This window comes from Microcoleus sp. Pol7_A1, assembly GCF_036701085.1.
Lineage (GTDB): Bacteria > Cyanobacteriota > Cyanobacteriia > Cyanobacteriales > Microcoleaceae > Microcoleus > Microcoleus asticus.
Genome location: NZ_JAUBQD010000007.1, coordinates 115,344 through 157,088, shown reverse-complemented (window position 1 = coordinate 157,088; position 41,745 = coordinate 115,344). Strand labels below are relative to the sequence as shown.

The following is a 41,745-nucleotide window of genomic DNA, read 5'->3' as shown; positions in this document are numbered from 1 at the left end:
GTAACATTCTACGAATTACTAACAGGAAAGTTACCGTTCCAAACAGACGATCCAATGGATTTGGTACACTGCCACCTTGCCAAACAGCCAGTGGCAGCCTCAAGAGTTAACAATAGCGTTCCATTGGTGCTGTCTGAGATTGTCAGCAAACTGATGGCGAAGAATGCTGAAGGTCGCTATCAAAGCGCGCTGGGACTCAAGTACGACTTAGAAACTTGCTTATCCCAGTGGCAAGAGACAGGGGCGCTGACTAACTTTAAAATAGGGCAGCGAGATTTGTGCGATCGCTTCATCATCCCCGAAAAATTATACGGTAGAGAAAGCGAAGTATTCTCCCTGCTAGCGGCGTTTGACCGCGTGAGTGCAGGTAGCGCCGAAATGATGCTCGTTGCAGGTTTCTCCGGCATTGGTAAAACCGCTGTTGTCAACGAAGTTCACAAACCCATAGTTCGGCAGCGCGGCTACTTTATTAAAGGCAAATTTGACCAATTCCAACGCAACCTTCCCTTTAGTGCATTTGTCCAAGCTTTTCGCGATTTAATGGTACAATTGCTATCGGAAACAGATGCTAAAGTTGAACAATGCAGGTTAGAAATATTGACAGCTTTGGGCGATAGCGCTGGGGCGATAATTGAAGTCATTCCCGAACTCGAACGTATTATCGGGCAGCAACCGCCAGTCCCAGAACTTTCTGGCAGTGCCGCTCAAAATCGCTTTAATTTGTTGTTTGAAAAGTTTATTAAAGTATTCACAATAAAAGAACATCCCTTAGTAATTTTCCTGGACGATTTGCAATGGGCAGACTCAGCATCGTTAAAATTAATTCAACTGCTGATGAGTGCTACAGAACACCGCTATCTCTTATTAATTGGAGCTTATCGGGATAACGAAGTATTTCCAGCGCATCCATTAATGCTGACTTTATCAGAGATTCAAAAAACTGAAGCAAAGGTAAATACTATTACCTTAGCTCCGCTCGATCGAGCCGACGTAAATAGTTTAGTTGCCGATACTCTAGCTTGTTCTACAGCCTTGGCTCTACCTTTGACAGAACTCGTTTATCAGAAAACCCTAGGCAATCCATTTTTTAGCACACAATTTCTCAAATCTTTGCATGAAGATGGGCTAATTGAATTTAATTGTGAAGCTCGGTATTGGCAGTGCGATATTTCTAGAGTGCGCACCTTGGCACTAACGGATGATGTAGTAGAATTCATGGCACTTCAGTTGCGAAAGTTGCCACTTCAAACACAGTCAGTTTTAAAGTTAGCTGCTTGTATTGGCAATCAGTTCGATTTGGCGACCTTAGCAATTGTTGATGAAAATTCGCCAGTAGAAACCGCATCCGCTTTATGGAAGGCGCTGCAAGAAGGGCTAATTTTACCCATTAGTGAAATTTATAAGTTTTATCAAGCAGAGGGGAATAGCGAATCTGTAATCGGGAATGGTCAGGAATTTGACCACTTATCAATTACCCACGACCAATTACCCAAATACAAGTTTTTACACGATCGCGTTCAACAAGCTGCCTATTCCCTAATTCCCGATGACCAAAAACAGGCGACTCATTACCAAATCGGACAACTGCTGCTGCAACAGATTTCCGCAGAAGCAAGAGAAGACCGTATTTTTGAAATCGTCAATCAATTAAATCACGGAACTGCTTTAATTACCCAACCAACTCAACGAGAAGAATTAGCCCAACTCAATTTAATTGCCTGTCGCAAAGCTAAAACTTCAACCGCCTATCAAGCAGCGCATGAATATGCGACAGTGGGATTGTCTCTTTTGGGAAAAAACACTTGGCAGCAGCAGTATGAAATGACCCTCGCCTTATATGAATTAGCTGCGGAAGTAGCAATGCTAAACGGTAACTTTGAGGCGATGGAACAGTTCATTGATATTGTCATTCAACAGGCACGCTCGTTACCTGAAAAAGTCAATGTTTACTGCATTAGAATTCAATCTCATATTTCCCAAAGTAAACTGACATCAGCGATCGCGCTCGCCCAACCAGTCTTACAACAGCTTGGTGTCACCTTTCCTGAAACACCGACACCATCAGATATTCAACAGGAAATCCAACAGATTGAGGAACTCATTGGAGATCGGGAAATCGCTGATTTGGTTCACTTGCCTGAAATGAGGGATGCAGAAAAACTCGGTACTCTTAAAATTATCAATATCATTATCCCAGCCGCTTACCTCACTGGCTCTGCGCTGTACCCATTGCTGAATAGTTTCTCCGTTAAACTATCAATTCAGTACGGTAACACATCGACTTCTGCTTTAGGCTATGCAACCTATGGCAACATTCTCTGCAATTTCTTACAAATAGATACAGGATCGCAGTTTGGTTCCCTGGCACTCCAGGTTATTTCAAAACTCGATGCCAAAGCAAGTAAAACAGATGTTTTGATGATTTTGGGGATATTTATTGTACACCGCAAATCTCACATTAAAGAAACACTACCCCTCTTGCAAGAGGGTTACACCAGCGCCCTAGAATTTGGAAATCTGGTACTTGCTGGATATAATGGGCACACTTTTTGTCTCAATTCTTTTTGGTGCAGTCAACCCCTGGCTACCTTAGAGCAGGATATTTGCGCCTACTGCCATAGTTTGATGCAATTAAATCAATTGACAACCGCAAATTATTGCCGGATCTATTGGCAACCTGTTTTAAATCTGCTAGGTCTTGCAGAACATACCACCCTTTTGTCTGGAAAAGCCCTTGAAGAAACAGAATTTATCCAGCAGCTACAGTCTGCCAAAGATGGATATGGATTGTATATTTTCCATTTGTATAAACTAATGCTTTGTTTCTTGTTTGGAGAAATTGAGCTAGCTAAAAATCATGCTATTGAAGTCAGGCGCTATTTTATGGCTGGTGCGGGATTAGTCACCGAACCAGTATTTTATCTTTATGATTCTCTGTTAACTTTGGCACAATTAAATCCACAGTTAGATGAAGCATCAGAAGCATTGCAGGGTGTAATAGAAAACCAAACAAAGTTACAGCAATGGGCGTATCATGCACCCATGAATTATCAACATAAGGTTGATTTGGTAGAGGCGGAAAAATGTCGAGTGTTAGGACAAAAAGTCAAAGCAACTGAGTTTTACGACAAGGCGATTTCTCTTGCCAGAGCCAACGAATATATGCAAGAAGAAGCACTTGCTAACGAACTGGCGGCAAAGTTCTACCTAGATTGGGGCAAAGAGCGCATAGCTGGGGAATACATGACCCAAGGCTACTATGCCTACGCTCGTTGGGGTGCAAAAGCCAAAGTCGCTGACTTAGAAGCTCGCTATCCTCAACTACTTACACCTATATTAGAGCAAACCCGTTCTCCTCTCTCCGCTCACGAAATTCTCTTGACATTGGGTAGTGTCACCTCCACCAGTTCGGCCACATCCAGTAGTAGTGTTTCTGTGGCTTTAGATTTAGGTACTATTCTCAAAGCTTCCCAAGCAATATCCCGTGAAATAGACCTCAAAAAACTACTGACATCGTTGCTTTCGATCGCCATAGAAAATGCAGGAGCCGATAAGTGTGTGTTAATGCTCTTGCAAGACGATCGACTGTTAATTAAAGGGTCGATTACTCTGGGGACAGAGCCCGTCGTGTTGCAACAGCTTCCCATTGAAAACAGTCAGGATCTTCCCTTAAAACTAATCTACAAAGTCAAGCATAACCAGCAGACTACTGTGCTACTTGATGCGACGGCCGATCCGACTTTAGCTAACGATCCATATATCATTAATCAGCAACCCAAGAGTATTTTGTGTAACCCGATTTTGCATCAAGGTAAGTTAATAGGCATTTTATATCTAGAAAATAATTTAATAACTGGAGCATTCACGAGCGATCGCGTCACCATCCTCAACATCCTGTGCTCGCAAGCTGCAATTTCCCTACAGAACGCCCGACTGTATCAGCAATCCCAGGAATATGCCCAAAAACTAGAGCTTTATCTTCACGATCTCAAACAGATGCAGTTGCAATTGGTGCAGGGTGAGAAGATGTCTGCACTCGGAAATTTAGTCGCAGGGGTAGCCCACGAAATTAACAATCCCGTAGGTTTTATTGCCGGCAACTTACAGCCAGCTCAAGAATACCTACAAGATTTGTTCGAGCTAATCGATGTATATCAAGATAGTTTTCCCAAGCCAGGAGCTAAAGTTGAAGAAAAAATTGAAGATATAGACTTGGAGTATTTGCGAGAAGATTTGCCGAAATTGATTGGCTCGATGCAGGAGGGAGTCGATCGCATCCGCAATATCAGTACGAGTTTGAGAACGTTTTCGAGGGCAGATAGCGATCGACCAATTGCTTTCAATATTCACGACGGACTAGAGAGCACTTTGCTGATTCTCAAGCACCGTTTAAAAGCCAGCGAGTTCCGCCCTGCCATTGAAGTTGTGAAAGAGTATGGCAACTTGCCTCTAGTGAAATGCTTTGCCGGACAGTTAAACCAGGTATTTATGAATGTACTGGCCAATGCCATTGACGCTTTGGAGGAGTCAAATAAGGAGCGCAGTTTTAGTGAAATTAAAGCCCTACCCAACCAAATTACGGTTCAAACTGCTCTGAGCGAATCCAACAATCAGGTTTTGATTCGCATTAAGGATAATGGAGTGGGGATGTCGAACGAAATCAAGGAAAACATCTTTAACCACTTATTCACAACCAAGTCTGTGGGTCAAGGAACCGGATTGGGATTGTCTATAGCCCGTCAAATTGTTGTGGAAAAACATGGAGGTACATTAGTAGTGAATTCCTCCATCGGACAGGGTTCGGAGTTTGTGATTTGTATTCCGGGGTGAGCAGTTGCTAGTAGGTCTTTAGGACAATTAGCGCCGCTTAGTAAGAAGAAACATACGGATATTCCGGGTTTCTATATCCCCATGCGTTTAGGAATGAAATTGTGAGTTGTAAGCTGTGAAACGTAATTTTTCCTATTGGCGTCCAATATTGTCAGCCTCGATTTTACCCGTACTGGCGATCGCCCCGTCTTTGCTCTGGAATCAACCCGGAATAGCACAAGAGGGGGAGAGGGCTGGGTTGATTGATGCTTCGAGAACCCGCCAGGGAATGAATTCCCTGCCTGATAGCGAAAGTCGGTTAAAACTGAGATGTTGCAGCATTGTCAATAAGCCTTTTATGAACGGGCAAGATGCCGGTTCCACAAGAAAATCTACTCTTCGCTTCACAGGCATCTTGCCTGTTCTTGAGAATGGTGCAAGATGTGAGTTAAAACCGACTGAAATATTGAGCGATACTTCTCTTGAGAAAACTTCAGCTATGAGACAGGAGTTTCAACCCCTGTCGGACTATAGGCTTTTGGCTCAATCCCTACCGCCAGCTTCCATAATCAAACAAGGTGGTCAAGTGTCTCTCAACGGCCGCATCCTTCCCCTAGCTTGGACTCAGCAGGCGGAAAACAGCACTTCTGCGAATTTCCGAACTTGGATTGCTGATGTTGGATTGATGCAAAGTGCGGGAGTGGATTTGCTCAGCAGCGCCGACAGTGCCAAACAACCGGTGCAGTGGTTTTCGGTATCTTTAACTGACGCTCAAAGCTTAGCAGCGCGGGCAACGGGGCCCTATCGTTACTTAGATGTTACCGATTTTGCTAGACTTGCGGGCTGGCAGATATCTGTTGATGGGAATATTCTAAAAATTACGTCTCAAACTGCAAGTGTTACCGGAATTGAGCAAGCAGAAAAAGAATGGGGCGATCGCATTGTTGTAGATCTCGATCGACCGACTCCGTGGCAAGTCAACTTTGTCGATAAACCAAGCCCGTCGCCGACACCCGCACCCAACCCGCCCGACGACCCCACAAAGCCCGCTATCCCACTGCCAAACCTCCGCACAGAGCCAAACCTCGAAACACCAGACGACCCGACCAAACCCGCCCTGCCGCTGCAAATAACACCCGCAGCGCCGATCGCCGGTCAAGAATGGTCGATCGCGATCGATGCCAAAGTCGCTCCCGCCTTACTTCAGAACACTTTTCAAACCAGCAAACAATTGCTATCACTAAAAGTCGAACCTGAGGGCGCTCAAACCCGAGTCAAAGTGAAGATTCCTTTAGGTTGGCGGCCGCAAGTTTTCAGCCTGGGAAATCCCAATCGATTAGTTATCGACATTCGGCCAGATTCGTTAGTAGAAAAAAACATTCTTTGGGCGCCGGGTGTGCAGTGGCGGCAGCAGTATCAAATTTTAGGAACGGCTCGTTTTCCAGTAGTTTGGCTAGAAGTGAATCCGCGTCAATCCGGTGTAAAACTTCGACCAATTCTCAGCAATCCGCCGACCGAGCAAGGCACTGCACCTTTATTGCAAACAGCAGAAGTGTCGGGTGCGGCTGCGGCGATTAATGCAGGTTTTTTCAATCGCATTAATCGGTTATCTTTAGGGGCAATTCGGCGGGACAATAAATGGCTTTCCGGGCCGATATTGAACCGGGGGGCGATCGCCTGGAACGATCGGGGAGAATTTGCGATCGATCGTTTAACTTTGCAAGAAACTGTAATAACTCCGGCAAATCAAACTTTGCCAGTTTCTCATCTCAATAGTGCCTACGTACAACCGGGAATCGGTCGCTACAATTCTGATTGGGGAACAACTTATACTCCGTTGTCTGGCAATGAAATAGTTGTGACAGTTGCGGACGATAGAGTTGTCAGCCAATCCCCCGGAGGTGCGGCGGGAACAATAACTTTTCCCATTCCAGCTAACGGTTATATTTTGGTTTTACGTTCCGATGTTTTCCCTGCATCTGAACTATCCATCGGCACTTTATTGCGTTTAGAAACTAACACTTTTCCTGCTGATTTCAACCGTTTTCCGTACATTCTCGGCGGCGGGCCGGTGTTGGTACAAAACAGTCGAGTTGTGCTGGATGCGAAGGCGGAAGGGTTTAGCGATGCCTATGTTAGACAGACAGCAATTAGAAGTGCGATCGGGCGAACTGCTGCGGGGAATTTGCTGATTGTAGCGGTGCACAATCGCGCGGGCGGGGCGGGGCCAAATTTCGCAGAACTGGCGCAGATATTGCAGCAAATGGGTGCTGTGGAGGCTTTAAATTTGGATGGGGGAAGTTCGACGAGTTTGTATTTGGGAGGTAGTTTGCTCGATCGACCTCCGTCTACGGCTGCGAGAGTTCATAATGCGATCGGTATTTTCATTCAACCATAAACCGTACCACCACCGAACAAACTCAAAAAACTCTTAGCCCCCCCTTAGCAAGGGGGGGTTGGGGGGGTTAAAGAACCAAAAGACCAACAAAAAAATCCTATATAACAATGACAAAGCTCTACAACATAACCTCAGAAAAATTCAAGCGACAGAAGCTTCGCACAGAAATGACAGAAGCTGAAAAGCGACTATGGGAACATATTAGAAACAGACGGCTTGAAAATTGTAAATTTCGCAGACAATATAGTGTAGCAGCATTTGTGCTAGATTTCTACTCACCGGAAATCAAGTTAGCACTAGAAGTTGATGGTGACAGCCATTTTGTGGAGGGCGCTGTAGAATATGATGCAGAAAGGCCTGCCTTTATTGAGTCGGCAAGAATTAAATTTTTGAGGTTTACTAATGAGGATGTTTATCATAATTTGGATGGGGTTTTAGAGGTTATTGTAGAGGGGATTAAATCGCTAAGAACTTCGGGTGTTTTACCCCCCCCCCAGCCCCCCCTTGCTAAGGGGGGGAGTAAGAGTTAGAAAGGTAGATTAGATTCAATCGTTGAGAACATCGGGTATTTTACCCCCCCCAGCCCCCCCTTGCTAAGGGGGGGAGTAAGAGTTAGCCCCTTGCTAAGGGGGGGAGTAAGAGTTAGCCCCTTGCTAAGGGGGGGAGTAAAATTTTCTATAATCCCAAATCGAGCGGCTTGTTTGTATGTGATGATAACGGGATATTCCCCGCGCAATTTGCAGGGTCAAGACCCGTTTTTGGCGGTTTTACAAAATGATGCGGTTCCTGTGCGCGATCGCACTTCTGCCATTCCCAAGCAGCTAGTCACAGTTATCGATCGCGCTTTAATTGACAATCCTGAAATTTATTATAAAAGTGCAGCGGAATTTAAACAAGCCCTATTCAATATTATATCGTAAATTATGGTTCGACTAGCAATAGGTTTTCAGAAACCCGGTTTATTGAATAAACCGGGTTTCTTGGTATGCTCAATCTGCCATCACAGACAACACATACTCTCCTTGATTTACTGACTGATTTGTCGAAACATCAAAAATGAAAACATCCGACTCAGCACCAACATCAACCAAACTCGGAAATTCCCCATTCTTATTAAAGCTGAGAATTTGATAAAGCCGATCGCCCTTTTTGACATAACTACCCAACTGCACTCGATTTTGAATCATTCCGCCCGCCGGCGCGTAGTATTTGTTCACCGAATTTTTGGGGGTGAAAATAACTTGATGATTCGCAGTTTCCGGGAGAGGAAATCCATCTATTGTCAATAAACCCTTACTTGCTAAGTAATTTTTGATGCCCCGCAAGCCATTCGCCACCGACTCGGCATTCATTTCCATCCCCGAACCTAATTCTAAAGTCCAAGCTTCCACGTCAAATTTAATCGCACTTCCCAACTCTGCCAAAATCTTCTCCAAAGCCAGCCAAGGCTTGATAAACGCCTCGTCAAAAGCATCGCCATCGTACTCGTCAAACAAGATTGTGCGATCGAGCAAAAAAGCTTTTGCACTGTCCTGGCGGGAATTAAAACAGTAAAGGTAATCTAAACTTTGATTCGTAGAACTGTGTAAGTCCAGCACATAGTCAGCATCCAAACACAAAGATTGTAGCTGATATCGGTAAAGTTCGCTGTAGGGGCGGCAGCTAGGAGCGTTAATTTTTGCCAACTCTTTCGCAAAACTCAAAGCAATCGCTTTTCTGTAATTAACTTTGACAGTATCGGCATCGAGATGGAGGTGAGACTTAGCAAAACCCAGAATATCTTCACCTTGCTTTTCAAAATCCCAGAAAATTCGGTTCCAATTTACCCCATCATAAAGATTGTACCGACCAGGGGAAAAATGGTGCGATCGCTGACTGACACCCACAGGATTGCAAACAGGAACTAGCCAAATTTCGCCGCTTAACTGGCTGCTGTCCAAAGACCTTAAAAACTCAATTAATTGGTAAATCACCGCATTACCGCTAATCTCAGCACCGTGGAGGTTAGATTGGAGATAAGCTTTTTTGCCGGGAATCGCACCTTGGAACTGATAGACTTGCAATGAAAGCCGATCGCCCGAAGCAAGCTGCACCACAGGAATAGTCGAAATAACTGGAATCATAGAGAATGAAGAAGGAAGAAGGAAGAGGGAAGAGGGAAGAGGGAAAAAGGAAGAGAGAAGAGGGCAAAAATTTTTTTCTTTATTCTGCCAACTGCTAACTGCCAACTGCCAACAGACTTATTCCTTCATAGCCGATTTGCTGACGAAGGTCTAAAATCAATACAGTCTTCTGCTGACTTGCTTTCAGCAAGATTTAAGCATACTTACCCTGAAACCTTATAATAATCCTTGTGCCAGACACTGCCCAGAACCGCCCAGAGCTGGATCTGAAGACCATATTTCCCTTCGAGCTAGATAACTTTCAGAGAGAGGCGATCGCCGCCCTCGATGCAGGTAAATCCGTTGTCGTGTGCGCTCCCACAGGCTCTGGGAAAACGTTAATCGGGGAATACGCCATCCATCAAGCACTCTCCAGGAGGCGGCGCGTCTTCTACACCACTCCCCTCAAAGCACTCTCCAACCAAAAGCTGCGCGACTTCCGCAATCAATTTGGAGACGACAACGTAGGTTTGCTGACGGGCGACATCTCCGTCAATCGAGATGCGCCGATTTTGGTGATGACTACCGAAATATTTCGGAATATGCTCTACGGTACGCCGATCGGAGAAGTCGGTACTTCCCTCACCGGAGTCGAAACCGTGGTGCTCGACGAGTGTCACTACATGAACGATCGCCAGCGCGGTACCGTCTGGGAAGAATCGATCATCTACTGTTCGAGCGAAATTCAACTGCTCGCCCTCTCAGCAACCGTTGCCAATAGCGAGCAACTCACAGACTGGATTAACAAAGTCCACGGGCCCACAGAGCTCGTCTACTCAGACTTTCGGCCAGTGCCGCTGCAATTCCACTTCGCCAACCAAAAAGGGATATTTCCCCTGCTAGACGAGACTGGCAAAAGAGCGAATGTCCGGTTAGTCCCCAAAAAGAAGCAGCAAAAAGTAGAAAGAGGCAGCATCCCCACTCCGAGTTTGACCGATGTTTTGGCCCGGTTGGACGATCGAGATATGCTACCAGCAATTTACTTCATCTTCAGCCGTCGCGGGTGCGACCAAGCAGTCGCAGAAGTCGGCAATTTCTCCCTGGTTAACGAAGCCGAAACAGCCGAACTCAAACGCATCATTGACGATTTTTTACAGCGAAACCCAGAAGCAGAACGCTTCGGTCAAAAAGAAGCACTTTTAAAAGGCATCGCCGCCCACCACGCAGGCATTTTGCCCGCTTGGAAAGGTTTAGTAGAAGAACTCTTTGGCAGAGGTTTGATTAAAGTCGTATTTGCCACCGAAACCCTAGCAGCCGGGATTAATATGCCCGCCCGCACCACAGTCATTTCCACCCTGTCCAAGCGCACCGACAAGGGACACCGACTGCTAAACGCTTCAGAATTCCTGCAAATGGCCGGTCGGGCGGGTCGGCGGGGCATGGACAAGCTGGGGCACGTCGTAGCAGTTCAGACGCGCTTTGAAGGCGCAAAAGAAGCCTCGTATTTGGCAACAGCCAAAGCCGACCCCCTCGCCAGTCAGTTTACGCCCAGCTACGGCATGGTGCTGAATTTGCTGCAAACACACACTCTCGACGAAGCTCAAGAGTTGGTAGAGCGGAGTTTCGGTCAATACCTGTCTACCTTGTACTTGCAGCCGCAGCAAGAAGAATTAGACCGATTGCAAACAGAATTGGAGGTGCTGGAAGAGTCCCTGGCGGCCGGAGGAAATGTCTCCACCCTGGAAAAACACCTCGCCCATTACGAAAAATTGCAGGGAAGACTCAAAGAAGATAAACGTTTGCTGAAAACTTTATTGCAGCAAGCTGAAGAAGCCAGATTTAAGGAGATGTCCGTAGCTGTGGCTTTTGCAGTGCTCGGCACGGTTATGAGTCTCAAAGGCAAGCACGTTCCGACAGCCAAACGATCGCACACAAATCCTGTACCCGCCGTATTGGTTGCCAAAATCGCAGGTTCCGGCCAAGCACCAAATTTGGTGTGCTTGGGCAAAGATAACCGCTGGTATGTCGTCGCCATTAGCGATGTCGCTACCCTGCACGCCGAATTACCCCGCTTGACCGTTGCAGATACCTTGAACCCGCCGTCGGAAATGCCCTTAAGACTCGGCCAGTGTCGCTTGGCAAATGAAGAAACTGCTTCAATTGCTGCATCGATCCCAGAATTGCCCGCACCGGAACCGAGCCCAGAGGCGATCGAGCAACAGCAGAAAATCGCAGCCCTAGAAGCTCAGCTAGAAATTCACCCGGTTCTAGAATGGGGCAATCCCGGTACTTTGCTCAAACGCCAGCGCCGCCGGGAAGAATTGAAAAAAGAAATCCGCAAAAGCGAACAAGAGTTAGAAAAGCAGCGAGCTCGCTACTGGGAGCAATTTCTCAACTTAATCGACATCTTGCTGAATTTCGGCTGCTTGGAAAGAGTAGTTTCGGCAACTGGAAACCGAGATGAATCCTCCGACAGGTTGGTGCCCACAATCTTGGGCCAAGCTTGCGCCGCCATTCGCGGCGATAACGAACTGTGGCTGGGTTTGTCGCTGATGTCTGCGGAGTTTGACGAACTCGACCCCCACCACCTCGCTGCTGCTTGCGCGGCCTTAGTTACAGAAGTTTCCAGGCCGGACAGTTGGACTCACTACTCGCTGTCGCCAGAAGTTTTGGCACCTTTGGACAATCTGCAAAAAGGCCTGCGCCGCCGGTTGTTTCAAGTTCAGTACCGCCACGAAGCTGCGATCCCGATTTGGCTGGAACGGGATTTAGTGACTTTGGTCGAGCAGTGGGCTCTAGGCGTTGAATGGCTGGAACTGATTAGCCATACGAGTTTGGATGAAGGGGATGTGGTGCGGATTTTGCGCCGGACTTTGGATTTCTTGTCTCAGATTCCTCATGTTCCTCATGTTTCGGATTCTTTGCGGAGGAATGCTTGTCGCGCGATGCAGTTAATCGATCGATTCCCGGTGAATGAAGCTGCAACTTAGAAAATTGTTGACAGTTGACAGTTGACAGTTGGCTGTTGACAGTTGGCTGTTGACAGTTGGCTGTAAGCTGTCCGGCATCTAAATTGTATTTGGGGTTTTTCAATCCAAATGGACGCAGATTTTAATCGAGAATCTAAAACCCAAAATCTAAAATCGATCTATCGCACTTTTTCCTGATTCAGGTTGCAGGACAGGATAGAAAATTGTATGGTGCGGATCGAAAGCTCTTAATTGTTATTGAATTTTTATTTAGCGGTGTGGTGAGTAATTCTCATATTTATGCAACAAATCAATAAGCCTCATCAAATGCCTGATGCCTGCTCCCAGGTTCAAAAAATTCGCTTTTTCACTTTCTTGCAAAGAGTCTTAATTGGAACTCTAGCGAGTACGTTACTCAATCTCTTCATCCTATTTCCTTCTCCGAGTTTCGCAGAAGTAGTTCTTGGCGTTGTTCGCAGTTCCGAGAATTCTCCCGACTGGGTGAAGATTACCACGCGCCTCTGGGAAAGCGGCATTGCTTACAAACCAATCAATCTGGAAGAAATCAAAAATGCGGCGGATTTAGCAGGCGTTAACGTGCTTTTTTTGCCCAACATTGAAACTTTGACTCCGGCACAAATTAAAGTTTTAGAAGCTTGGGCCTCCCAGGGCGGTCGCTTGATTGCTTCGGGCCCCGTCGGCCGCAGTTCCCCGGCCTTGGTGCGCCAATCTTTGCGATCGCTCCTCGGGGCCTATTGGGCTTTTCCGTTAACGCAGCCGGCGACCCCGCAACCGCGCAGCCGCTGTCGGGATCTGGCTTGCACTACTTCTAGCAGTTGGGTGCCACCAGAACAAAAAAATGCCTCAGTCCAAGGCGGTGTCTTGATTCCGGCTGATGCGAACAGTCAAACTATTGCTACTTGGAAAGATAGTTCCGGTTCCTCCGCAGCCATCGCCACGGAGCGCGCTACATATCTCGGCTGGCGCTGGGGTAGCGACGGTTCGGCAAATGTAGATAAGGCTTGGCTGCAAGCCTCGATCGCCCGCTGGGGAGGCACAATAGCTTCGCAGCCTGTAGCACCGCCCACTACTGCCGCGACCCCACTACCAAATCCCCCCTCCAGAGTCACTAGAAACACGCCTAGTTCGCCGCGCAGTACCCCGCTGAGCGGACTTTCTCCCTCGGGTGCGCTTTCCGATCCAGTACCTGCAACTTTTACAGACCCTTCCGATCAGTCTGCGCCGGCGGGTTTGGACGTGCAGGCAAATTCCAATAAGCCGATCGTCAGCATTGAAGCGTATTTGATGCGCCAAGAACTCACCAACCTCCTCGGCAGGTTTGAAAGCGCCCTGACAGCAGCTAATTCAGCCAATACCGCCGTCAATCTCAATGCGGCTACCCCCCCTCAACTGGTGGCTGCAAGTAACAGTGCCGGCGGCCCGGCAGCCAGCCGCACGCCTGTTCTGCAAGGGGCAACGGCGCGGGCGATCGCCCAAGCGCGGCAGGTTTTGCAAACTTTTGACCAACTGCTGCAAGAGCAAAACTACGCGGAGGCTAGAAAGCAGTGGGTGGAAGCGCGGCAGTTGCTGTGGCAAAATTACCCCCAGGAAGGGCAGCGCGTTGGGGCTGAAATTCGGGCGGTTTGGCTCGATCGCGGTACGATCGTCGCAGCGCGATCTGAACAGGGTTTGGCCGCAGTGTTCGATCGGCTTGCCGCCGCCGGTATCAACACCGTTTTCTTTGAAACTTTGAATGCCGGATATACGATTTATCCGAGTCAAGTTGCACCGCAACAAAATCCCCTGACTGTTGGCTGGGACCCGCTGGCATCTGCAGTTAAATTAGCCCACGAGCGAGGCATGGAACTGCACGCTTGGGTTTGGGTTTTTGCTACAGGAAATAAGCGCCACAATACTTTAATTGGCCAGCCTAGTTCTTATCCCGGGCCGGTGCTTTCCGCTCATCCACAGTGGGCAAATATTGACAATAAAGGACGCACGCAACATCCTAACGATGGTAAATTTTATCTCGATCCTGCTAACCCGGAAGCGCGGAATTATGTGCTGCAAATTGTCAGCGAAATTGCCAACAACTACAAAGTAGATGGGGTACAATTAGACTATATTCGCTATCCTTTTCAAGATGACAATGCGAATTTTACTTACGGTTACGGTATTGCGGCGAGGCAGCAATTTAGGCAGTTGACTGGTGCAGATCCGGTGAATATTTCCCCCAGGGACGGCAGTTTGTGGCGGCAGTGGGTTGAGTTTAAGACTAATCAAATTAATAGTTTTGTAGCTGAAGTTTCTCAGCTTTTGCGGCAGAATTATCCGCGCACAATTCTGTCGGTGGCGGTGTTTCCGCACCCGGAAAGTCAGCGGATTTACAAAATTCAGCAAAATTGGGAAGTTTGGGCTCGTCAAGGCATTGTAGATTTGATTGTGCCGATGACTTATGCTTTGGATACGAACCGACTTCAGCGCATCACCGAACCGCTGGTAAAGGAACAAATTCTCGGTTCGGCTTTGATTTCTCCGTCGGTTAAGTTGTTGACTCTCCCGGAAGTTGTGGCGATCGACCAAATTCAAGCTTTGCGCGATTTGCCGACTGGGGGCTATGCTATTTTTGCGGTGGAAAGTATCAGCAGCGCGATGCAGGGGTTTTTTAACCGCACTCAAGGCCGGCCGGTGCGTTCCACTTCTGCTGCGGAGCCGATTCCTTACCGGCAGCCGTTTGCAGCGGCTGCTTCGCGCTATACTGCTCTCAAGCAGGAATGGAGTTTTTTGTTGGCGAACAATCAGTTGCGGGTGTCGGAATCTGAACTGAAAGTTTTGGAAAGTCGATCGGATGAATTGGCGCAAGCTTTGAGCAAATTGGCGGCAAATCCTTCAACGGAAAGTTTAGCAACTGCTAAAAGATTGTTAAGAAGTTTTCAATCTCAATTTCAATCTTCGATGCGCTTGCATTCTGCAGAAAATAGCTATCAAGTTCAAACTTGGCAAAATCGTTTGGAGAGTTTGGATATGCTGTTACGTTACGGCGAAAGGATGGAGTTGAATCGCAGGTAAATGCAGGTTTTTATGGTGCGCGCGGCTGTGGATAGGGCGATCGTACTCTCCCTTTCCGCAGAAATACGCTATAGTAATTTAAATTCATACCTGTACTGTTGTCAGTAACTTACAATCCCAGTCCTGCGCTCATAGTAATTTCCATTGCCTGGAATAAGTAGGCGGTGTACATGATAAAACACTTTTCAGGGAAGCGCTTTATTATGTCCGCTCTAACAACCACAATAGACTTGAATTGCAGGTATGCGCTCTCCTATATTGAAATACCTCTGCGTTGCATCTGCGCTTTATTTTTCAATACCAAAAATATATGCAATAAGCCTCATAAACTTGGGCGATGAACCCGGTTTCTACGAAAAAATTCTGGTTAAATAACGAGAAATCCAGAAATAAACCGGGTTTCTGAGGTCACGCACTCCAAACAAATAAACCCCGCCTTTTAACACTTATCAATTACCAATTACTAATTACAAATTACGATTACAAATCTGTACCTAACTCACTTGATAATTGCCATAGGATAAATATGTTTCCTACACCGCTCAATCGCTTTGTTACCAGAATTATCGGCAAAGTTCCATTACAAACTGTGCTAGTAGTTCCTTTTTTAGTGCAAATTGTCGGCATCGTAGGAGTTGTAGGTTGGCTGTCGTTCCAAAACGGTCAGCGGGCGGTCAACGATGTGGCCGCTCAGTTGCGGGGAGAAATTAGCGATCGCATCAAAGACCGCATTGAAAATTATATGTCAATTCCCCACATTGTCAATCACCTGAACGTTCAAGGTATAAAATTGGGGCAGTTGAGCCTAGAAGAAAAACAAAAACTAGAACTTCATTTCCTCGAACAAATTCAATATTTTGATTCGATCAGCATCATTTACACAGCCACAGAAAATGGAGACCACTCGGGAGCAATCCGCACTAAAGATCGGACTTTGATATCTGCTGCTGACAGCTCTACTGGCAATAAATTAGCTCGATATACTGCTGACTCTCAGGGAAACCGCGTTCAATTAGTGGAAATTTCACCCGATATTTACGACCCGCGAGTTCGCCCTTGGTACATAGCAGCAGTAGCGGCAAAAAAACCTATTTGGAGTCAAATTTATACGGATTTTTTGACTCGGGAACTGGCAATTACTGCTGCTTTGCCTATCTACGACGACGCGGGCAAACTGTTAGGAGTAGCTGGCAGCGATTTGCTCTTTTCCCGAATCAAAGAATTTCTCGTCAACCTCAAAATTGGCAAGTCGGGGCAAACTTTTGTGATGGAGCGATCGGGGATGTTAATTGCCACTTCAACGGCGAGTCAAGAATTCGTGGTGGAAGGTAAAGAAACAAGACGCATCAAAGCTTCAAAAAGCGAGAATCCGGTAATTCGCCAAACCGCACAGTATTTAGAGAAATCCTACGATAACTTAGCTAAAATTTCTAATTCTCAACAGCTTAGTTTTGATGTTGACGGCAAGAAAAATTTTATTCAGGTAGCTCCTTTTAAAGACGATCGAGGGTTGGATTGGCTGATTGTAGTAGTTGTACCCGAGTCCGATTTTATGGAGCAAATTAACCTCAACACGCGCACGACTTTTTTGTTGTCGGTTGCAGCTTTAATTGGGGCGGCAATTCTGGGAATTTTTACTGCTAAATGGGTAGTTCAGCCGATTTTAAGATTGAATGCGGCGGCGAAAGCTTTGGCGAGGAATGAATGGGATACAAAGCTCATTCTGAGTCGCGAAGATGAACTCGGAGAACTTGCTGCTGCTTTTAACAGCATGGCAGAGCAATTGCAGCATTCATTTACTTCCCTATCGGAAAGCGAAAGCCGAGTCAAACAATTTCTCGATGCAGTACCGCTAGGCATTTTTATTGCAGAGCCAAACGGTCAACCTCACTACATTAACCCTACAGGAGAGAAACTTTTATCTCAAGGAATTGTGCCAGCAGATGCCGAAAGCTTGCGCCAATTATACCGAGTTTATTTAGCTGGAACTCAGGAAATTTACCCGGCGGAACGCGACCCTATTTTAAATGCTTTGCAGGGCAAAAGTGTCACTGTTGATGACATTGAAATCTCATCCAATAACAAAACTGTTCCCCTGCAAATTTGGGGAACTCCTATTTACGACGCTCAAGAAAATATTATTTACGGAATGTGCGCTTTTCAAGATATTACAAAACGCAAACTAGCGGAGAAAGTATTAAGGGAATACAACCACAATTTAGCAGTGCAAGTTGCAGAACGCACCGCCGATCTTGCCAAAGCAAAAGAAAAATTTTCTAAAGCTTTTCGTTCTAGTCCGAATGCGATTACGATCACGAGAATCTGTGACGGCTGCCACTTAGAAGTTAATGATAGTTTTTGCCGGATGATGGGCTACAGTCAGGAAGAAATTATCGGTAAAACAGCGGTGCAGCTCAATTTCTGGGCGAGTTTGGGAGAGCGCGATCGCATGATTCAAATGTTAAAAGACAAGACGGCTATTCACAATTACGAACTGAGGTTTCGCAATAGAAAGGGTACAGAAAGGACGGCGCTGCTGTCGATAGAAACCATCGATATTGACGGAGAAGCTTGTTTTTTGTCGATTTCTAGCGATATTACCGATCGCCAACAAGCAGAAACTGCCCTCCGGGAAGCAGAAGAAAAGTACCGCAACATTTATGAAAATGCTTTGAATGGAATCTTTCAAACTGCTAGTGACGGGAAATACATCAGCGCTAATCCCGGTTTAGCTCAGCTTTACGGTTACGAATCGCCCGCAGAATTAATAGCAGCACAGCCCAATTTCAAGAACCAGCTTTACGTGAAACCCAACCGCCACGACGAATTTACAGCGCTGATCGACGAGTACGGGATACTATCAAACTTTGAATCGGAAATTTACCGCAAAGATGGCAGCATAATCTGGATTTCTGAAAATTGTCGCGCTGTCTGCGATGAAGCAGGAAATTTACTTTACTACGAAGGTTTTATTAAAGACATTACTGATAACAAACAAGCGGAAATCAAAATGCAGCAGGCGAAAGAAGCGGCGGAAGCAGCAAACAAAGCTAAGAGTACGTTTCTCGCCAATATGAGCCACGAATTGCGATCGCCCCTGAACGCGGTTATCGGCTTTGCTCAAGTCATGATGCGCAGTAAAACTCTGTCTCCTGAAAATCAAGAAGATGTCGCAATTATCCTGCGCAGCGGCGAACATTTGCTGGCTTTAATTAACCAAGTTTTAGATTTGTCAAAAATCGAAGCTGGACGCACTACTGTCTATGAAAAAAACTTCGATTTGTACAGGCTGCTCGACGATTTAGAAGATATGTTTGCTCTCAAAGCTGAGGAAAAAGGCTTGCAATTAGTGTTCGAGCGGGACGCGGAAGTGCCCCATTATATTTGTACTGATGAAGTGAAATTGCGCCAAGTTTTAATTAATTTGCTCAACAATGCAATTAAATTCACTTCACAAGGCGGAGTCTCGATGCAAATCAAAGGAGGAAGGCGGGGTGTAGACCAAAATAGCCGCGATCGATTGCCCGATCGCTACTCGCTACATTTTGAAGTTCAAGATACCGGTGCAGGCATTGCTCCTGATGAAATCCATCAGTTGTTTGAAGCATTCGTGCAGACAAAAACAGGTAAAGATTCTCAGGAAGGAACGGGTTTAGGTTTAGCGATCAGCCGCCAGTTCGTGCAATTAATGGGAGGTGAAATTACTGTTGCCAGCCACCTCGGAAAGGGTGCAGTATTTCAGTTTGATATCCAAGTTCATCTGGTTGAAGCTGGTGATATTGAAAGCAAAAAAACTCAACGTCGAGTGATTGCCCTCGAACCGAATCAGCCAAGTTATCGCTTGCTAATTGTGGACGACAAACCTTTGAACCGCCAACTGTTGGTAAAACTTCTCAGTCCACTCGGATTTGAGTTAAGAGAAGCTAATAACGGTAAAGAAGCGGTGGATATTTTTATGGAGTGGGAACCGCATCTGATTTGGATGGACATGAGAATGCCCGTGATGGATGGCTACGAGGCAACGAAACAAATTAAAACTACAACTGGCGGGCAAGCAACGGCGATTGTTGCCCTGACTGCTAGCGTTTTGGAGGAAGAACGGGCGGTGATTCTTTCGGCTGGTTGCGATGATTTTATGCGGAAACCATTCCGAGAGGAGGATATTTTTGTGGCAATGGGAAAACATTTAGGAGTACGCTATATTTATGAAGATCCAAGCGCAGTCAGTGGGGCAGGTGTAGGGGAGTCAAGTCAGGAGGTGCTGACACCGGAGGCTTTTGCCTCTCTTTCTCCAGACTGGATAGCCCAATTCAAGCAAAATATTTTGAGTGTGGACATGGACGCGATCGCCAGTTCGATCGCACAAATCCGCACTGTCAACTCTTCTCTTGCGGACACGCTTCAAGATTGCATTAATAATTTTGAATATGACAGAATTCTGAACATAATCGAGATCAGCGAGAACCAGTAAATACCCGATGACTTCTACTTTACCGAACACCAATCGAGCTAATATTTTAGTAGTGGACGACACTCCAGAAAACCTGCGGCTGCTGACAGGAATTTTGAGCGAAAAAGGCTATCAAGTTCGCCCGGTTCCCAACGGCAAGCTAGCATTGTCAGCAGCCCAAAAAATACCCCCGGATATAGTGCTGCTGGATATTATGATGCCGGAGATGGACGGTTATGAAGTTTGTCAGCAGCTCAAAGATTCTGAAGTCACAAAAGACGTTCCGGTGATTTTCATCAGTGCAATTAACGACGTGATGGATAAAGTTAAAGCTTTTGGCGTTGGCGGAGTAGACTTTATTACTAAACCGTTTCAGGTTGAAGAAGTTTTAGCCAGAATAGAAACTCATTTAAAAATTTGTTCGCTGCAACAAACTTTGCAAGAAAAAAATCAAGATTTAGCAACTGCGATCCACCAACTGCAAGCCACCCAAGAGCATTTGGTTCAATCGGAAAAAATGGCAGCCCTGGGACAACTGATTGCCGGCATTGCCCATGAAATCAATACTCCACTGGGCATTATAGGTTCGTCTATTAATAATATAGCTAATTTTGGAGACGAGTTTTTAGAAAAAATGCCCCAAATTTTTCAAAACCTTTCTGAAGAAAGCCAAGCTTATTTTTTAACTTTGCTGTATAGATCTACCCATCAAGAAACTTTATTTACCAGCAAAGAGAAGCGGAAATTCAAGCAGAAGTTGACGGGGGTTCTGATGGCAGAATCTGTTGAAAACCCGGAAGACATTGCCGATACTTTAGTTGACATGGAAATCTACGAAAACATAGAAAACTTGTTGCCACTTTTTAAATTGCCGGATTGGGAAGTAGTTTTAAATACTGCTTACCAGTTTGCTAGCTTTAAAAAAAGTATTAGCCTGATCCAAAGAGCGACAGCGAAGTCGGGCAAAGTAGTATTTGCTTTGAAAACCTACGCTCATTTCGATAGCAAACAAGAAAAAGTCCAGGCGAACTTGCACGACGGCATTGAAACTGTGTTAACGCTTTATCAAAATCAACTTAAACACGGTATAGAAGTAGTTAAAAATTATGGAGATTTACCCAAAATTATGTGCTATCCAGATGACTTAAATCAAGTTTGGACGAATCTCGTTCACAATGCCCTGCAAGCAATGGATTATAAAGGTATTTTGACAATTGAAACTCAGCAGGAAGAGGCAAATATTTTCCTCAAATTTACTGATAACGGCAAAGGCATTCCCCCCGAAGTTATTCCCAAAATTTTTCAGCCATTTTTTACGACTAAATCTGCGGGCGAAGGTAGCGGTTTGGGATTGGATATTGTGAGAAAAATTGTTGAAAAACACGAAGGCACAATTGCTGTAGCTTCTGTACCGGGGCAGACAACTTTTACAGTCTCGTTGCCTATCTATTAAACAAAAATTATCTGTAGGGGTCTGATTCCCGGTGAAACTCGTTGCTGTCTCCCTGACAAAGACAAGATTTAGGGCGATAAACCGAGTTTCTGTTCGGAAGTCCTATTAAAATAATACCACTTTTAAAAAAAATGTAACTGTAGGCAAGTTCCCAACCCTTATGAAATTAGTCGTTCCGCATCTCAAACCTCAAATCTCAAATCTCAAATGGTATAAGATAGGGGACAGATATCGTGCATCCTCGTCCGAAATCAATAATGTAGAAGCAAGTCATGTCGGTAAACCACTAAAATTAAAGCAGAGAGGAAAAGATGAATAAGCCTGTAATTCTTTGCGTTGACGATGAACCAGATATCTTGAATACTCTCAAGATGCAGCTAAAAAATGAATTTAAAAATGATTACTTTTATGAATTAGCGGAAAGCGGTGATGAAGCTTTAGATTTACTTGAGGATTTTCCAGAAGAAGCTCAGGTAATTGTGGTTGTATCTGATTGGCTGATGCCCGGAATCAAAGGTGACGAACTTTTAATTAAAGTTCACCAAAAATATCCTAAAATTATTAAGGTGATGTTGACGAGACAAGCTGATGCAGCGGCACTTCAGCGGGCAGTAGAAGAAGCCGATTTATACTGTTGTTTGTACAAGCCGTGGCAAAGCAAAGACTTAATAAATATTATAAAATCTGGGCTGGCTAAGTTATGAAAAAACCTGTGATTGTTTGTATTGATGATGAACCTGACGTTTTGAACAGTTTAAAGATTGAACTAAAAAAGGCGATCGGCGATCGGTGTATTATTGAAACGGCTGAAGGGGGCGCTGATGCTTTAGAGTTGCTGGCAGATTTGCAGGCGGATGAATACGAGATTGCTTTGGTGCTTTCCGATTATATCATGCCGGATATTAAAGGGGACGAACTGCTCCGAAAAATTCACGAAAACTCGCCGGAGACGCTGACGATTATGCTGACCGGGCAAGCAGATTTGGAAGCTTTGAGCAATGCTATCAAGTATGCTAAATTGTACCGTTATATCCCTAAACCTTGGCAAAATGAAGACTTAAAATTAACCGTAGTAGAAGCAGTTCACAGTTATTTGCAAGATCAAAAGTTAACAGATGAAATTCATAAGCGCCAAGAAGTAAACGAGGAGTTAAAGCTAGTAAATGAGGCGCTGTCTGCGAGTGAAAGCCGCCTGAGGCAATTTTTAGAAGCTTTGCCAGTGGGGGTATCTGTTTATAATCCCGACGGCTCGATCGCCTATTTCAACCAGACAGCGCGGGAATTGCTGGGTGCAGACACTATCCCGGAAAGCACTGCGGAACAATTAGCTGCAACTTATCAACTTTATGTTGCCAATACTGATGAGCTTTACCCGCCGGATAATCTGCCAATTTTGCGTGCACTGAAAGGAGAATTTGTCAAGGTTGACGATGTAGAAATCTGTCAAGATGGCAAAAGAATTGCGATCGAGATCAATACCACGCCGATTTTTGACGCTAGCGGAAATGTTGCTTATGCGATCGCAGCTTTTCAAGATATTAGCGATCGCAAACAAGCCGAAAAAATACTAGCAGATTACCAGCGCACCTTAGAAGCTCAAATTGACGAACGCACAGAACAACTGCAACAAGCCGCATTAGCTGCTGAAGCAGCAAACACAGCTAAAAGCACGTTTCTTGCCAATATGAGCCACGAGTTGCGCACCCCTCTCAATTCCATACTCGGCTTTGCGCAAATCATGGAGCCCAGCCCGAATCTTACTCTGGAAAACCGAGAAAATATGAGAATTATTCGCCGTAGTGGCGAACACTTGCTGACCTTGATTAATGAAGTCTTAGACTTGTCAAAAATCGAAGCGGGGCGGATGACGATCGACCCGAAAATTTTCGATCTCTACCGCTTGCTTGACGATTTGCAAGATATGTTTCAACTGCGGGCACAAAATCAAGAATTGCAGTTGCTTTTCCAGCGCGATCCTGACGTTCCCCAGTACGTGCGAACCGATGATACTAAACTGCGGCAAGTGCTGATTAATCTTCTCAGTAATGCGATTCAATTTACGCAATCAGGCGAGATTATTTTAAAAGTTACAAAGTTAGAAAAGTCGGGATTTATTAATTTATTAGATAGTCCAATATCTTGCTTTTATGCGACAAGAAGTATTCGGAACTTTTCGAGAAATAGCAGTGATTTTGAAATAGTTGATTTGAGGGAGGAGGCGGAGGATTTAACTGTTCCGGGTTTTTTCCTTCAGTTTAAAATAGAAGATACAGGAGTTGGCATTGCTCCGGAAGAACTGGACAATATTTTTAAGGCATTTGTGCAAACAGCTTCCGGTCAAAAAAATCATAAAGGCACGGGTTTAGGATTAAATATAAGCCGTCAATTTGTCCGCCTCATGGGAGGAGAAATCGTCGTAGAGAGTCAACTGGAACTCGGCACTACTTTTAAATTTGAAATTCCAGTCGATGCGGTTTATGATGCTGATATTCCAGCCCTGCAAATTAACCGCGAAGTTACTGGGTTGGAACCTAATCAACCGTGCTACCGGATTTTAATTGTGGACGATCGCGAAGACAACCGCCAACTTTTAGTCAAAATGCTTTCTCCCTTGGGTTTCGGGCTGCAACAAGCCACCAACGGCCGCGAAGCAATAGAAATGTGCGGAAATTGGCACCCGCACTTAATTTTGATGGATGTGCGAATGCCAGTGATGGACGGCTATGAAGCTACTAAAAAAATTAAGGCGAGTATACAGCAGAGAGAGCAAGAACTGCAAAAAAATGGGGAAATTAATATTTCCGATCCTGAATCCCCAATTCCCAAGATTATTGCTTTGACAGCTAGTACAATTGAAGGACGGCGATCGTTTGCTTTATTGGTCGGCTGCGACGATTTTATTAGCAAACCTTTCTGCAAAAAAGATATATTTGATACCCTCAACAAGCATTTGGGGGTGAAGTATGTCTACTCTAACTCAACGGACTTTATCTCAACAGGCGATCGAAATAATCTATCTGCTTCACCCTCTAATGCTGGGCTTGCTTGTTTGCCCAAACTTCCCGCAGAATGGATAAACAACATTAAGCAGGTAATCCGCAGTGCTGATTTTGACTTAATTTCCAGGACAATCGAGGGAATAAGGGATGCTCATCCTGAATTTGCCGAAATCCTCCAGGGTCATCTCGATAATTTTGATTACCAGAAAATTTTCAATGTAATTACCGAGACGGAGGAATCAGATAATGCAGATCGAGGCGGAACAAACTGAAAACTATCAAGCAGATATTTTAGTAGTTGACGATACGCCAGATAATCTGCGTTTGTTGATTAGAATTCTGCAAAAAAACGGCTATAAAGTTCGACCTGTTACTAATGGTTTTTCTGCCCTAGATGCGATTGAATCTAGCGCACCAGATTTGATTTTACTAGATATTATGATGCCGGATATTGACGGCTACGAACTCTGTCAAAAACTGAAATCAGATCCGCAATTTAGGGAAATTCCCATCATTTTTCTCAGCGCGCTAGAAGAAGGAATAAATAAGGCAAAAGCTTTTGAAGTGGGCGGAGCAGATTATATCACAAAACCTTTTCAGGTGAAAGAAGTATTGGCGCGAGTGAGCAATCAACTTACTGTGCGTTCATTGCAAATGCAATTGCAAGAAAAAAATCAAAAATTGACCGATCAAAACTTCCGGTTGCACCAGGAAATCGCTGAGCGCCGCCAGGTTGAAATGGAAACGAGATTGCTGCTGAAGGCTACTCAAGCTATTAGCAAATCTGAGGATTTTGAGTCTGCTATAGATGTGATTTTAGGTTTAATTTGCCAAACTATTGAATGGAATCTGGGCGAAGCTTGGATTCCTTGCAGTGACGGCTTTTTAAAATGCGCTACAGGCAGGTACATCAGCGACTTGAGTTTTGCGGAATTCCGAGAAAAAAGTTGGCAGTTAATTTTTGCTCCCGGTGTGGGACTCCCGGGGAGGATTTGGCAGTCGCAGCAGTGTGAATGGATCGAGGATGTTTCTACTGCACCGGAACAAGTTTTTTTGCGCTCTGAAATCGCGGTGAAGGTGGGATTAAAAGCGGCTTTTGGAGTGCCGATTTTGGCGGACAACCAAGTGTTAGCTATTTTGATTTTTTATCGCGAGAAAGTTCTGAAAGGTCAGCCGCGGTTGTTGGAATTAGTGAGCGCGGTTGCTACGCAGCTCGGTTCGCTGATTCAGCGGAAACAAGCTGAGGCAGCGCTGAAATTGCAGCAAGAGCAAACAGAGAAATTGCTGCTGAATATTTTACCGAAACCTATTGCCGAGCGCTTGCAAAAAGAGCGAAAGTTGATAGCAGATCATTTTGATGAGGTGAGCGTATTGTTTGCTGATTTGGTGGGTTTTACAGAGTTTTCTTCTCACAAAAGTCCGACCCAGTTGGTAGAAATTTTGAACGGAATTTTCTCGGAATTCGATCGGTTGTCGGAGTTGCACGGGTTGGAAAAGATTAAGACTATTGGGGATGCTTACATGGTGGTTGGGGGTTTGCCGACGCCGCGGGAAGATCACTCTGAGGCGATCGCACTTTTAGCTTTGGAGATGCAGGCAGCTTTGAAGAGGTTTAATGTCAAAATGGGAGAAAATTTTCAATTGCGGATCGGCATTCACAGCGGTTCGGTGGTGGCGGGGATTATTGGGATTAGCAAATTTAGCTATGATTTGTGGGGGGATACTGTTAATGTTGCTTCGCGGATGGAGTCGAACGGATTGCCGGGTAAAATTCAAGTGACGGTGCAGACTTACGAGCGTTTGAAAGAGCAGTTTGTTTTTGAAGAACGGGGTCATATCCCGGTTAAAGGTAAAGGAAGAATCCTGACTTACTGGTTGATTGAAGCACAAAATAAATTTTTGTGATTTTTAGAGGTTAATTTCAATTAATATCTAAATTAAATTAAATTTGCACTTTCAGGAGGGCTAATCCTTTGCAAAGAGTTGAAACAAAATCGCCGACAGCATTGAAAAGAGTCCTAGTTATTTTAATGTCACTGCTAGGAGTAGCGCTACTGTCGATCGCTACTTTTATCGCTATACCCGGAGAAAAAACAGTGTTTGCTGGAAAAAGACCTGCCAATATCGGGATTGTGTCAGGAAAACTTGCAGCGTGCCCGAGTTCCCCCAACTGCGTCAGCAGCTTCAGTCAAGATGCGGAACACAAAATTGAGCCTTTGGCATACACTTCGTCCCAGAGTGAAGCGATGGCCAAGCTCAAAGGGGCGATCGAGTCTTTGGGAAAAACTAAGATTATCACGGCAACGGATAATTACCTCTATGCGGAGTTCACCAGTGCTTTGATGGGGTTTGTTGATGACGTTGAATTTTTGGTAGATGATGCAGCAAAAGTCATCCACGTGCGATCGGCTTCGCGTCTGGGAGAGTCAGATTTAGGAGTTAACCGCAAAAGGATAGAAACTATCAGAACTCAACTAAATCACCTCTGAACTTCAAATTTCTAGCTTTTCCGAAGCCCCTCTCCTGCAAGATGAGGGGCTTTGATTTTTGTAGCTCACTATGTAATGTTCATTTGTAACCATCTACTTAACAATTATTAACAGTAGCAGCTCGCGATAAGGACACCCCATTACTATGTCCCTACAGATGCTCGCGTACCATCTATATGTAGCAATACTTTTCAGAATTGGTACAAGAAACCTGTTTTCTGCGTCAGTCCTGTTTAATGTAAATTAATGTAAACTCGTGTAATGCTGAGTTTGCCAACAGCCACTATTTGCATCTAGAGGAATTTACAATCTTTAAAATAGCTGAGCGCGCTAGCACAGAAGAAGAGATGCCGTAGTATTCCTATAGTATTAAAGGCCCTAAATTATACACTTCTGACTTTAGGGAGAGGGAACTGAACGAATTAATTTCTACTATTAATTTAAGTAGAGCAAAGAGGAAAAAAAACATGGCACTTCAAAGATTAGCAGAATTTTATCCTAATTATCAGGAAGAAATCTTTGCGGGAGACGACATCAAGGGATTTGATGTTTATGCTGGCGACTCTGATGAAAAAGTAGGCACCGTTTATGACGCTTTGGTTGATGACACGGGTCGTTTCCGCTATCTGGTAATTGATACCGGTATTTGGATTTTTGGCAAAAAAGTATTGCTGCCAATCGGCTCTGCCCGCTTCGACTACGGAGCCCGTCGCGTGTACGCAACAGGTCTTCGCAGCAAAGCTCAAGCAGAACAATTGCCGGCTTACAATGAATTAGAAGCAGTAGATTACGATCGCGAAGAAGAGGTAAGAGGTGTTTACCGCAATCAAGAAACTGCCGCTGCAAGCACTGCAACTCCTGCTAGCTACGATCGCAGCAGCTACAGCTACGATCTCGACCGCCCCCTCTACGAAACCAACGAACAGCAGCACCAAAATCTCAAGCTTTATGAAGAACGCTTGATTGCTAACAAACACCGCGCAAAGACAGGCGAAGTAGCAGTTGGCAAGCGCGTGGAAACTGAAACAGCGCGAGCTTCAGTACCCATTGAAAAAGAACGAGTTGTAATCGAGCGAGTAACGCCCGTAGAAGCGGGTCGAGTAGTTTCAGTCGGTGAGGCTGACTTCCAATCAGGGGAAGTTGCACGCATGGAAGTCTACGAAGAAACCGCCGACATTCACAAGGAAGCTTTCGTGCGGGAAGAAGTCAACGTCAGAAAAGAAGTGGTTCGCAGCACGGTTGAGGGCGAAGAAACCTTGCGTCGTGAAGAATTAGACGTTAAGAGCGACGGAACTGCGGTTGTAGATAATAAAGATATCTAAACCAACCGCAACAGGTATTGCATAGGAATTGCGCATGAATCACATAATTCTGGCACTGCGCAGGTGATATTTGTGGCATCGCGCAATTCCTATAGAACGGGGCGGGTGGAGTACGAAAATTGTCTGGTTTTGGCAAACTTTATGCACTTTTCCCGCCTCGAGCAATTCCTAATAAAAATCCCTAAGCAGAAAAGTTTCAGGAAATTTTAAAAATGAACGGTCAAGCCTCAGCCGAAAAGATAGCCGCTGCCAAATCAATTGCCCGTCTCAATCGGGTTCCGGAAAAAGTCAGAACTAAGCTAAAAAGTTTTACAGTCAAAGACAACCAAGGTCACTTGGTAGGCAAAGTTAAAGATGTCTATTTCGATCCTAACGGTCAGTTAAACTTTGTGGTGGCAGGGCTAGGCAGCGAAAATACACGCACTTTTTTACTAAGTATTAAGCTGCTAAAAAAAGTAGATTATCACCAAAAAGCTCTGTTTGTAAGTATTAATTCAGATCAAGTCGATCTGCTGCCGCCTGTTTCGGCAAATGGCGGACGCGAGTCTTTAGAAAATGCCTCAGAAGCGCATAATGAATTTAACAACACCGAGTTAACGAATCCCTCAACAGTTATGTCGAATCTAACAGATGCCGATCGCACAGATGAAAATTTGGAGACCGCTGAGGATGAGGAAAACTTGGATATTGTCGATCAAGAAGTAATTCGCCTGTTAGAAGAACGATTGGTGATCAATCGCAGCAAGCGCAAAGTCGGCGAAGTCATCGTGCGCAAAGAAATTGAAACTCGGATGGTACAAGTGCCTATCCAGTGGGAAAAGCTGATTGTCGAACAAGTCGGCGACGATCCGAAGGTGTTGGCAGAAATAGATTTGGGCGAGGGAAGTATCACCGGTATAGATTTGACGGAGATTAAGAGCGATCGCCAGGAACCGACAGTTAAGGCTGAATTTACCTCTGTGCAGAAAGCTAGCAAAATCTTAAATTCGATCGCCTCTCAACCCCGCCACGGTTGCGTCAAAGTCCGCCTAGAACTCGTTCTGGAAGACAAGCAACTTGAGGATACTTACCAAAAATGGATGACGGAACACCACTCAGAGAGTTAAACTATTCGTCCTTTTCGGTGTGGATTTTAGCTATTAGCGAGAAACTTAAATCTCATAGCGGATTGTGGCGATCGTTTCTGCGGACAAATTTTTCCCGCATCTACTAAGATCGTGTTCGGTAAATTAACCGTAATTTTGGTAGGGGCGGGTTCACCAATATCTATAATATAAGCTCGATATCCGTAAACCTGCCCCGGTCGGGATATTTAAATTTTTAGCGATCGGCATCTCGACAAAATTGTACTGAATTGCGGTAAAATTATCCTGGTCAAATTTAAAAGTATTTGAAAATGCCCAGCACAATCTCCGACATTCAAGTAAAAACGATCGCAGGCGCAGACAAGCAGCTAGGAGAGTACGCTGGCCAGGTACTCTTGATAGTTAACGTAGCTTCCCAATGTGGCTATACACCTCAATACAAAGGGCTCGAAGAATTGAGCCAGAAGTACGGCGCGGCTGGACTCCGCGTTTTAGGATTTCCCTGCAACGACTTCGGAGCTCAAGAACCCGGAAGTAATTCAGAAATAGTCAATTTCTGTACTACAAAATACGGCGTCAGCTTTGAATTATTTGACAAGGTACGCGCTAAAGGCAGTCAGCAGCACCCGCTGTACGCCAAGCTTACGAGTGCAGTCGAACCCAAGGGTGAGGTTTCCTGGAATTTTGAGAAATTCTTAGTTAGCAAACAGGGTGAAGTGGTTGCCAGATTCCGCAGCAGCGTGGGCCCAGATTCGCCAGAATTGATCGCTGCGATCGATCGAGAATTGGCAAAATAAGAAGTTAGGCGACGAAGCAGTCTATAGGATTTAACGGATGGATGTTTAGGGAAGAGGGAAGAACTTAAGATGCTTCTTTTCTAAGTTGAGAGCTTCTTTTTTTCTTCTCTTCCCCATTGTTTGGAAGCACTCAGCAATTAACAAATACCCCTGATGGGATTGAATTGGAGAACGGTTTAATTTAATGGAAAATACATCGGGATTAGATTTAGTTGTAGGTTTACTTGCCTTCGCAATTCTTGCAGGCGGTTTGGCAATGCTATTTGTAGGCATGGCATCGTTCCCTAAAGAAAAATAACCATAATTGATATTATGTGCGATCGCACGCCCCTAATAAAAGTGTTTGTAGTGAGGAGTGAAATCCTCATAGAAATCTGAGGAATGAAGTCATAACTACCAACTTAAAACGGTTATTTTCCAGGACACGAGCTGAATAAATATAACAGCATTCAATTTTAACATTCGCAATTGACTATCATGCAAACTACCGAAAACACCGTCAAAATTGTCCTGGAGCCGGGGAACTTGCGGCGCGTTCACCATATCGCTTTAAACGTGCGCGACATGAAAGCTTCCCGCTACTTCTACGGTACAATTCTCGGTTTGCACGAACTCACAGGTGCAGAAATCCCCGCAACTTTAACAGAAATGGTAGCCGCTGGTAAAGTCGCTAATTTCGTCACCCCAGACGGCACTGTGATTGACCTATTTTGGCAGCCAGACTTGGAACCGCCCAACCCTGACCCGGAGAAGGGTTTTACTCGCGCCAACCACTTAGCCTTCGATATCGAGCCGGATTTGTTCGATCGCGCTCTGGAAGTGCTAAAGTCAAATCAAATTGCGATCGACAGCGGCCCCGTCACTCGCGCTACAGGACGCGGCATTTACTTTTACGATCCTGATGGATTTATCATTGAAATCCGTTGTGATGCAGTTTAAACAGTCGCTGTCGGGCTGGCGGTGAGCCGTGCGCACCGTACATTTACTATTTCGATCGGGGTGTTCCGCGCGCACCCCAGGTTTAGACTTATTTTATTTTCCGTCTTTGCTAATAGATTGCTTCGGCCAAGTAAACCGAAAAGTTGCTCCTTGACCTTCGGCAGATTCTAGGGAAATAGTACCCCCTTGACCTTCGACAATTTTCTTCACCAGCGACAAACCAATGCCAGTATTTTCAACTTTATCGCGAGCTTCCAAGGTCTGAAAAATTACAAAAACTTTATCGTGATATTCAGGAGCAATCCCCGGCCCGTCATCCTCTACAGAAAACTCGTAAAAATCATCTAACTCTTTAACCGATATTTTTACGTTACCCGATTCACATCGATTGTGCTTGATGGCGTTGCTAATTAAATTAGAAAAAACCTGCTGTAACGGCAATTTTTCCGTCACAAAAGTTGGCATTCCCGGTTCAATTTTAATCTCAAATCCAGGCGGCGGTGCCAACGAATCAATAATTTCTGCTAATAACTTTTCAACTTGTACAATTTCTGAAGACACTTGAATGCGTCCGACGCGGGAATATTGCAGCAGTCCCTCAATCAAACCTTCCATGCGGTGAACTCTGCCGCGCAGCAGGTTCATTTGGTGCAGAGTATCCTCTGTCATCGACTCGCTGAGGTCTTCTTCTATCCAACTGCTGAGATTTGCGATCGCCCTGAGCGGCGCTTTCAAATCGTGAGAAACTACATAAGCAAACTGGTCTAATTCTTGATTCCGCTTTCTCAAAACATTCGTCGTTTTAGCCAGCATCTGCGCCGTCCAAGTCAATTCTTCAGCGCGCAACCGCAACGATTCCTCAGCTTGTTTGCGTTCCCTAATATCTTCTACCACACCCATCAGAAATGGACTGCCATCTTGTTCTCGCAGCAGCGAAACCGTTAAGTTTGCCCACACCAACTCTCCATCTTTGCGGAGGTAGCGCTTTTCCAGACCATAATGTTCAACTTCTCCTGCTAACAATTTGCGCAAAATTTCCTGTTCGCTTGCCAAATCCTCCGGCCAAGTAATCTCCTGAAATCTTTTTTCCATCAATTCTTGGCGGGTGTAGCCCAAAATCTGGCAAAGTTTTTGATTGACTAACACAAATTTGCCTTCCACAGTCTTTTGGGCCATGCCGACTGCCGCCTGCTCAAAAGTAGCGCGAAACCGCTGCGCGCTTTGGGCTAAAGCAATTTCTGAGCGCTTGCGATCGCTAATATCGTTGCTGATTTCCAAAATAGCCACTGGTTTATCTCGATCGTCGCGCTGCAAAGTCCACCGGCTGGCCACCGTTATTTTTGTCCCGTCTGCCTTGGTGCGTACCAGTTCCCCTTGCCAAGAACCCCGCTCGAAAAACACTTTTTGAATAGCCTCGAAAGGTTGCGTCCATTCTGTTTGCAAAAGCTCGTGAATATTTTTTCCTACTGCTTGCGACTTCCGCCACCCGTAGAGCCACTTCGCTCCCAAATTCCAATAAGAAATCGCGCCGTTCAAGTCGAGCACCGCGATCGTATCGTTCGCCAAATCCAGCATTTGCGCTTGCTTGCGCAGAGTTTCCTCAGCTTCTTTCCTTCTTCTGGCATCGCGGCAAATCGCAATAAACAACTGTTGATTTGCCAGACGCATTTCGCTGACAGCCAACTCCATCGGAAACTTAGTTCCGTCGCTGCGAAGTCCAACTGTTTCTTGCTGGTAAGTCTTCAGCTTAGTATCGGGATTTAACACAAAATATTCGATCGAATAATCCCCCGCGCTGCTGTCCGGCTCCGGTTGAGCTATCAGCCGCCGCAGGTTCGATCCAATTATGCGATCGGCTTTCTCCCCAAAAATTTTTTCTGCTGCCTTATTAAAAGACTCAATATTTCCCTGTGCGTCCAAAGTAATAATACCGTCAGCCGCATTGTCTACCACAGCTTGAATGCGACTTTTACTTTCCTCCAAGCCAGCTTGCCGCTTGCTCAATTCCTTCTCTAAACTATCAAATAAATACCAAGAAGCCCCTGCACCCAAACAGCCGAAAACCAAACCAGCTAATTGCACGAAATTAATGCAATCTATCAACTCCCGTATTTGCCCCTCTAAAGATTTCTGGTAGGCTTCGCGCGCATCAGCAAACGCATTAATTTTTTCGCGCAGTCGATCCATCTTCAATTTACCTTGAACGAACACCTGAATTGTTTCCGGCGACTGCACCCTTGTTGCCGAACTGTCGAGCTTATTCAAAGTGTTTTGCAAGAAATTTATTTGCTGTTCGGTACTTTGTTTAATTTCTGCAAATCGCTGAGCTTGCAGTTGATTGTCTCGAACCATAACCTCGAGTTTAGCCAGCAGCAGGGGCAAACTCTTCTTTGCTTCTAAGTAGGGTGATATAAATTCGCGGCGCTTTGTCAACCCGTAACCCCGAATGCCCGTTTCTGCATCCACCACGATTGTTAACAAGCGGTTAGTTTCTTCAAGTATTTCCTTATTAATATTTGCTCGCTTTCTTATCTGTAGGCTGCTATCCCGGAGCCCTGCAATTGTTATCAGCGAAGCAAACAGACAAATCACGGGAATAGTAACGATGACTGTTCCCCGCTGGCGAATTGGTCGGTCTGTCCATACAAATTGGACGCAGCGATCGAGCAAATACTTCACGGATGTTGAAGGAGAAAGTTTGCTCGCAGTATATCGTTTTTTGGCAATTTAAGCTAGGGATAAGTTCGTTTTTTTTGTTTGGCGATCGCCGGGGACTAACCGTGGAAACTAGATTAGACCCCTGCTATACCTACCTGCTGAGACTAACAGCAGATTTTTTTGAACGGTTTTTAAACGGAGACAAGGAGAAAGAAATGCCTTTTTTCGGCAGCGAGACAGCAGGAGAACTAGAAACGAGCCTTTGTGCTTTACCTTCGTTTTCGCCTTCGGCTTTTGCTGTCAAACTAGAGTCTGTTTCGCAAGCGTTCTGAACATTTGTAACTACAGTAGTCCACCTGCCTGTAGCGGGATCGCGATAACAAGTGAAAGGATTTATTTTTAGCGGTTGACTGCAAGGTTTAATCATGTAGATGCACTCCTTTGATTCTCAGAACTTGCGCACTGCTTTCAGCAGCAGTGCTATCTCGCCAGTAGAAACAGCAGTATCAAGGCAAAAAGCAGAATTGTGTTTCTGTGCCCAGAGACCTTTGATAGTTCCTGATTTCCTGTTAACTTTTGCCTTCTACTGGTTGCCGACCATAGCATTACTTTTACCAAAATGCCTTTCTGCAAGCAACCCCTCACCCCCTTAATCAGGTTGAGGTGCGACTTGTGAATGCAGCGAGGCGCGAGATCCTGCCTGCGGGAAAACTTTGGGATAATACAGGTATTCTAGGCTGGGAAAAAATGTTACTGTGTGATCGGCAACAGACGTCGATCGCGATCTGTGTCACAATTAAAAAGGGAATTGGTAATTGGTAATGGCGAATTGATAATGAGGGAATTAGTAATCGGGAATTATTCCATCTCTTCCTTTCCTTAAATCTGTTAAATCCCGTACACAATCCGTTTTCTAACTTCATTCTAACTAATATTAACTTTTGCCTTTAATTGAACAGTAAAAGTAGAGCCAACACCAAACTGGCTCTCAACAGTGATATCGCCGCCCATCATCTGGCAAAACAACCGACTAATGGCTAATCCTAAACCGGTGCCGCCGTACTTGCGAGTAGTCGAAGCATCCCCTTGAATAAAAGGTTGAAACAAACCATGCTGCTGTTCTGCCGACATCCCAATCCCCGTATCGGATACCTGCAAATAAACCGAATCGCTGCCGCCTGCTGATTCGCGAGTCGCGCTCAACAGCACGGTTCCACCTTCGGTAAACTTCAGGGCATTCGAGAGCAAATTGAACAGAATTTGCCGGACTTTAGTCAAATCTGCATACATCACTCCCAAATTGGGAGAGCAAGAAACTTGCAATTCATTGTGATTTTTTTCGACCAAAGGGTGCAAAGTTGCAACGACTTCTTCTATTAAATTGCCGAGGTCAAAATTTTCTAAGTAAAGCTCCATCCGACCCGCTTCTATCTTAGAAAGGTCGAGAATATCGTTAATTAAAGTCAGCAAGTGTTTGCCGGCGTTATAAATTTTTTGGGTATCCGGAAGTATCTCTTCGAGTCCCGATTCCAGTGCTTCTTCTTGTAGCATTTCGCTGTAACCGATAATCGCGTTGAGCGGCGTCCGTAGCTCGTGGCTCATATTGGCTAAAAAAGTGCTTTTAGCTCTCGAAGCTGCTTCAGCTTTGTGTAAGGCTTCTTGCAAAGCTATTTCGGTTCTTTTGCGCTCGGCAATTTCGATGCGGAGCAGTTTATTGGCGGCGGTGAGTTGAGCGGTACGCTGATCCACGGTCATTTCTAGCTGCGCTTTGGCTTTGGAGAGTGCTTCCTGAGCCCGCTGGCGCTCAAATCCTTCGATCGCCAGCGCTACCAAATTTGCCAAAGAATCGGCGAATGTGCGCTCCTCCAGAGCCCACTGGCGGGGCGCGCCGATATGTTCGAGAGAGAGGATACCGACGATCTGACCGCCGAGCCTAATTGCTACATTTAAGATGGATGAATTTGGCTTGCTGGCATCTGGCAGCACAGCGGAAGGTTCGGCTACCGAAGATAAGTGGGAGAAATTTGTTTTTAGAGAGTTTTGAGTCTTTGGCACAGGTTCTAAAGCTTTGTCCGATCGCGCATTTTCGCCCGGTGCGTCGCCTTCAACATCTAAAGTTGAAAATTTTAAATCGCTTGCCGATATGGACTGGTGGCTCAAATGATTCTCGCGGGTGCGATCGTACAAGTCCAGACAAACTAATTTGAGGTTGGGGATTGTAAATTTAGAACGATTGACCGACTCGTGTTCCTCTGGGGCGGCCGTCTCTGTATCGATCGATTCTGTTTGGTTGTGGGCGAGCGCTCTCTCGGTAAAATTTAGCTGAGGATCGATCGGGTAGCGAGTTCCAAATCTTCCAGGGTTGTAAAGCCAGACGCTGACTTTTTCCACATCCAAAGTGCGGGCGGCAGCCTCAGTAATTTCGCGAATTCCCACATTCAGCGCACCGCTGTTGAGAGTCCTCTGCCGACCTAGCTGCAACAAAGCCAAACTCTGGCGGCGGAGCCGCTTTTCGCTCTCTTGGAGGGTTTGTTCTGCTTCTTTGCGCTGGGTGAGGTCGTACAAGGCGCACAATGCCGTCTGCTGACCGTTAAACAGCAGCGGCTCAACCGAGATCATCACCCAGAAAGGGGTGCCGTCTGACTTTTTGCAGTGCAGTTCGTAGTTTTGGAGGTGTCCGTCTTTAGCAATTGCCTCAAGTACCTTTGGGCGATCGCTGGGGTTGAAGTAAAAGTCGGGAGTCCTGCTGCCGATCAATTTTTCTAGGGGTAGGTTCAGGAGAGAAGCCAATTGAGGGTTCGCATACAGAATTAAGCCGTCACAGAGGCGAGAAACCAATACCGGAACCGGAGTTGCCGAGGCGATCGTCCGAAACTGCTCTTCGCTTGAACGCAGTGCCAACTCAGCTTTGCTCAGCAAGTGAGCTTCCATCGTATCCGAATGTTCGGTGGTAGTCTCCAGCATAATTTCTAGGTCAGCCTTTTCGCGCTTCAAGTTTTCAAGTTCTGCACTCAGCCGCTGAACGTCAAAAAGTAGCTGTTCTGTCGATGGTTCTTCCTGCATAGCAATTGAAAATTGGTAATTTTTAGTTTATTTTGAATTTTTTTACGGTTTTGTGCTAGCTTAACTATGACTTATTCCCATTAACTTCAGCCACCCTCATCCTGGTTCCCTGACTTAGCTTGGGGTTCATCTTTTTTACCTTTTTCTCTACTATTCCAATTCTAAGTGCAAGGAAGGCATCAGCCGTTGCAAGTTCTTCAGGGATTTTTTCTGCCAGGGGATCTGTTTAGAGCCTTTTATGGCGATTTGAATATTTTTTTGCTGGCGCACTTTGATAATAAATTTTGAGACAATATTAATTCCCGAACTATTTAAAAATTCTAGCTTTCGCAAGTCTAGAGTAACAGTGTTTGGCGAGGATTCAGCCACTTCGTTGAGCAGATCGACGATCGGCGCGTATTCTTCCACCTGGCTGAGTCGGAACGAGCCGCTGCAGGTCACTGTTTGGGTATCGCCATCGTAGCTGAGCGTGTAATCTTTGGTCTTAATCTCCATACTTTTCTCGGTTGTGGGTTGTTAGCGGTAAAGGGGCTTTGGGTGCGGGAGCGAGGATTGAGCTTCAGGCTAGCACGATAAGAATTCGGCTGTTTGCCGAATGCCTTTGCTGGTGTAACTTGTACTACATATACTGCTAACTGTAGCATTGCCACAGGGCAGTTATGAGTTATTTTGGGATTTATCAGTTGTGATACCAGTTGGAAAAAAGAATGCAACTGTTGACGAGATCTCTACCCTGGTAGTCATTAGTCATTGCCAATGATTCAATGATTCAATTATTCAATCGAAAATTGTAGGAGTTGTGGGGCTGTAGGAAACCAGCTTTTGCTGAAGTTCTGAGTTATCAATTCAGTTCTTTTTCTCAATTTAGTATTGACAAATTCACCAAAATGTGAGACAAATTTCACATCTAACCCAGCAGTGAGTAGGAGAATATTTAATGGCAATTTCACAAATTACAGAAAAGCTTTTGGCTGCTAAAAAAGCTAAGGGAATTAGTTTTGCTGATTTGGAAAAACTTTTGGGGCGCGACGAAGTTTGGATTGCCGCGGTTATTTACCGTCAAGCAACCACATCTGAAGATGAAGCAGAGAAAATTGTCTCGGCTTTGGGACTAGATGGCGAGACGGCTGCGGTTCTCTGCGAACCTCCGTTAAAAGGTTCTTTGGAGGCCTCGGTTCCGGTCGATCCTCTGATTTATCGTTTCTATGAAATTATGCAGGTTTACGGGATGCCGCTCAAAGCAGTGATACAGGAAAAATTTGGTGACGGGATTATGAGCGCGATCGACTTTACATTGGATGTCGAGAAAGAAGCAGACCCAAAAGGCGATCGAGTGAAAATAATTATGTCGGGAAAATTTTTGGCATACAAAAAATGGTAAGCCAGTCTTGCTTTACCTTCAAGTGAAAATTAAAAAATCAAAATTTGGTCGAATGACTAATGACTAATGACTAACGACTAATGACTAAAGCCTCAAAAGTGTTAACTTAGAAATAGAGATCGCGAAGCTTGACTCCGCCAAAAAAACGGAGACAAGCCCCCGACTTAAGTCGTGCAGAGCCCCAAATTTTAGACCATAGTTCAGCTCCAAAATTCATCTGTGGAGTAAATCTAAAATCTAAAATCTAAAATCTAAAATCGACTGACTGGCTTGGGTGTCCGATCGGGAAACCTTTCTAGGGCAGAGCTAAGGTCGATCCCGCGGCAACTTCCCCAGTAGAAACAAGCAACCGCAACCGTAAAGTAAGAGGCAAATATGTCAAAATATGACTCCCATCTGAGATGCTCCTTTTGCGGCAAGTCGCAAGAGTACGTCCGCAAGTTAATAGCTGGGCCCGGGGTCTACATTTGCGATGAATGCGTGGAACTGTGCAATGAAATTTTAGAGGAGGAGTTCTTTGACTCCAGTAAAACAATTGGTCAACAGATTCCCCAATCAGAGGTGCGAGAGTCTCAGGGACAAGGAACGCGGCGTCCGGGTCGATCGAATAAATCGAAAATTGTTTTAGGTCAAATTCCGAAACCGACAGAAATCAAGCAGCATTTAGACAACCACGTCATAGGCCAGCATTCAGCAAAAAAAGTCCTTTCTGTAGCAGTTTACAACCACTACAAGCGCTTGAGCGTTGACCAAGCTAAAGATAGCGACAAGTCTTCTCCTGACAGCGATGTAGAACTGCAAAAATCCAACATCCTGCTAGTCGGGCCGACAGGTTGTGGCAAAACTTTGTTAGCGCAAAGTTTGGCGCAAATGCTGGAGGTCCCGTTTGCGGTAGCCGATGCGACGACGCTGACAGAAGCTGGATATGTCGGCGACGATGTAGAAAATATTTTGCTGCGGCTGTTGCAAATGTCGGATTTTGATGTCGAATCGGCGCAGCGCGGCATTATTTATATTGATGAAATTGACAAGATTGCTCGCAAAAGCGAAAATACTTCGATTACCAGGGATGTATCAGGAGAAGGAGTGCAGCAAGCGCTGCTAAAAATGTTGGAAGGAACAGTGGTTAACGTGCCCCCGCAAGGAGGCCGCAAACATCCTTACCAAGATTTTATTCAAGTTGACACGAGCAAAATTCTATTTATTTGCGGCGGTGCTTTTGTCGGTTTGGAAAAAATAGTTGAACAGCGTTTGGGTAAAAAATCCTTGGGCTTTATTCAGCCAACAGAAAGCGACAGCAACTCAACTTTGCCGGCTAAGGATAAGCGGGCTGCTGATATTTTGCAGCAGGTACAGCCTGACGATTTAGTCAAGTTTGGTTTGATTCCTGAGTTTGTCGGGCGGATTCCGGTGGTGACGGTGATTTCGCCGCTGGATGAAGCAGCTTTGATGCAGATATTGACCGAGCCCCGGAATGCGCTGGTGAAGCAGTATCAAAAGCTGTTGAAGATGGACAGCGTGGAATTGGAATTCCAGCCGGAAGCGCTGCGGGCGATCGCCCAGGAGGCCTATCGTCGCAAAACGGGCGCGAGAGCTCTCCGCAGCATTTTAGAAGAGTTAATGCTGGATGTGATGTACGAGTTGCCTTCTCGCAAGGATGTGGCTAACTGTATGATTACTCCTGAAATGGTCGAGAAGCGATCGACTGCTGAATTGTTGTGGCATCCTGCATGGCACAAACAGCACGAAACTGCATAGTTTGTAATCTGTAGGGTGCTTGTAGCGCACCCTACAAGCTTGGCAAATTTACTTTATGACAGTTAAAAAAATGTCAGTCAATGTAGCTAAAGCCAGTAAAAAATCGAGATTGCCAGTATCCAGTTTGCTGCCGAGGATTGCAATTTACAGCGCGGTTATGGGTGGCATCATGGCGTCATGTTACGATTTTAAACTCAATATGATCGCCCCGTCAAGCGATAAGAGATATTCAGAAAACCCACAATATATTAATGCCATCAATAAAGGGCAGCAAGCTTACTATGCAGAGTACGGTCAATTTAGCGCTTCCATTGCAAAATTGGGTCTTGGAATTAAAGAACACACCAAGAACTATCATTACACGATCGTCTCATCAATGGGCCCGGTTCAAACTAGGCACAATCACCGCGAACCAGCACAATTTGAAAGCGCGCTCGCGATCGCGATCGCCAAACCTACTGACAGGAGCCCCCCCGGGAAATCCTACACTGGCGCAGTATTTGCTTACAAAGAAAAGGGTAGCAATCTAATAGAAGTTATTAGTGCTATATGCGAGAGCGATCGGGAGAACGCAAGTTATGCAGAAATTAGGAGTTCGCCAACTTTTGACGGCAAAAAAATTCACTGCCAGCCCGGAACAACGTTATGGCCAAGAAATTAACTGTCAGCCCGGAACAAGGTTAAGGTAAGACCTTGAAACTCTTTTGCATCACTTTTTGACCGTGTAAGTAAAATTGAAACTGCCAATTGCCAGGTTTGTCATCTTTTTGAAAATTGTACCAGCACCAAGTATTTAATCGATCGCCCGTCGTTTTTAAATAAGATTGACTCTGGGCAACAAAGTCTCCTTGAGAGTTGACAACCTTACAATAACCTCTATATTCTCCTTCTGGCAAGTTAGCAGCACTTACAGCAAAATAGACTTTTTTGTTTTGCTTCAAAGACCAAAAATCTCTAGTTTTTGTCGATTCTAGTTCGTCAGTTAACATCACTTGAGTCTGAGGATTTAACTTTTCTGCCTTGATTACTGGTTTGAGATCGACTGCTGTTTGAGGTTCGGGAAATTTCCAGAGCAAAGGAATAAAAATAGCAGCAATTGCTGTTAATAATCCGACTGATATCAGTGCGAGTTTTGACTTGTTACGCTGCTGAACTACCTCTAGGGGAATCAAAGCATTGAGGGCAGCATCCGCCGAAGGATAGCGGTGTTTGAAATTAGGTTCCACCATTTTTTGCAGCCAGTCAAGAAATTCTGGAGTTAGCTGCGGCAAGCGATGTTTAAAATTAATCCGCCCGGTATCGTTCATCAAACTGCCAACTTCGGTAGAATTGATGCCGATTAGCAAGCAAATTAGCGTCGCGCCGAGACTGTATAAATCCGATGCAACAGTTAGCTGCCGGTTGAACATTTGTTCTGGTGGCATAAAGCCCAAAGTACCTTTCACAACGCTGCTGGCGGCCACTTCTCCCCCGCCGATTCTAGCAAATCCGAAATCGACAAGGCTGACATCCATCCGGTCATTTACTAAGATATTTTCGGGTTTTAAATCTCTGTGGATGACTGGCGGAACCCGATTTTGCAGGTATTTGAGTATTTCTAAAACAGAGATAGCAATTTGCTTGATTTGTTCGGGCTTCCAGCGGTTAGAACTTGCCAAGGAAGGGGCATTTTTGTATTCTTGCACCATGCAGAAACCCGATGCAGTTGGGAAGGAATCTAAATAGCGGGGAATGCTAGGATAGTCGAGTTCTCGCAAAATCTGAATTTCGTGTTCGCACGCTTGATATTGAGCCCAATTAGCGCCTGTTTGGGCAAATTGAAATTGTTTGACGGCGACGGAACGTTTGGTATTAATTTCGGTAGCGAGATAAGTAACTCTACCGCCAGCGCGATTGTGTCCGAGTTCGCGGGTTATTTGATAGCCGTAGTTGGAAAAGTCAGGAAAAGCATTCATAGGTAAATAGTTGATAGTTGATAGTTAGTGGTTGAGAGTTGTGATAGTT

The 41,745-nt window shown here is 45.3% G+C and carries 26 protein-coding genes; 20 read left to right on the top strand and 6 right to left on the bottom strand.

What is annotated here, in order from left to right:
• From QUA20_RS07085 to QUA20_RS07070, 4 genes are all read left to right on the top strand, one after another.
• The coding region (locus QUA20_RS07085; RefSeq protein ID WP_445304650.1) for a trifunctional serine/threonine-protein kinase/ATP-binding protein/sensor histidine kinase at nucleotides 1-4,830 on the top strand (4,830 nt) is incomplete at its 5' end.
• Between the two features lie 115 nt (nucleotides 4,831-4,945).
• Nucleotides 4,946-7,207, top strand: coding sequence for a phosphodiester glycosidase family protein (locus QUA20_RS07080; protein WP_333186962.1), 2,262 nt, complete (start codon nucleotides 4,946-4,948; stop codon nucleotides 7,205-7,207).
• 107 nt (nucleotides 7,208-7,314) lie between these two features.
• Entirely contained in the window at nucleotides 7,315-7,737 is a 423-nt protein-coding gene (locus QUA20_RS07075) for an endonuclease domain-containing protein (RefSeq protein ID WP_333186959.1), read from the top strand.
• A gap of 180 nt (nucleotides 7,738-7,917) precedes the next feature.
• Nucleotides 7,918-8,127 (top strand): hypothetical protein, encoded by a 210-nt coding sequence (locus tag QUA20_RS07070; protein ID WP_333186974.1) that lies wholly within the window; start codon nucleotides 7,918-7,920, stop codon nucleotides 8,125-8,127.
• A 69-nt stretch (nucleotides 8,128-8,196) separates the two neighbouring features.
• Here QUA20_RS07070 and QUA20_RS07065 read toward each other — a convergent pair whose 3' ends face one another.
• Entirely contained in the window at nucleotides 8,197-9,330 is a 1,134-nt protein-coding gene (locus QUA20_RS07065; protein WP_333186956.1) for a succinylglutamate desuccinylase/aspartoacylase family protein, read from the bottom strand.
• Nucleotides 9,331-9,560: 230 nt separating this feature from the next.
• Between QUA20_RS07065 and QUA20_RS07060 the strand changes: the two genes are divergently transcribed.
• The 11 genes from QUA20_RS07060 to QUA20_RS07010 all read left to right on the top strand — a co-directional run bounded on the left by QUA20_RS07060 (nucleotide 9,561) and on the right by QUA20_RS07010 (nucleotide 29,942).
• The gene (locus QUA20_RS07060) at nucleotides 9,561-12,299 is read left to right on the top strand and encodes a DEAD/DEAH box helicase (protein ID WP_333186954.1); all 2,739 of its coding nucleotides are present in this window, start codon (nucleotides 9,561-9,563) and stop codon (nucleotides 12,297-12,299) included.
• A gap of 306 nt (nucleotides 12,300-12,605) precedes the next feature.
• Nucleotides 12,606-15,347, top strand: a complete 2,742-nt coding sequence (locus QUA20_RS07055) for a family 10 glycosylhydrolase (protein WP_445304651.1) — start codon at nucleotides 12,606-12,608, stop codon at nucleotides 15,345-15,347.
• A 526-nt stretch (nucleotides 15,348-15,873) separates the two neighbouring features.
• Entirely contained in the window at nucleotides 15,874-19,818 is a 3,945-nt protein-coding gene (locus QUA20_RS07050) for a PAS domain S-box protein (RefSeq protein ID WP_333186950.1), read from the top strand.
• 7 nt (nucleotides 19,819-19,825) lie between these two features.
• Nucleotides 19,826-21,250 carry a response regulator gene (locus QUA20_RS07045; RefSeq protein ID WP_333186947.1) on the top strand — a complete coding sequence of 475 codons (1,425 nt, stop codon included), beginning with the start codon at nucleotides 19,826-19,828 and terminating at the stop codon, nucleotides 21,248-21,250.
• 311 nt (nucleotides 21,251-21,561) lie between these two features.
• A complete protein-coding gene (locus QUA20_RS07040; RefSeq protein ID WP_333186944.1) occupies nucleotides 21,562-21,954 on the top strand; it encodes a response regulator in 393 nt (130 codons plus the stop codon).
• Nucleotides 21,951-24,521 carry a response regulator gene (locus QUA20_RS07035; protein WP_333186941.1) on the top strand — a complete coding sequence of 857 codons (2,571 nt, stop codon included), beginning with the start codon at nucleotides 21,951-21,953 and terminating at the stop codon, nucleotides 24,519-24,521. The genes QUA20_RS07040 and QUA20_RS07035 overlap by 4 nt, the downstream gene beginning before the upstream one ends.
• Nucleotides 24,496-26,154 carry an adenylate/guanylate cyclase domain-containing protein gene (locus QUA20_RS07030; protein WP_333186939.1) on the top strand — a complete coding sequence of 553 codons (1,659 nt, stop codon included), beginning with the start codon at nucleotides 24,496-24,498 and terminating at the stop codon, nucleotides 26,152-26,154. Before QUA20_RS07035 ends, QUA20_RS07030 begins: the two co-directional genes overlap by 26 nt.
• A 125-nt stretch (nucleotides 26,155-26,279) precedes the next feature.
• Complete coding sequence (locus QUA20_RS07025; protein ID WP_333186936.1) at nucleotides 26,280-26,738, top strand: DUF1499 domain-containing protein; 459 nt, start codon at nucleotides 26,280-26,282, stop codon at nucleotides 26,736-26,738.
• Nucleotides 26,739-27,205: 467 nt separating this feature from the next.
• Nucleotides 27,206-28,060, top strand: coding sequence for a DUF2382 domain-containing protein (locus tag QUA20_RS07020; RefSeq protein WP_333186935.1), 855 nt, complete (start codon nucleotides 27,206-27,208; stop codon nucleotides 28,058-28,060).
• Between the two features lie 212 nt (nucleotides 28,061-28,272).
• Nucleotides 28,273-29,166: a PRC-barrel domain-containing protein gene (locus QUA20_RS07015; RefSeq protein WP_333186932.1), complete on the top strand. Its 894-nt coding sequence runs from the start codon at nucleotides 28,273-28,275 to the stop codon at nucleotides 29,164-29,166.
• Nucleotides 29,167-29,456: 290 nt separating this feature from the next.
• Entirely contained in the window at nucleotides 29,457-29,942 is a 486-nt protein-coding gene (locus QUA20_RS07010) for a glutathione peroxidase (protein ID WP_333186929.1), read from the top strand.
• 45 nt (nucleotides 29,943-29,987) lie between these two features.
• On the opposite strand, the gene QUA20_RS07005 is transcribed toward QUA20_RS07010, so the two are convergent.
• Nucleotides 29,988-30,215 (bottom strand): hypothetical protein, encoded by a 228-nt coding sequence (locus QUA20_RS07005; protein WP_333186926.1) that lies wholly within the window; start codon nucleotides 30,213-30,215, stop codon nucleotides 29,988-29,990.
• Between the two features lie 204 nt (nucleotides 30,216-30,419).
• On the opposite strand from QUA20_RS07005, the gene QUA20_RS07000 reads away from it, so the two are divergent.
• Entirely contained in the window at nucleotides 30,420-30,881 is a 462-nt protein-coding gene (locus QUA20_RS07000; protein WP_333186923.1) for a VOC family protein, read from the top strand.
• A gap of 93 nt (nucleotides 30,882-30,974) precedes the next feature.
• On the opposite strand, the gene QUA20_RS06995 is transcribed toward QUA20_RS07000, so the two are convergent.
• Entirely contained in the window at nucleotides 30,975-33,560 is a 2,586-nt protein-coding gene (locus QUA20_RS06995; RefSeq protein WP_333186921.1) for a PAS domain S-box protein, read from the bottom strand.
• Between the two features lie 101 nt (nucleotides 33,561-33,661).
• Here QUA20_RS06995 and QUA20_RS06990 point away from each other — a divergent pair, with 101 nt between their 5' ends.
• Complete coding sequence (locus QUA20_RS06990) at nucleotides 33,662-33,871, top strand: hypothetical protein (RefSeq protein WP_333186918.1); 210 nt, start codon at nucleotides 33,662-33,664, stop codon at nucleotides 33,869-33,871.
• 592 nt (nucleotides 33,872-34,463) lie between these two features.
• On the opposite strand, the gene QUA20_RS06985 is transcribed toward QUA20_RS06990, so the two are convergent.
• Entirely contained in the window at nucleotides 34,464-36,602 is a 2,139-nt protein-coding gene (locus tag QUA20_RS06985) for an ATP-binding protein (RefSeq protein ID WP_333186915.1), read from the bottom strand.
• A gap of 150 nt (nucleotides 36,603-36,752) precedes the next feature.
• On the bottom strand, nucleotides 36,753-37,097 hold the full coding sequence (locus QUA20_RS06980; protein ID WP_333186913.1) for a slr1659 superfamily regulator: 345 nt from the start codon (nucleotides 37,095-37,097) through the stop codon (nucleotides 36,753-36,755).
• A 442-nt stretch (nucleotides 37,098-37,539) separates the two neighbouring features.
• Between QUA20_RS06980 and cynS the strand changes: the two genes are divergently transcribed.
• The 3 genes from cynS (at nucleotide 37,540) to QUA20_RS06965 (ending at nucleotide 40,402) form a co-directional block, all read left to right on the top strand.
• A complete protein-coding gene (gene cynS, locus QUA20_RS06975) occupies nucleotides 37,540-37,983 on the top strand; it encodes a cyanase (protein WP_172185231.1) in 444 nt (147 codons plus the stop codon).
• Between the two features lie 375 nt (nucleotides 37,984-38,358).
• Nucleotides 38,359-39,741 (top strand): ATP-dependent protease ATP-binding subunit ClpX, encoded by a 1,383-nt coding sequence (clpX, locus tag QUA20_RS06970; protein ID WP_333186910.1) that lies wholly within the window; start codon nucleotides 38,359-38,361, stop codon nucleotides 39,739-39,741.
• Between the two features lie 55 nt (nucleotides 39,742-39,796).
• Nucleotides 39,797-40,402 carry a type IV pilin-like G/H family protein gene (locus QUA20_RS06965; RefSeq protein ID WP_333186907.1) on the top strand — a complete coding sequence of 202 codons (606 nt, stop codon included), beginning with the start codon at nucleotides 39,797-39,799 and terminating at the stop codon, nucleotides 40,400-40,402.
• Between the two features lie 19 nt (nucleotides 40,403-40,421).
• On the opposite strand, the gene QUA20_RS06960 is transcribed toward QUA20_RS06965, so the two are convergent.
• Nucleotides 40,422-41,696 carry a serine/threonine-protein kinase gene (locus tag QUA20_RS06960; RefSeq protein WP_333186904.1) on the bottom strand — a complete coding sequence of 425 codons (1,275 nt, stop codon included), beginning with the start codon at nucleotides 41,694-41,696 and terminating at the stop codon, nucleotides 40,422-40,424.
• Nucleotides 41,697-41,745: the final 49 nt, after the last annotated feature.

What these genes read in the sequence shown, in the direction of transcription:
- QUA20_RS07075 (WP_333186959.1), top strand. Translation starts at nt 7,315, where the DNA reads ATGACAAAGCTCTACAACATAACCTCAGAAAAATTCAAGCGACAGAAG.
- QUA20_RS07070 (WP_333186974.1), top strand. Translation starts at nt 7,918, where the DNA reads ATGATAACGGGATATTCCCCGCGCAATTTGCAGGGTCAAGACCCGTTT.
- QUA20_RS07065 (WP_333186956.1), bottom strand. Translation starts at nt 9,330, where the DNA reads ATGATTCCAGTTATTTCGACTATTCCTGTGGTGCAGCTTGCTTCGGGC.
- QUA20_RS07055 (WP_445304651.1), top strand. Translation starts at nt 12,606, where the DNA reads ATGCCTGATGCCTGCTCCCAGGTTCAAAAAATTCGCTTTTTCACTTTC.
- QUA20_RS07050 (WP_333186950.1), top strand. Translation starts at nt 15,874, where the DNA reads ATGTTTCCTACACCGCTCAATCGCTTTGTTACCAGAATTATCGGCAAA.
- QUA20_RS07045 (WP_333186947.1), top strand. Translation starts at nt 19,826, where the DNA reads ATGACTTCTACTTTACCGAACACCAATCGAGCTAATATTTTAGTAGTG.
- QUA20_RS07040 (WP_333186944.1), top strand. Translation starts at nt 21,562, where the DNA reads ATGAATAAGCCTGTAATTCTTTGCGTTGACGATGAACCAGATATCTTG.
- QUA20_RS07035 (WP_333186941.1), top strand. Translation starts at nt 21,951, where the DNA reads ATGAAAAAACCTGTGATTGTTTGTATTGATGATGAACCTGACGTTTTG.
- QUA20_RS07030 (WP_333186939.1), top strand. Translation starts at nt 24,496, where the DNA reads ATGCAGATCGAGGCGGAACAAACTGAAAACTATCAAGCAGATATTTTA.
- QUA20_RS07025 (WP_333186936.1), top strand. Translation starts at nt 26,280, where the DNA reads ATGTCACTGCTAGGAGTAGCGCTACTGTCGATCGCTACTTTTATCGCT.
- QUA20_RS07020 (WP_333186935.1), top strand. Translation starts at nt 27,206, where the DNA reads ATGGCACTTCAAAGATTAGCAGAATTTTATCCTAATTATCAGGAAGAA.
- QUA20_RS07015 (WP_333186932.1), top strand. Translation starts at nt 28,273, where the DNA reads ATGAACGGTCAAGCCTCAGCCGAAAAGATAGCCGCTGCCAAATCAATT.
- QUA20_RS07010 (WP_333186929.1), top strand. Translation starts at nt 29,457, where the DNA reads ATGCCCAGCACAATCTCCGACATTCAAGTAAAAACGATCGCAGGCGCA.
- QUA20_RS07005 (WP_333186926.1), bottom strand. Translation starts at nt 30,215, where the DNA reads ATGCCTACAAATAGCATTGCCAAACCGCCTGCAAGAATTGCGAAGGCA.
- QUA20_RS07000 (WP_333186923.1), top strand. Translation starts at nt 30,420, where the DNA reads ATGCAAACTACCGAAAACACCGTCAAAATTGTCCTGGAGCCGGGGAAC.
- QUA20_RS06985 (WP_333186915.1), bottom strand. Translation starts at nt 36,602, where the DNA reads ATGCAGGAAGAACCATCGACAGAACAGCTACTTTTTGACGTTCAGCGG.
- QUA20_RS06980 (WP_333186913.1), bottom strand. Translation starts at nt 37,097, where the DNA reads ATGGAGATTAAGACCAAAGATTACACGCTCAGCTACGATGGCGATACC.
- cynS (WP_172185231.1), top strand. Translation starts at nt 37,540, where the DNA reads ATGGCAATTTCACAAATTACAGAAAAGCTTTTGGCTGCTAAAAAAGCT.
- clpX (WP_333186910.1), top strand. Translation starts at nt 38,359, where the DNA reads ATGTCAAAATATGACTCCCATCTGAGATGCTCCTTTTGCGGCAAGTCG.
- QUA20_RS06965 (WP_333186907.1), top strand. Translation starts at nt 39,797, where the DNA reads ATGACAGTTAAAAAAATGTCAGTCAATGTAGCTAAAGCCAGTAAAAAA.
- QUA20_RS06960 (WP_333186904.1), bottom strand. Translation starts at nt 41,696, where the DNA reads ATGAATGCTTTTCCTGACTTTTCCAACTACGGCTATCAAATAACCCGC.